This window comes from Streptomyces sp. DH10, from assembly GCF_029813805.1.
Classification (GTDB): Bacteria; Actinomycetota; Actinomycetes; order Streptomycetales; family Streptomycetaceae; genus Streptomyces; species Streptomyces coeruleofuscus.
Genome location: NZ_JARVKU010000004.1, coordinates 341,618 through 398,573, shown reverse-complemented (window position 1 = coordinate 398,573; position 56,956 = coordinate 341,618). Strand labels below are relative to the sequence as shown.

The following is a 56,956-nucleotide window of genomic DNA, read 5'->3' as shown; positions in this document are numbered from 1 at the left end:
AAGTTATGCATCCATCGTGCAGCCGTCAATCATTTGCACAACATCAGTTGAGTCCGTCCCCGGCGATCCGCAGCAGCAGCCCGTGCAGCGCCTCCCGGTCGGCCGGCTCAAGCGGGCCCAGGAGTTCGTTCGTCACCCGCTGGCCGGCCTCGTCGGTGTCGCGCAGGAACGCGCGGCCCTTCCCGGTCAGCGCGACGATCCGGCTGCGGCGGTCGTCGGGGGAGGGGCGGCGCTCGGCGAAGCCCTGCTTCTCCAGGTCGTCGACCAGGCCGACGATCGCGCTCGGGTCGTAGCCGAGCCGCGTGCTCAGCTCGCGCTGGAGGGCGCCCTCCGAGGTGGCGAGGAAGCGCAGCACCGCGTAGTGGCGCAGGCGCAGGCCCGACTCCTGGAGGCAGGCGTTGAAGAGCTGCCCCGAGCGCAGGCCCAGGCGGTACAGCAGATAGCCCGTGTCGGCGTGCAGCCCGCGCATCCACGGCTCCTGGGCGTCGATGGGTTTCGGGGTGACGTTCTGGCGTGTGATGACGGGCTCCCTGTGCTCGGTGCTTGCTGAGGATTCCAGCATCTCGCACCCGCGGGTCATCAACAACTATTGACGTCAACAATTATTGCTCTTAGCTTCGATCTCGTAGCCGCACCCCGTGCGACTTGCAGCCCCACCCCATGCGACTCGTAGCCGCACCCATGCGAAGGGACTCACCCGTGCCCACCATCGATCTCACCGGCAAGGCCGCCGTCGTCACCGGAAGCGGGCGGGGCCTCGGCCTCGCCTACGCCCACGCCCTGGCCGCCCACGGCGCCTCCGTGGTCGTCAACGACGTCGACGAGGCGGTGGCCGAGGCGGCCGTGAAGTCCATCACCGAGGCGGGCGGCAAGGCCGTGGCGGAGGTGATCCCGGTCGGTACGGCCGAGGCGGCGGACCGGCTGGTCGCCCGCGCGGCCGAGGAGTTCGGCCGGCTGGACGTCCTCGTCACCAACGCCGGCATCCTCCGCGACAAGGTGCTGTGGAAGATGACCGACGACGACTTCGACGCAGTGATCACCACCCATCTCAAGGGCACCTTCACCTGCGCCCGCGCCGCCGCCGTCCGGATGCGCGAGCAGGGCGAGGGCGGCTCGCTGATCCTGGTCGGCTCCCCGGCCGGGCAGCGCGGCAACTTCGGCCAGACGAACTACGCCGCCGCCAAGGCCGGCATCGCGGCGATGGCCCGCACCTGGTCCATGGAGCTGGGCCGCGCGAACATCACCGTCAACGCGATCGTGCCGGTCGCCGCGACCGCGATGACCGAGACCATCCCGGCGTTCGCCCCGTACATCGAGGCCATGCGCAGCGGCGAGCCGCTGCCGGACTTCCTGCGCAAGGGCGAGGGCTTCGGCACCCCCGAGGACTGCGCCGCCCTGGTCCCGTTCCTGGCCTCCGAAGCCGCGCGCGGCGTGACCGGTCAGTGCATCGGCATCGGCGGCGACAAGGTGGCACTCTGGTCGCACCCGCAGGAGATCAGGGCGGCGTACGCCGACGGCGGCTGGACCCCCGGCGCGCTGGCGGACGCATGGCCCACCTCGGTCGGTGCCGAACTCGAGTCGGTCGGCATCCCGGCGCCGAAGTTCCCGGAGGCGTGATGGACCTGAACGACCTTGTCGCGATCGACGTCCACACCCATGCGGAGGTCTCCTCCAAGGGCCACTCCTCTCTGGACGACGACCTGCACGACGCCTCCTCGGCCTACTTCAAGGTCGAGGGCAAGCGGAAGCCGACACTGGAGGAGACCGCCGCGTACTACCGCGAGCGGAAGATGGCCGCCGTGATCTTCACGGTCGACGCCGAGTCCGCCACCGGCACGGCGCCCGTCCCCAACGAGGAGGTCGCCGAGGCCGCCGCCGCCAACGCCGACGTCCTCATCCCCTTCGCCTCCATCGACCCCTTCCGCGGGAAGGCGGGGGTGAAGCAGGCCCGGCGCCTGGTCGAGGAGTACGGGGTGAAGGGCTTCAAGTTCCACCCCAGCATCCAGGGCTTCTTCCCCAACGACCGGTCGGTGGCGTACGACCTGTACGAGGTCATCGAGGAGACCGGCACGATCGCCCTGTTCCACACCGGCCAGACCGGCATCGGAGCCGGCGTGCCCGGCGGGGGCGGGATCAGGCTCAAGTACTCCAACCCGCTGCACGTGGACGACGTCGCCGCCGACTTCCCGCACCTGAAGATCATCCTGGCGCACCCGTCGTTCCCCTGGCAGGACGAGGCCCTGGCCGTCGCCACGCACAAGCCGGGCGTGCACATCGACCTGTCCGGCTGGTCGCCGAAGTACTTCCCGCCGCAGCTCGTGCAGTACGCGAACACACTGCTGAAGGACAAGGTCCTCTTCGGCTCCGACTTCCCCGTCCTCACCCCCGACCGCTGGCTCGCCGACTTCGACAAGCTGACGATCAAGGAAGAGGTCAAGCCGAAGATCCTCAAGGAGAACGCCGCCCGCCTGCTCGGGCTGACGAAACCGTAAGGGGCGTGACATGCGCAACGAGGGACTGGGGTCATGGCCCGCACGCCGGGCCCGCAAGACCCCGCACCGCACCGCCCTGATCCACGGCGACATCACCCGCACGTATGCCGGCCTGTACGACCGCACCACCCGCCTCGCCCACGCCCTGCGCGAGAGGGGCGTGCGACGCGGCGACCGCGTCGCCTACCTCGGCCCGAACCACCCCGCCTACCTGGAGACCATGTTCGCGGCCGGCACCCTCGGCGCGGTCTTCGTCCCCCTCAACATCCGGCTGGCCGGCCCCGAGATCGCCTACCAGCTCGCCGACTCCGGGGCCAAGGCCCTCGTCTACGGCCCCTCGCACGCCGGTCTGGTCGCCGGGCTGCCGGGCAGCACGGACGTCCGTACGTACGTCGAAGTGGGCGCCGAGTACGAGGAGGCGCTGGCCTCGGCCTCGCGGGAGCCCATCGACACACCGGTCACCCCGGACGACACCTGCATCATCATGTACACCTCGGGGACGACCGGCCGCCCCAAGGGCGCGATGCTCACCCACGGCAACCTCACCTGGAACGCGATCAACGTCCTCGTCGACCACGACCTGATCGCCGACGAACGCGCCCTGGTCTCCGCCCCGCTGTTCCACACCGCGGGCCTGAACATGCTGACGCTTCCGGTCCTGCTGAAGGGCGGCACCTGCGTCCTGGTCGAGGCCTTCGACCCGGACGCCACCTTCGACCTGATCGAACGGCACCGGATCACCTTCATGTTCGGCGTGCCCACCATGTTCGACCAGGTGGCCCGGCATCCGCGCTGGCCGGACGCCGACCTGTCGTCGCTGCGCATCCTGACCTGCGGCGGCTCCCCGGTCCCGACCCCGCTGATCGCGGCGTACCAGCGGCGCGGCCTGACCTTCCTCCAGGGCTACGGCATGACCGAGGCCGCCCCCGGCACGCTGTTCCTGGACGCCGAGCACGCCGTCAGCAAGGCGGGGTCGGCGGGCGTGCCGCACTTCTTCAGCGACGTACGCGTCGTCCGGCCCGACCTCGCGCCGGTCGACGTCGGCGAGGTCGGTGAGGTCGTGGTGCGCGGCCCGCACGTCATGCCCGGCTACTGGGGGCTGCCCGAGGAGACGGCCGCGTCCTTCGCGGACGGCTGGTTCCGCAGCGGCGACGCCGCCCAGATCGACGAGGACGGCTACGTCCACATCGTCGACCGCCTCAAGGACATGATCATCTCCGGCGGCGAGAACATCTACCCCGCCGAGATCGAGGACCAGCTCCTCGCCCACCCGGACATCGTCGAGTGCGCGGTGATCGGAGTGCCGGACGACAAGTGGGGCGAGGTGCCCCGCGCGGTCGTCGTGCCCCGCGAGGGCGCCGCACTCGACCCGGACGAGGTGCTCGCGTCGCTCGCCGGCCGCCTCGCCAAGTACAAGATCCCGAAGTCGGTCGTGGTGGCGGACGAACTGCCCCGCACCGCCTCCGGGAAGCTCCTCAAATCCCGTGTGCGCAAGCGCTACGGCACCGACTCCCAGTGAAGGACGGCTCCATGAGCATCACCGTCAACGGCCTCGACGAACTGAAGAAGCTCGCGGGCAGCGACCTCGGCACCAGCGAGTGGATCGAGGTCACGCAGGAGCGGATCGACACCTTCGCCGACGCGACCGGGGACCACCAGTGGATCCACGTCGACCCCGAGAAGGCCAAGGAGGGCCCCTTCGGCGCCCCCATCGCGCACGGCTACCTCACGCTCTCCCTCTTCATCCCGCTGTTCACCGAGCTCCTGGACGTCCAGGGCGTGACGACGAAGGTCAACTACGGCCTCAACAAGGTGCGTTTCCCCTCCCCGGTGAAGGTCGGCTCCCGCATCCGGCTGACGGCGAAACTCGCCGAGGTCGAGGAGGTGCCGGGCGGCGTGCAGATCACCGTCGACGGCGCCATCGAGATCGAGGGCGGCGCCAAGCCGGCCGCGGTGCTCCAGAGCCTGTCGCGGTTCTACGCCTGAACACACTGAGACGGCGTGCTACGCCTGAGGCCGCGCGGGCACCAGGTCGAGCAGGCGTTCCGAGGCGTCACGCGCGAGCGGTGAGAGCCGGTCGTGCACCGCCCGGAACGTCTTCTCGGCCTGTTCCGCCGGCCAGTCGTCCGGCAGGTGCTTGACGGGCAGGCGCGGATCGCGCCGGACGATCCGCAGCCACTCGGTCTGGAGCCGCAGCCGCAGCACGAGCCCGTCGTCGGGGTGCGGCAGCTCGTCCTCCCACGGCTGCCAGCGCCGTACGAACGCCTCGTAGCGCCCGGCCAGGTCCGACAGCTCCCACGTCTCCTCGATCATCTGGCCGATGTCCGTCCCGGTGTCGGCGTGTGCGCGGAAGACCTTCACATGGGCGGACAGGCCGAGCTCGGCCACCAGCGCCGACACGTCGACCTCGCCCGGCGCGATCCACAGGCCGTTGAACAGCGGGCCGAAGCCGCTCCAGGTCAGCTGGGAGCGCAGGTCGTGGCGCTGGCGCTGCCAGGACTCGGGCAGGGAGAACCCGAGCAGGGTCCAGGTGCCGTCCCAGTGCCGGTTGACGGCACCGGTCTGCCAGATGCGCCGCTCGCCGTCGCGCAGCACGGCCTCCGAACGCCCGGTCAGCCCGAAGTACATCCGGCGGCCCTCGCGCTGGCGGCGCAGCAGGTCGCGGTTGACCATGCGGGTCAGCGTCGAGCGGGTCGCCTGCTCGCCGATCCCGGCGCGGGCGAACAGGTCGATGACGCTGCCCGAGTACACGCACACGTCGCGCCCGAGCACCTGGTCACCCAGGAACGTCAGCATGAGGGACTGGGGCCGCAGCGACTCTTCACCGGTCACGCGGCCCACCGTACCTCCGCCCGATCAGTCGGTGACCTGCTGGTACGCGTGGACGGCCGTCGTCACGGCGCACACGCCCGGCGGGATCATCTGCGTCCTCAGGGTGCCGCTGTTCGTGTCGTAGTCGACGCCCTCCGTCTCGAAGGCACCCGTGCACACGCTTCGCTGCGGCAGCGCGAAGAGACTCGTCACCGTGCCGGTGACCGGCTGCCCGTCCGGCTTGCGGGGCAGGTCGACCTGGAGCAGCGGCCGGGTCTGGGGGAAGAGGGCGCCCGAGGCGTCGTTCGAGGCGCACAGCAGGCGGGTGCCGGTGACGAAGTCGCAGCCCTGGATGTCGCGCACGGGCTTGTCCAGGGTGATCTGCCCCGCCTCCTTCAGCTCGCCGCCGGTGGGCGGGGTGGAGGGGTTCAGCAGGGGCGCCGGGAAGACCTGGAGCCGGTTCTGCGTGCCCCACTCGCCCGACACCAGCCACTGACCGTCGGGCGAGACGGTCGCGAAGGAGTTGTTCAGCTTCTCGCCCGGGTTCAGCGGGTGGACGTACTCGTAGCGCTTCCCGGCCGGGGTGGTGACCGCGAACATCTTGGACGTGGCCGTGTCCGATCCCTGGTAGGCGTCGAAGACGTGGCCGCGCGCGATGTCCGGGTCGCCTATGTGGTTCCAGCCCTTGACCCGCAGGTCCAGCGGGATGGAGGCCAACCCGCGGTACAGCAGGGAGCCGTCCGCGCGGCTGGCCAGGCCCTGCCCGCCGCCGAGGGTGTCGGTGTACGCCGTGCCGGTCTCGGCCCACTGCGGGGCACCGGCGGCCGAGGCCGTGCCGGCACCCAGCGTGAAGGCACCTAATAAGGCGGTGGCGGCGAGAAGTTGACGTCTCATCAGATCAGGCACCTTCCACGTCGACGAATACCGGGTTCGAATAGAACCACGTATCCGCCCACGGGTCACCGTCCCCGGGCGCGTGCGGAACCGGCCCGTGCGGGTCGACCGAGGCGCCGAGGTAGCCGGTGCCGTTGCGATTGCCGTCGCTGCCGCGCAGCCGGACGTAGAAGGATTCCTCGCCCGCGGTCAGCGGGATGCGCAGCGTGTAGGTCCCCGTGCGGCCGGAGACGTCCTGCGAGCGGACGACGCGGGTGTAGGGGGCCTTCCAGGTGTCGCGGTCGGCGACCGGGCCGCGCACCGCGCCGCGGATGACGTCCACGTGCGCCAACTCGGGCAGGATGCCCTGCGGGTTGGGCCGCGAGGCGGTCGTCACGGTGACGTCCAGGGTGAGCCGCTCGCCCTTGCGGACCCGCAGCCGGCCGCCGAGCGTCACGCCCCGGCCCCGGTCGCCGTCCCGCTTCAGCCGGACGTCGAGCCCGTCGAGCAGATGCCCGTGGTCGAGCCAGACCCGGCCCGCGCGCAGACCCGCCATGACCGCCCGGTAGCCGTAGCGGGTCACGCCCACGTGCGTACGGCTGAACTGCCCGGGCCAGAAGTCGCTGCCCGGCTGCGGGGTGTCCGTGTTCACGGGGTCGGGCAGCTTCCCGGTGCTGTCGAAGGTCTGGCCGGGCTGCCAGTCGCCGTTCTTCCAGGTGTCGAAGACGATCCGGTGGGCGTCGGAGTTGGTGGTGACCGAGAACAGCCGCCCCTCGGCGAGCATGGAGTCCCACAGGCCGCCGACGGTGGCGGTCGCCCAGTCGAAGCCGCCGTACGTCAGGTAGGCGTCCGCCGGGTAGCCAGGCCAGGACTGCGCGGACGGCTTGTTCTCGTACTCGCCGCGGATCGACGTGGCGCCGCGCCAGCCGGGGATGGCCGCGCCCTGGGCACCCGGCGCGCCCTCCATGCCGATCATGATCCCGGGCGCCGCGTCCCGCCAGTTGCGCATCTCGTGCGGGGAGTCGATGCCGAGGCGCAGGGGGTGGTTGGCGAGGACCAGCACGTCGTCGACGTAGCCCGAACGGCGCTGCTGCGCCAGCCACTTGAGCGCCTTGACGGCGTGCGCCTCGTTGCGGGCGGTGTCCGCGTCGGCGGGGCCGCCCTTGTCGTAGCCGAGCAGCTTGCCGTCGTAGGCGCGCTCGAACCGGGTCAGCAGGTCGACCTCGTTCGGTCCGGGAGCGGTGAACACCGTGCAGTGCTCGGCCGCCGGGATGTACCACTCCAGTCCCTGGAAGATCAGCTGACGCGGGTTGTCGGCACGCGCCTCGAGAATCTCCTTGTGCTCCAGGGCTGCGCCGAAGTCGGCGTGCCCGAAGTTGGAGTGCTCGGTGAACACCATCCAGTCCAGGCCGTACTTCGCGCCCGCGGCGGCCAGCTGGGAGAACGTGTACTTGGCGTCGTGGCTGTAGACGGAGTGGACGTGGTGGTCGCCGACGAGGTAGGCGAGGCGGGGGTCCTCGCCGCCCAGCCGTCTGTCGCCGCCGGCGGCCAGGGCCGGGGTCGCCGAAGAGCCCAGGGCGAACGCGGCGCCGAACAGGCCCGCGCGGCGCAGGAGCCCGCGGCGGGAGACACCCTGGGGATCGAGGGCGGCGGGGGAGACGGACGGGTCGGCCCACGCGGGCAGCTGCTGCTCTGTCATGAGGGTTCCCTGGGAGATCAGTGGTTCATGAAGGAGGTGACGGGCAGCGCCCGCGCGACGATCCGGACATCGCCGAGCCGGCCGTGGAAGATCTGGTCGATCTCGCCGCCGTACTCGTAGCCGCCGAGCAGCCACGGCAGGCCGACGGAGGTGATGCCGACGGAGGTCGCCTTGGGGTTGCGGAGCACCGGGCAGCCCTCGACGTACATCGTGGTGTGCCTGCCGTCGTTGACGACCGCGAGGTGCCACCAGGTCTCCAGCGGTGTCTCCTGGCCCCAGTTGGTGGCGATGCCCTGCTGGTTGAGCGGGCGCATCGCCCACTGCGGTTCGCGGTCGTTGGACAGGGACAGCGTGGCCAGCGGTTCGTCCGGGTCGTCGGCGGTCTTCCCGGCGGCGCCGCCCGTGCCCGTGCGGCCGACCAGGCCCGACCAGGCGTGGTGGTCCGGGTCCCAGTCGGCGGGCAGCCGGTAGAACGCCTCGATGGTGTAGCCGTCCTTGAACGTGGCCGAGTTGAGCGGGGCCCCGTCGACCGTGCGCAGATAGGCGCCCTTCAGCGGGGACTTGAAACCCTGGAACTCCAGGCTGCCGTGGCCCGGCTGGTCGGGGTGGTGGTCCGCCGACCAGTCCAGCGCGCCGCCGCCCACCGTGACGAGCGCGAGGTCGTTGCCGCGCCCGGACAGGTCCCGGACCGTGCCGTCGGCGGGCTTGTCGAAACGCCAGTACGCCGCGGTGCCCGGGATCAGCATCTTCGAGGCGGGCCGCGCCGGACGGGCGGGCACGGGCGCGAAGCCGGAGAAGCGCTCCTGGAAGTCGATCTCGACGGAGAACCGGTCGGCGTCGCCGCTCAGTTCCATCTCCTGCCGCTCCAGCTCGTTGAGCCCCTTCCCGGCCCGGCCCAGGATCCAGGGGGAGACCGTCTCCACGTCGATGACGTTCCGGTCCAGGTCGAACCGGTAGAGGCGGATCATCGCCGCGCCGCCGAAGTAGCGGTTCTGGTAGTTCGTCAGATGCAGGTGGACGTCGTGCCCGGCCGCGTTCTTGCGCGTCGCGCGGGCGGCGGGCCAGTAGTGCCCGTTGAGGGTGAGGAAGATCTGGTCGTGGTCCTCGATCAACTGGTCCCACAACTGCTGCCCGTACGCCGACAGCGAGTCCTCCTCGGCGACCAGCTCGTGGGTGGTGAGGATGACGGGCGTCTTCGGATGCCGCGCCATGACCTCCTTGGCCCACGCGTAGCCCTGCGGCGACAGCCGCCAGTCCAGCGCGAGCACCATCCACTCCCGGCCGCCCGCGGTGAACAGGTGGAAGGTGTTGTAGCCGTCCGGGGAGGCACCGCCGAACGTCGGCCGCCCCTTGAACCGCTCGGGCCCGAAGGCGTCCAGATACGGTGTCGCACCGCGCTGGTCGGTCGTCGACGACTTCACGTCGTGGTTGCCTGCCAGGACGCTGTAGCCGACGCCACGCCGGTCCAGCAGCGAGAACGCCTCGCCGATCGCCGCGAACTCCTCCTTCGCGCCGTTCTGCGTGAGGTCCCCCAGGTGGGACAGGAAGACGAGGTTCTCCTCCTCGCCGTGCTCCAGCAGATAGCGCAGCGACGCCTCGACCGGTGCCTTGTCGATGCTCGGCCCGTCGAAGAGGTACTGCGTGTCCGGCATCACGGCGAGAGTGAAGCGGCGGCTGCGCGGGTCGGGACGCCGGCTCGCCGGTGCCGCCGCGGCGGTGACGGCCGGCAGCGCGGCCACCGCCGTCGCGGTCACGCCGAGCAGGGCGGTGGCGCGCAGGAAACCGCGTCTTCCGGCGCCGGCCTGGGGGGCCTCGCCCAGGTCGTGATCATGTGAAGTGCACACGGGGGCTCCATGAAGGGTGACGGGGGGAGTGGCGGAGAACTCGGCGAAGGCGACAGGGAGAGGAGGGGAGGGGAGGGGAGGGGAGAACTCAGAGAACGCGCAGTGTCCAGCTCCAGCGATGGACGCCGGCCGGGACGAGATAGGTGGCGAAGGTGTCGGGCCCGCAGGAGGCCGTGCCGAGACCGCGGTGCGCCGCGTCGATGTGCACCACGCACCCGGCCCGCGGCACCAGTTCGTCGTGGTGCGCGGCCGAGGCGAGGTCGCGCGCGCGATGGCGGGTCACACAGACCTGGCGTGGCCGGTCCAGCCGCACCGCGAGCCCGGTCGCGTCCGGCGCGGACAGCGTGAACCGCCGCACGCCGTGCCGCCCCCCGCTCTCCTGAGGCCGCAGATAGGGGGTGAACAGCTCGTCCACCGGCATCGAGTGGTGGCCGACGGGCGCGCCCGCGCCCCGGTCCGGATACGACTCCCAGGGGCCCTTCCCGAACCACTCCAGCAGGTTCAGCCCGGCGGCCGTCTCGAAGACCGACCCGACCCGGGCCACGTCGTCCAGCGCCTCGGGCAGCTCGGCGCACTCCTCCACCAGCAGCCCGCCCTCGACCGCCGTGAACACCTGCTCGTGCCGGACGCTCCCGCCCGGGCAGAGGTAGTCGCAGACCACCGCCACCCGCCCCGGATCACGCCGTACGGCGACGACCTCGCGGGTGGGCGCGTCGAGCCCCCAGTCCCGCCAGCGGGCCGCCATGCCGCCCAGTTCGTCGTTGTCGGTGGGCGCCCGCCACAGCGACAGCGTGGGTCCGGCCGTCAGCAGCGGATGGACCAGCAGCCCGTCCTCGCCGACCTCCACGGGGCGGTGCGTGACGGGGGCGTGCCGCACCGGGGACGCGTGCCGCAGCCGCGCCTGCGGCAGGCACACCACCGTGCCGCGCGGCGCCCACGGCTCGTCCCGGGCCGTCGTGACCCGCAGCGTCAGCCACGCCTCGCCGCCGTCCTCCGGCAGCTCGAACGGCAGCGGTACGGCGGCCGTCTCGCCCGGCCGCAGCCGGGGCAGCTCGGCGGGGGCCGTCAGGGTGCCGCCGTCGGCGAGGGACAGCTCCCACTCGCCGGACAGCCAGTCCAGGCCCCGGAAGTGCTGGTGGTTGCCCAGGACGACGCCCTCGTGCCGGAAGCACTCGATGCGCAGCGGCGCGGCGATCTCCCGGTGCTCGAACATCACGGGCTTGGGGGTGCGGTCGGGGAAGACGACACCGTCGGCGATGAAGGCGCCGTCGTGGTCGGTCTCCCCGAAGTCGCCGCCGTACGCCCAGCGATGGCCGGGCGCGGCGACACCGTTGTCATAGAGCCCGGCGCCCCCACGCCCGGCCGGTCTGCCGTCGTTCACACGCTGGAGGATGCCGTGGTCCCAGAACTCCCAGATGAACCCGCCCTGAAGACCCGGGGTGGCCTCGATGGCCTCCCAATGGTCCGCGAGCGTGCCGTTGCTGTTGCCCATGGCGTGCGAGTACTCGCACTGGATGAGCGGCTTGGTCTGGGTGCCGGACATGGCGTGCGCGAGGCACTCCTGAAGCGGGGCGTACATCGGGCAGGCGATGTCGGAGGCCAGGTCCGGATCGGCCCAGCCGCGCTTGGCCGCGCCCTCGTACTGCACCGGCCGGGTCGGGTCGTGCCGGCGTACCCAGCCCGCGGCCGCGTCGTGGTTCGCGCCGTAGTCGGACTCGTTGCCCAGCGACCAGATGATGACGGAGGGGTGGTTCTTGTCCCGCAGCACCATCCGGGCGACCCGGTCGACGAAGGCGCCGAGGTAACGCGGGTCGTCGGCGATCTCGTGCGCGTGGTCGTGCGACTCGATGTCGGCCTCGTCGACGACGTAGAAGCCGAGCTCGTCGGCCAGGTCGTACAGGGCCGGGTCGTTCGGGTAGTGCGCGGTGCGGATCGCGTTGAAGCCGAACCGCTTCAGCAGGACGAGGTCCGCGCGCATGTCGTCGTACGACACCGTGCGTCCCGTCAGCGGATGGAAGTCGTGCCGGTTGACGCCCCGGATGAACACGCGCTCGCCGTTGACCAGCAGGTCCCGGCCGGTGATCTCGACGTCACGGAAGCCGATCCGGTGGTGCGAGCTGTCGGCGACCGTGCCGTCGGCGCGGTGGAGGCGGACGGTCAGGTCGTACAGCTCGGGCGTCTCGGCGGTCCAGGTGCGCACGTCCGGCACGGCGGCTCGCAGCCGGGCCTCGCCGAGGAAGCCGGAGACGCGTTCGTCCTCGGCGTTGGCCCGGTCGAACTCCGTGTCCTGCGTGAGCAGTTGCCCGTCCAGCTCCCCGCTGACGTACCAGCCCTCGGGCAGGGCCCCGTCCGAGTGCCGCACGAGGCAGTCCACGCGCAGGTCACCGTCACGCCGGGCCAGCACGGTCACGTCCGCCAGATGCAGCGGGTCCCTCGCGTACAGCAGCACCGAACGCGTGATGCCGCCGTGCCACCACTGGTCCTGGTCCTCGATGTGCGAGGCGTCCGACCACTTCACGACGGTCAGGCGCAGGGCGGCCCGCTCCCCGGGGCGCACCACGTCCGTCAGATCGAACTCGGCGGCCAGGTGGGAGTCCTTGGAGATCCCGACCGGCCGCCCGTCCACGTGCACCAGCAGCACGCTCTCCGCCGCCCCGACCTGGAGCACGATCCGCCGCCCGGCCCACTCGGCCGGCACGTCCACCGCACGCTCGTAGACGCCCGTCGGGTTGGCGGCGGGCACCGCCGGCGGGAACTCCGGGAACGGCATGCGGACGTTCAGGTAGCGCGGAAGATCGTCCGTGCCCTGCATGGTCCAGACGCCGGGCACGTACGCCGACGACCAGTCCTCGCCCACCGGGGCGTCCGGCGCGGGCAGCAGCTGGAATCGCCAGTCGCCGTCCAGGGAGACGGCCCCGGCCCGCCGGTCGACGGCGTTCATCGGAAGCCGCCGCCAGGAGGTCACCTCGGGGGCCTCCCACGGGCGCAGGGCGATCAGGGGATCGGGGAGTGCGTCGGTCATGACCATTCCGAAGTCGGTGGAGTGGGCGGGGGCAGTGCACGGCCCGGCAGGCCCCAGGCGGGGTCGACGGGGATGCCGAGACGGTCCAGGACGGTGGGGGCGATGTCGACGAGGCGGGGTGTGTCCAGCCGGGTGCCGCCGGGCACGCCCGGCCCGGCGAGGATGACGAAGACCTCTCGCTCGGCATGCGTGTCGCCGCCGTGGCCGCCGGTGTCGAGGTGACCGTGGTCCGTGGTGACCAGCACGGTCCAGTGCTCGCGGGCACGCCGCGCGTCGATCGCCTCCAGGAGCCGCCCCAGGTGGGTGTCCTGGGCGAGCAGGGCCCGGTCGTAGGCGGGGGAGAGGGGGCCGGTGGCATGGCCGGCCTCGTCGGTGGCGCCGAAGTACACGAATACGACGTCCGGGTCGTCCTCGGTGAGCCAGCGCGCGGCGGTGTCGGCGACGAGGCGGTCGGTGGGTTCGTAGCCGTCGGACTCGCCGTCGTAGCGCACCCGCCGACCGATGGCGGGGCCGAGGACGCCGCGGTCGACCAGTTCCGGCCAGGACACCACGGCCGCGGTGCGCAGACCGGGCCGGGCGGTGGCGGCGCGGCTGAGGAAGTCGGGGTAGCGGGTGTAGTCGGCACCGAGGAAGTCGTTGCCGGTCACTCCGTGCCGGTCGGGCCACACCCCGGTCAGCACGCTCGACCAGCCGGGCCCGGAGTCCGTGTAGGCCGTGCCGGCCGACGGCCCGTCCTCGGCCCGGCCGTAGGGCAGCATGCTGGTGCCGTGGGCGCCGGTGGCCATCAGGCCGTGCAGCACGGGTGCGGTGGCGTGGGACCGGATCAGCCGGTCGTTGCGGAGCCCGTCCATGCCGACGACGAGCACCTTGGCGCGTGCGCTGCTGTCCGTCACTGCCTGCCTCCCTCGTCGCTAGCGCTTGCGACGACCACGAGCTCGGGGCCTCCTGCCGGTTGTCGACCGCGGGTCCGTCGTGGCTTGTCGCGCAGTTCCCCGCGCCCCTTCGGGGCGCGTCAGCTGCCCTGCACCGCTCCCTCGGTCGCCCCCGCGATGAAGCCTCGCGCGAAGATGGCGAAGACCACGACCAGCGGCAGGGCCGCCATGAGGACACCGGCCATGACCATGCTGTAGTCGGTGGTGTGGCCGACGTGGAGCTGGGCGAGCTCCACCTGGAGCGTGACGTGGCTGGGGTCGGTGAGCACGATGAGCGGCCAGACGTAGTCGTTCCAGGCGTTGACGAAGGCGTAGATGGCGAGGAAGGACAGCGCGGGCTTGATCATCGGCAGCGCGATGTTCCAGTACTGGCGGAAGAACCCGGCGCCGTCGATGCGCGCGGCGTCGAGCAGTTCGTCGGGCACGCCGTTCTGTATGTACTGGTTCAGCCAGAAGATGCCGAAGGCGTTGGCCAGGGCGGGCAGGGCCAGCGCCTTGAGCATGCCGACCCAGCCGATCTCCGACATGAGGATGAACTGCGGCAGGACGGCCAGCTGGAGCGGCAGCATCATGAACACGAGCAGCGTGCCGAAGAGCACCTTGCGCCCGGGGAAGTCGAACTTGGCGAAGGCGAAGGCCGCCAGCGAGTCGATGAACAGCACCAGGGCGGTGGTGACGCTCGCGACGATGATCGTATTGAGCATCGACCCGAAGAAGTCGATGGTGTTCAGCACATGCCGGATGTTCTCCAGCAGGTGGGAGCCGAAGGTCAGCTTCGGCGGGCTCTTGTAGATGTCCTCGGTGGTGTTGGTCGCCATGACGATCGTCCACACGAACGGGAAGACCGAGATCAGGACGGCCAGAACGAGGAGGATGTGCGCGGTCATGCCCTTGGGGCGGCGCAGCCGCCGCGTGCCCGTGGCCGGTCGTGTCGTGTCCGCTGTCGTCATGACTTCCTCCCGCGCTGCACGAGGCGCCAGTTGATGGCGACGAGCACGATGATCAGTACGAAGAAGGCCCACACGATGGCCGCGCCGTAGCCGTAGTCGTTGTTGAGGAAGGCCGACTGGTAGAAGTACAGCAGCGTGGTCAGGCCCGCCTGGCCCGGGCCGCCGAGGTTCTGGTTGGCGGCGTTGCTGGCGAAGAGGACCTGGGGTTCGCTGAAGCTCTGCAGGCCGTTGATGGTCGAGATGACGACGGTGAACAGGATGATCGGCCGCATGATCGGAATGGTGATCTGGAAGAACGTGCGGACGGGACCGGCGCCGTCCATCTTCGCCGCCTCGTAGATCGAGGTCGGGATCGCCTGGAGACCGGCCAGATAGATGATCATGTTGTAGCCGGTCCACATCCACGTCATCAGCAGCGCGATGACCAGCTTGATCAGCCACGGGTTGCTCAGCCACGGGACGGGCGAGATGCCGACCGTGCCCAGGATCGCGTTGACCAGGCCGAAGTTGTTGCTGAACACCGCGCCGAAGAAGATCGCCACCGCGACGATCGAGGTGACGTTCGGGACGTAGAGGGCGATGCGGTAGAAGCCCTTGAAGCGGCGCACCGAATGCAGCAGCGTCGCCAGGACCAGGGCCCCGAAGAGCGTGGGAACGGTGGACAGCACCCAGATCACCAGGGTGTTGCGGATCGACAGCCAGAAGACCGGGTCGTTCCAGAGGAACTCGAACTGCTGGAGGCCCACGAACTGCTTAGTGCCGAGGCCGTCGTAGCGCTGGAAGGCCAGATACAGCGAGTAGAAGACGGGGAAGAAGGAGAAGGCGATGAAGATCAGGTAGAACGGCGAGATCGCCAGGTACTGCCGCCAGTGCGACAGCACCCCGCGCCGGCTCGGCCGGACGGCGCCCGCGGGCGGGGTGCGCCGCGGGCGGAACCGGGCCGGGCCCGGCCCGCCACGGTGCTCGGGCACCGTGGCGGGACCGGTGACCGGAGGTGATGACACCTCAGTTCACCCCCTGTCGCCGGGCGATCTGCTTGGCCTGGCTGACGGCGTCCTTCCAGGCGGCGTCGGGCTTCTTGCCCTTGGCCTCGATGCTGGTCAGCTCGGTGAAGTAGGGGGCCATGACCGCGGCGTCGGCGGGCGCCTCGTAACTGACCGGGATGGCCTTGGCGGCCGGGCCGAAGACCTCGATGATCTTCTGCCCGCCGAAGAAGGCGTCGGCGCCCGTCATGGCGGGCATGGCGTACGAGGCCGGGGAGGCGGGGAAGATGGTGGCGTCGGTGAAGCCGCGGGCGTTGTTGGCCGGGCTGAGGATCCAGCTGATGATCTTGAATGCCTCTTCGGGGTTACGGCACTGCTGGGGCAGCGCCAGGTAGGAGCCGCCCTGGTTGGCCGGTCCGCCGGGCGTGGCACAGACCCGCCACTTGCCCTTGGTGCCCGGGGCGGCCTGCTCGATGTCCAGCGCGTGCCAGGCCGCGCCGAGTTCGGTGCCGAGGTTCTTGCCGATGGCGGCGTTCCAGGTCTGGTCGTTGATCTTGGCGTCGATGCCGAGCGTGTAGGGGCGGATCGCCGTGGTCCACGCGGCGCGGATGTGGTCCTGGTCGCCGATGAAGTGGTTGTTCTCGTCGATGAACCGCTTGGTGCCCTGGCCGACCGCGATGTTGAACACCGAGCCCATGTTGTTGATCAGGTAGGTGCCGGGCACGGCCTTCTTCAGCTCGGAACCGAGCGCGAAGTAGTCGTCCCAGGTCCCGGCCTCGGCGGCGACCTTTTCGGGGTCGGTGGGCAGCCCGGCCTTGCGGAACAGGTCCGCGCGGTAGAAGAGCGCGGTGGGACCGATGTCGATCGGGAACCCGATCTGCTTGCCGTCCTCGGTCTGGGCGAGCTTGGTCTTCCAGTCCAGGTACTGCGACGAGATCTTCTTGAAGCCCAGCTCGTTCAGGTCGAGGAAGCGGCCGGCGTTGGGCAGGAAGGACGCGATGTCCTCGCCCTTGATGCCGGTGATGTCGGGCACGGAGCTGCCCGCCGCGAGCGTGGTGGTGAGCTTCTGCTTGAAGTCACCGCCGATGGAGGCGGCGGTCAGCTTGATCTGGCTGCCGAAGTGCGCCTTGGCCTCCGCGACCACCTTGTCGCTCAGTGCGCCACCCCAGTACCACATGGTGAGGCTCTTGCCGTTCTTGGTACCGCCCGATCCCGAGCTGCCGCCGCATGCGACGGTCAGGCCGGAGGCGGCCGCGGTGAGCGCGGCGGCCTGGAGGAAGCCTCTACGAGAAAGGTCCACGGGTCACTCCTGTTTTTCCTGTTCGTGGTGCCGAGGTGTGGGTGAAGGTCAGTGCTGCCGTGCGGGAGGGGTGACGGGGGCGTACGCGACCGGCGGCCCGGGGTTCTCCGGGAGCCGGTCCGCCAGGAAGCCGTAGGCCCGCTTCAGATCGGGGTCGGTCAGGGAGTGCCACCAGCGGTCGACGCCGTACCAGCCGGGGGCGGCCAGCGCCCCGCCGTGGTGCCGGACCGACAGCCCGGCGGCGAGCACCGCGAACCGCAGCCGCTCGGCGAGCGGCCAGCCGCCGAGCGAGGCGGTGACGAACGCGGCGCCGAAGACGTCCCCGGCACCCGTCGCGTCCAGCACCTCGACGTCGAGGGCGGGCACGTCGGCGTACTCGCCGGTCGTCTGATCGACAGCCACCGCGCCGTCCCCGCCCCGGGTGACGACCGCGACCGGCACCAGCTCGGACAGCGTGCCGAGCGCGGCCACCGCGCTGTCCGTGCGGGTGTAGGCCATGGCCTCCGTCTCGTTCGGGAGGAAGGCGTGGCAGAGCGCGAGCTGGTCCAGGAGGGCCGTCGACCACTCCTGGCTGGGGTCCCAGCCGACGTCCGCGTAGATCTGCGTGCCGCCCGCGGCGGCCTTGGCGAGCCAGTCGCGCGGCCGCGCCTCGAGGTGCACCAGGGCGGTACGCGCCGCGGGCGGGTCACCCACCAGCACGTCCTGCGAGTACGGCGGCTCCTGGCCGTGGGTGACCAGGGCACGGTCGGTGATGGGGGTCCCCCCTGCTCGAGCGGAGCCGAGAGCTTGGGGGAGGGCCAGGGCGACGGTGACCGGGGTGGGCCAGCCGTCTGCCGTACGGGACAGCGAGAGGTCGACGTCCTCCTGGTCGCACAGGATGTCCCGGCAGCACTCGCCGTAGAGGTCGTCGCCGAACACGGTGGCCAGCGAGGTGCGCAGACCGAAGCGGCTGGCCGCCACCGCCAGGTTGGCGATGCCGCCCGGGCCGCAGCCCATGCCCGTCGTCCAGATCTCCTCGCCCGGGGTCGGGGGCTTGCCGAGCCCCGTGAGGACGAGGTCGTAGAAGAGCAGCCCGGTCAGCAGCACATCGGGCCGGTCGTCGTCCACGGAGGGGTCCTCTCGTTCGGAAGCGTTCGAGGAGCCCACCCCACGAGCTCGTCAAAACTCTTCATTTCGGTGACCGGAATCGTGCGCCGCTCGGAGAGATTGGTCAATACCCGAGCAGAAGTGAGCATGGAAATGATTGAGGATGACGAGTACTGTTCACGCCGTGCTGGCAGAACGACGACACCAACTCATCCTGCGGGCCCTGCGCTCCGGCGGGCCCGCGTCCGTGACCGACCTCTCGGAGCAACTCGGCGTGAGTCCCGCCACAATCAGGCGTGACCTGGTCAAACTGGAAGAAGACGGGCTGCTCACCCGTGTCCACGGCGGCGCCGTGGTCGAGGAGGGCGACCAGCCCTTCGCCGAGGTCGCCGAGGTGCGCGTGGCCGAGAAGGACGCCATAGCCGAGCGCGCTGCGGCGATGGTCAGGGACGGCCAGTCGGTGCTGCTGGACATCGGGACGACGGCCTACCGTCTGGCCCGGCAGCTGCACGGCCGCCGGCTCACCGTGATCACCAGCAACCTGGTGGTCTACGAGGAGCTCGCCGACGACGAGGGCATCGAGCTGGTCCTGCTCGGCGGCATGGTCCGCCGCGAGTACCGCTCCCTGGTCGGCTTCCTCACCGAGGACAACCTGCGCCAGCTGCACGCCGACTGGCTCTTCCTCGGCACCAGCGGCGTGCGGCCCGGCGGGCAGGTCATGGACACGACGGTCGTGGAGGTGCCGGTCAAGCGCGCGATGATCAAGGCGGGCGAGAAGGTCGTGCTGCTGGCCGACGCGGCGAAGTTCCCGGGGCACGGGATGGCGAAGGTCTGCGGTCCCGAGGAGCTGGACGTGGTGGTGACGAACGAGCCGGTCGACACGGCGACGCGGTCCTCCCTCCAGGAGGCAGGAGTCGAGGTCGTCGTGACGGGAAGGGTGCAGTCGTGAAGCTGACGATTCTGGGCGGCGGAGGATTCCGCGTGCCGCTGGTGTACGGGGCGCTCCTCCAGGACCACGCCGAGGGCCGGGTGACGCACGTCGTCCTGCACGATCTGGATCCCGCGCGACTGTCCGCGGTGACGCGCGTGCTCGCCGAGCAGGCGGCCGGAGTCCCCGACGCGCCCGAGGTGAGTGCCACCACCGATCTGGACGAGGCCCTGCACGGCGCCGACTTCGTGTTCTCCGCGATCCGCGTCGGCGGTCTGGAGGGCCGCGCGAACGACGAGCGCGTGGCCCTGGACCAGGGCGTCCTCGGCCAGGAGACGGTCGGTGCGGGCGGCATCGCCTACGGCCTGCGCACCGTCCCGGTCGCCGTCGACATCGCCCGGCGGGTCGCCCGCCTGGCGCCGGACGCCTGGGTCATCAACTTCACCAACCCGGCCGGCCTGGTCACCGAGGCCATGTCCCGCCACCTCGGCGACCGCGTCATCGGCATCTGCGACTCCCCGGTGGGGCTGGGCCGCCGCATCGCCCGGGTGCTCGGCGTGAAGAACCCGGGCGAGGCGTGGATCGACTACGTCGGCCTCAACCACCTCGGCTGGGTGCGCGGCCTGCGCGTCGCCGGCCGCGACGAGCTCCCGCGCCTGCTCGCCGACCCGGACCTGCTCGGCTCCTTCGAGGAGGGCAAGCTCTTCGGCGTCGACTGGCTGCGGTCCCTGGGGGCGATCCCCAACGAATACCTGCACTACTACTACTTCAACCGGGAAGCCGTACGCGCCTACCAGCAGGCGGAGAAGACCCGCGGCGCCTTCCTGCACGACCAGCAGGCCCGCTTCTACGCCGAGATGCGCAACCAGGACGCCCCCGCGTGGCAGGTCTGGGAGCGCACCCGTGCCGAGCGCGAGGCCACCTACATGGCCGAGAACCGCGAGACCGCCGGTGCCGGTGAACGCGACGAGGACGACCTGTCCGGCGGCTACGAGAAGGTGGCCCTCGCGCTGATGCGGGCGATCGCGCGGGACGAGCGCACGACCCTGATCCTCAACGTCCGCAACCAGCGCACCCTGTCGGTCCTGGACACGGACGCCGTCATCGAGGTCCCCTGCCTCGTCGACGCCAACGGCGCCCACCCCGTCACCGTCGACCCGCTGCCCGACCACGCCACCGGTCTGGTCTGCGCGGTCAAGGCGGTCGAGCGCGAGGTGCTGGCCGCGGCCGACTCCGGCTCCCGCGCGAGTGCCGTGAAGGCCTTCGCGCTGCACCCGCTCGTCGACTCCGTCAATGTGGCCCGCAGGCTGGTCGAGGGCTACACCGAGGTCCACCCCGGGCTGGCGTACCTTAGGTGAACGCCGCACGGTAAGCGCTTTCCCCACGGCTTCCCGCCTGCTCGCTCTTCCCGCTTCCTGGAGACATCTCATGCATGACGAAAGCCGCCGGATCGAGGAGCGCGTGCAGCGCCTTCACGACCAGCGCATCAAGTCCGCGATCTACGCGGCCACCGTCCCCTTCGAGGTAGAGGCCTGGCAGGCTCCCGGGGAGCCGGTCCCCTTCGACGAGGCCGCCGCCGCCTCGTACGCGCCCTTCGCGATGGGCACCCCCTGGGGACCACCCTGGGGCACCACCTGGTTCCGCATGCGCGGACAGGTGCCCGAGGCGTGGGCGGGCCGCCGCGTCGAGGCCGTCATCGACCTCGGCTTCGTGGGCGACTGGCCCGGCAACCAGGCCGAGGCCCTGGTGCACCTCACGGACGGCACCCCGCTGAAGGCCGTCAACCCGCTCAACCAGTACGTGGCGATCGCCAACCCGGCGACGGGCGGCGAGACGGTCGAGTACCTGGTCGAGGCCGCCTCCAACCCGGACATCCTCGCCGACAACTTCTCGAAGACCACCCCGCTCGGCGACATCCTCACCGCCGGCGACAAGCCGCTCTACACCTTCCGCGCCGCCGACATCGCCATCCTCGACGAGGAGGTCTGGCACCTCGACCTCGACGTCCAGGTGCTGCGCGAGCTGATGCTGGAGCTCGGCGAGCACGACCCGCGCCGGCACGAGATCGCGCACGCGCTCGACCGGGCGATGGACCTGCTCGACCTGGACGACGTCTCCGGCTCCGCGCCCGCCGTCCGCGAGGCGCTGAAGCCGGTGCTGTCCCGCCCCGCGCACGCCAGCGCGCACACCGTCTCCGGCGTCGGCCACGCCCACATCGACTCGGCCTGGCTCTGGCCGATCCGCGAGACCAAGCGCAAGACGTCCCGCACGTTCTCGAACGTCACGTCCCTGGCCGACGAGTACGACGACTTCATCTTCGCCTGCTCCCAGGCCCAGCAGTACGAGTGGGTCCGCGACAACTACCCCAAGGTGTGGGCCCGCATCCAGGAGTCGGTCAAGAAGGGCCAGTGGGCGCCGGTCGGCGGCATGTGGGTCGAGTCCGACGGCAACCTGCCCGGCGGCGAGGCCGTCGCCCGCCAGTTCATCCACGGCAAGCGGTTCTTCATCGAGCACTTCGGCATCGAGACCAAGGGCGTGTGGTTGCCGGACTCCTTCGGCTACAACGCGGCCTACCCGCAGATCGCCAAGCTCGCCGGCAACGAGTGGTTCCTCACCCAGAAGATCTCCTGGAACCAGACCAACAGGTTCCCCCACCACACCTTCTGGTGGGAGGGCATCGACGGCACCCGGATCTTCACCCACTTCCCGCCGGTCGACACCTACAACGCCCGCTTCAGCGGCGAGGAGATGTCCCGCGCGGTCCGCAACTACCAGGAGAAGGGCGGCGCCAGCCGCTCCCTGGCCCCCTTCGGCTGGGGCGACGGCGGTGGCGGCCCCACCCGCGAGATCATGGAGCGCGCCCGTCGGCTGGCGGACCTGGAGGGCTCCGCGAAGGTCGTCGTCGAACACCCCGACGAGTTCTTCGCCAAGGCCCGCGAGGAGTACCCGGACGCGCCCGTCTGGGTCGGCGAGCTCTACCTGGAGCTGCACCGCGCCACCTACACCTCCCAGGCCCGCACCAAGCAGGGCAACCGCCGCTCCGAGCACCTCCTGCGCGAGGCGGAGCTGTGGGCGACGACGGCGGCCCTGCACGCGCCGGGCTACACGTACCCGCACGAGAAGCTGGACCGGCTCTGGAAGACGGTGCTGCTGCACCAGTTCCACGACATCCTGCCCGGCTCGTCGATCGCCTGGGTGCACCGGGAGGCCGAGGCCGAGTACGCCCGTGTGGCCCGTGAACTCCAGGCACTGACGGCCGATGCCCTCACGGCCCTCGGCGCCGGCGGGACCCGCGTCTTCAACACCAGCCCCTACGACCGCGCCGAGGTGGTCCGCACCGCCGACGGCGCACCGGTGTACGTGGAAGTGCCCGCGAGCGGCTCGGCGCCCCTCGCCGACGCCGAGCCCCCGCAGCCGGTGACGGTGAGCGGCCGGGTGCTCGACAACGGGCTGGTCCGCGTCGAGGTGGCCGAGGACGGCACCCTGTCGTCCGTCCGCGACCTGCGCGCGAACCGCGAGGTCCTCGCCGAAGCGGGCAACCTGCTGCGCCTGCACACCGACCTGCCCAACTACTGGGACGCGTGGGACATCGACAAGCACTACAAGAACCGCTACACGGACCTCCTCGACGCCTCGTCCGTCACGGTCGTCGAGCAGGACGCGCTGGTCGGCGCGATCCGCGTCGAGCGGGACTTCGGCAAGGGCTCGAAGATCACCCAGACGATCACGGTCCGCGCCGGCAGCCCCCGGATCGACATCGAGACGGACATCGACTGGCACGAGACCGAGAAGATCCTCAAGGCGGCCTTCCCGGTCGACGTCCGCGCCCCGCACTCCTCCGCCGAGATCCAGTTCGGGCACATCCAGCGGCCCACGCACACCAACACCAGCTGGGAGGCGGCCCGCTTCGAGGTCTCCGGCCACCGCTGGGTGCACATCGGCGAACCCGGCTACGGCGTCGCGGTCATCAACGACTCCACCTACGGCCACGACGTCTCCCGCACGGTCCGTGAGGACGGCGGCACCACGACCACCGTCCGCCTCAGCCTGGTCCGCGCCCCGCGCATCCCGGACCCCGAGGCAGACCAGGGCCGCCACCGCTTCACCTACGCGCTGCTGCCCGGCGCGACCATCGAGGACGCCGTCGCCGAGGGCTACGCCCTCAACCTCCCGCTCCGGGTGGCCGACGCGGCGGGCGCCCCCGCGCCGGTCGTCTCCACCGAGGGCGAGGGCGTGACCGTGGAGGCGGTCAAGCTCGCCGACGACGCCTCCGGCGACATCGTCGTACGGCTCTACGAATCCCGCGGCGGCCGGGCCCGGGGCGTCCTGCGCACCGGCTTCCCGCTGGCGGGCGCGCAGATCACCGACCTGCTGGAGCGACCGCTGGAGGAGGCACCCGTGGACGGCGACGGCGCGGTCCCCGTGGAACTGCGGCCCTTCCAGATCCTGACCCTGCGTCTGCGCAGGGGCTGACGCATGGCCATGCAACCCTGGTTCACCGACGCCAAGCTCGGGATCTTCATCCACTGGGGCATCTACGCCGTCGACGGCGTCCAGGAGTCCTGGTCGTTCTACGACGACATCGTCCCGTACGGCACGTACATGTCCCAGTTCGACCGGTTCACGGCCGCCCGCTACGACCCGCGCGACTGGGCGAGGCTCTTCGCGCGGGCCGGCGCCAAGTACGCCGTGCTGACCAGCCGCCATCACGACGGGGTCGCCCTGTGGGACACGGCGTACGGCGACCTGAACGTGGGCCGCGACCTGATCGGCGGCTACGCCGACGCCCTGCGCGAGCAGGGCCTCAAGGTGGGCTTGTACTACTCGCACTCGGACTGGAGCCACCCCGACTACGCCTCCACCCGCAAGCCGGGCCGGCCGCCGGAGCTGGAGGACAACCGCTACTCGGAGGTCGCCGCCGAGGACGAGGACCTTCAGGCCTGGGAGAGGTTCCTCGCCTACCGGGACGGCCAGATCCGCGAACTGACCTCCCGCTACCAGCCGGACCTGCTGTGGTTCGACGGCGAGTGGGACCGCAGCGAGGAGCAGTGGCGCATCCCCGAACTCGCCGCCCTCATCCGCTCCGAGGTACCGGACGTCGTCTTCAACGCCCGCATGCTCAGCGAGGGCGACTACGCGACGCCGGAACAGGGCGCCCCGGTCGTCCCGCCCGAGGGCCCCTGGGAGCTGTGCCTGACGATCAACGACTCCTGGGGCCACCAGCACCACGACCACAACCACAAGTCGGTCGACCAGCTCATCCGCTATTTCACCGAGACGATCGGCGGAGGAGGCAACCTGCTGCTCAGCGTCGGCCCGCGGGAGGACGGCACGATCCCGGCCGAACAGGCGGAGCGGCTGGAAGGGCTCGGCGACTGGATCGCCCGGCACGCGGAGGCGGTGTACGGCACCGAACGAGGACTTCCGCCGGGCCACCACTACGGCCCGAGCACCCTCTCCAAGGACCGCCGCACCCTCTACCTCGTCCTCTTCGACGCCCCGCGCGCCGAGATCAACTTGCGCGGCCTGCTCAGCAAGGTGCGCGGGGTCTCGGTGCTCGGCAGCGGCACGGAACTGGCCCACCGGGTCACCGGCGGCCTCCACGAGACACCGGGCGTCCTGTGGATCGAGCCGCCCGCCGCACCGGACCTCGACCCGCACGCCACGGTGCTGGCCGTCGAACTGGAAGGGGAACTGGAGCTCTACCGCGGAGCCGGCCGATTCTGACGCAAGTTTAAGAAACGGGTAAGCGGCCTGCTCACGGGCGGTATGTGGACGCCCGTGAGCACGCCGGTTCGCCTTCCGGACACCTGAAGTTCGTCCGTTCCCCCTGGGATGCGGAACGCACAACGCGAACGAAAGGTGTCACCGTGCGAGACCCGCGTATGGCTGCGATCGGCAAGGGCCTGAAGCGTCGCGGAAGGCTGGTGATAGAGGCGGTCAGTCCACCGCGCCGGAACCTCGACGCCATCCCCGCCCCCCGCCCGGCGGCCGACACCTACACCGCCCCGCCCGCCCCCCGGCTGGTGGACTCGCCGGTCTTCGTGCTGTCGTCGGTGCGCTCCGGTTCGACCCTGCTGCGCGTCCTGCTCAACAGCCACAGCCGTATCCGCGCCCCGCACGAGATGCACCTGCGCACGGTGCACGTCAACCTGTCCCGCGACTTCACCGCGGACGCCATGCGGGCGCTCCACCTCGACAAGGACGAGCTGGAGCACGTGCTGTGGGACCGGGTGCTGCACCTGGAGCTCACCCGCAGCGGCAAGGACGTCATCGTCGACAAGACCCCGCCGAACACCCTCATCTGGCCCCGCCTGCGGCGATGTTGGCCGAACGCCCGCTACATCCTGCTGCTGCGCCACCCCGGCGCGGTCGTCACGTCCCTCACCGACCGGCGCGCCGACCCCGATCACGAAGCCGTCCGCGCCGAGGTCCTCGACTACAGCGAGAAGCTGGAGGAGGCCCGCCTGAACCTCCACCCCCATGTGATCACCTACGAGGAGCTCACCGCCGAGCCGGAGAAGGCCACCCGGGGCCTCTGCGAGCACCTCGGCGTCCCGTGGGAGCCCGGCATGCTCGACTACGGCAGCAAGGACCACGGCACCTTCCGCCCCCAGCTCGGCGACTGGTCCAGCACCATCAAGTCCGGCCGCATCCAGTCGGCCCGCTCCGCCGCCCCGGACGTCGAACTCCCCCCACGCCTGAGGGAACTGGCCCAGGCGTGGGGATACAAGGACTGAAGGGAATCGGGGGCTAGGGCCTGTCGTTTGGATCAGGTCGCAGGGAATCGACGGCTTCTCGTCAGCGCCGGTGAGCGGGGCCTGGTGCGTGCAGTTGCAAGGCGGAGGAGGGAGTCAACGCGATGGGGGCACCGCCCGCGCGAGCGAAGCCGAGCGTGGGGGAGTTGGCGACTGACGACAACGCCGCAGATGCGCGTGCCAGGCCCCGCGTCTGCGACCTGATCCAAACGACAGACCCTAGAGGGGCAGGGCCCCGACCGTGGCCTGCGGGGCCGCCGCCTCGACGGAGTCGGCCGGCACCGCGGGCAGCGGCTGCTGCTCGGTCGCGTCCGGCCGCGGCTGCGGCAGCTGCACCGGCCGCAGCGGACGCGGTCCCGACACCACCGTGTAGTCCTGGCCCAGGAACGGCGGGACCACTTCGCCCGGGTCCTCGCCGAGCGCCAGCTGGACGGCGGCCCAGGGGGCGTTGACACCGCACAGGGACAGCTGGTGCAGACCGCCCGCCGGGCGGGTGTTGACGTCCATCAGGACCGGCCGGTCGCCGAACATCCGGAACTGGATGTTGGACAGGTAGTGCAGACCGAAGCCCTCCGCGATCAGCCGGGCGGGCTCCAGCCACTGCTCGTGCAGCGTGAAGCCCCGGCGGCGGCCGTTCTTGGTGCGGCCGATGGCCAGCCGGACCCGGTTGTCCGGACCGGTCAGGCAGTCCACCGACACCTCGGGCTGCTCCAGGCGCGGCATCACCAGCCAGTCGACCGGCTCCTCGGCCCGCCCCAGGGCCTCCAGCACCAGGTCGAGCGGCACGTACGGGCTCGGGAAACCGCTCAGGTGCACCATCGAGAAGGGCGAGCGCGTGATCACGCGGAAGCCCACCCCGCCCGCCCCGGACGCCGGCTTGAAGCACGCCTTGTACCCGGCGCCCTCCAGCTCCTCGACGGCCGCGACGAGCTCGTCACTCGACCGGACCCGCCACCACGGCGGTACCGGCACGCCGACCGCCTGGACCGCCTCGTAGGCGATCACCTTGTCATGGAAGACGGCCACCGCCTCGGGCGGCGGTGCCAGCAAAGCCGTACCGACCGCCTCGAAATCGGCGCGGTGCGCCACGATCGCCGACTGGTGCAGCCGGGGCACGAACACGTCGATACCGCGCCGCGCGCATTGGTCCAGCGCGTACTCGACGTACCCGGCGGGGGAGAGGTTCTCGGGCTCCAGCTCGGCGGTGTCGGCGGCGGCCAGCACGGGGGAGTCGGGGTCACCGTGCGTGGCATGGATCTCGACGGCCCGGTCGCTGGGATTTCTCCGCAGCTGATCCATGAAGAACACGTTCTCCGCGTACGTGCGGTTGAGCCAGACGCGTACGCGAGAGACCATGCAGGCCGCCTTTCACGGTTCGCGGGCAGGGCTCAGCAGCCCGTGCCCGGGCAGGTTGAATGGAGGAACACCAAACCGTCCCTGCGAGGGAAGTTTTCAGCGGTGGTGTTGGGCCAGATCATACGGCTTCGGCGGGCCGACTCGTGCAACGCGCGGGTTACGGATTCACGACCATGATCGTCCGGCCGCTCTTGTCCCCCCGCCCGCGGATGTGATCTCGTGGTGGCGTTCGCGTTCGGGCGTGCGGAGGGGGCGAGGGGTGACGTCGACGGCCGGTGGCGCCGCACAACTGCTGGCCATCAGCGATCTGCACGTCGGCTACCGGGAGAACCGCGCCCTGGTCGAGCGGATGCGGCCCGGGACGGACGACGACTGGCTGCTCGTGGCCGGGGACGTCGCCGAGACCGTGGCCGACGTCCGCTGGACCCTCAAGACGCTCGCCGGCCGCTTCCGCAAGGTCGTGTGGGTGCCCGGGAACCACGAGCTGTGGACCCATCCGAGCGACCCCGTCACCCTGCGCGGCGTCGCCCGGTACGACCATCTGGTCGAGCTGTGCCGGGACCTCGGCGTGACGACACCGGAGGACCCCTACCCCGTCTGGGACGGGCCCGGCGGCCCCGTGGCGGTCGCCCCGCTTTTCCTGCTGTACGACTACTCGTTCCTGCCGGCCGGGTGCGCGACCAAGGAGCAGGGCCTGGAGTACGCCCAGGGCACGGGGATCGTGTGCACCGACGAGTACCTGCTGCACCCCGACCCGTACCCGAGCCGGGAGGCCTGGTGCCGGGCACGGGTCGCCGAGACCGAACGCAGGCTCGCCGAGCTGCCCGAAGACCTGCCCGTGATCCCCGTCAACCACTACCCGCTGCACCGCCACCCGATGGACGTGCTGTGGCACCCCGAGTTCGCCATGTGGTGCGGCACCGGCCTGACCGCCGACTGGCACCGCAGGTTCCGTGTCCACACGATGGTCTACGGCCATCTGCACATCCCGCGCACCACCTGGCACGAGGGCGTGCGCTTCGAGGAGGTGTCGGTGGGCTACCCCCGCGAGTGGCGCAAACGGTCCGGGGAGCCGGGGCGGCTGCGGCGCATCCTGCCGGGGGAGGGGGAGGAGCGGTGATCGGGGAACTGCTGCCGCAGACCGTCGTCACGGTGGAGGCGTACGGCAACGAGGGCGCGGACGCCCCGCTGTACCCCGAGGAGGCGGCGCTCGTGGCCCGGGCGGTCGCCAAGCGGCGCCGGGAGTTCGCCGTCGTCCGCTCTTGTGCCCGCCGTGCCATGGAGAAGCTCGGCGTGCCGCCGCAGCCGATCCTGCCCGGGGAACGCGGCGCCCCGCGCTGGCCGGCCGGCCTGGCCGGCAGCATGACGCACTGCGACGGCTACTGCGCCGCCGCCCTGGTCCGTGCCACCGACCTCGCTTCCCTCGGCATCGACGCCGAGGCCCACGGGCCGCTGCCCGAGGGCGTCCTGCCCGCCGTGGCCCTCCCGGCCGAGGCCGAGCGCCTGCGGCGGCTGGCCGCACAGCGCCCCGACATCCACTGGGACCGGCTGCTGTTCAGCGCGAAGGAGTCCGTCTACAAGGCGTGGTTCCCCCTCACCGGCAAGTGGCTGGACTTCACGGAGGCCGACATCGAGATCTCGGCCGACCCCGGCGAACAGCCGCGCGGCACCTTCCGTGCCACGCTCCTCGTCCCCGGCCCACGGGTCGGCGACCGCCGCCTCGGCCATTTCGACGGCCACTGGACCGCCGACCGGGGCCTGGTCGCGACGGCGGTCGCGGTACCGCACGACTGAGACAGCCGTGCGGGCGCGGGCCTGCGGGTCTGCGGGTCTGCGGGCCCTCGCTCGATGCAGGCCCCGGCTGTCGGCTGTCGGCTGTCGGCTGTCGGCTGCCGGTTCGGGTCCCGTTGTCGGTAGCCGGGGGCCGTGTTACCGGCTACCGGTTCAGGGTCCCGCTTCCGGCTGTTGCCTCGCGGGTGTCCGCTACCGGCAGGCGGTTTCCATGCCGCGCTACTGGCCGTCGGCGCACGGACCGAGCCTCCGGCTATCGGCTCGGGGTCCCACTACCGGCTCTAGGTTCAGTGGGACCGCGCTACCGGCCATCGGCTCGGGGCCCTGCTGCCGGTCGCGGCTCGGGGCCTTGTTACCGCTCCCAACTCCAGGCCGCGCCACCGCCCCGGCCCCGGGCTGCGCCGCCGGTCGGGCCTCAAGCCGCGCCACCGCCCCGGCTGCAAGCCGCGTCACCGCCCCGGCTCCAAGCCGCGTCACCGCCCCGGCTTCAAAGCCGTGCCACCGCCCCAGCCCCGGGCTGCGCCGCCGGTCGGGCCTCAAGCCGCGCCACCGCCCCGGCTCCAAGCCGTGCCACCGCCCCGGCTCCAAGCCGTGCCACCGGTGATCGGCCCGGGCCCCGCTGCCCGCCGTCGGCTCAGGGTCCCGGCTCCGGGCACCAGTTCTGGAGCAGGTGGAAGAACGCCTCCTCGTTGCCGGTCAGGCCCGCTCGTTCGAGGGCCTCTTCCGCCTCGGCGAGGACGCCGGGCGGGACGACCGGGGGGCGGTGGGAGGCGCGGGGGCCCGTCTCCAGGTCGAAGGCGGCCCGGACGGTGTGCAGCAGCCGCAGATAGGCCTGGACGGCGGTGCGTTCGCGGTCGGTCAGTACGGCGGTGGGCATCGGTCGGCTCTCCCCGTGTCGGAGTCGTCGGTCACGCCCCGCACACAAGGGGCGCACCTCCAGCTTGCCGCCCACCACTGACAATCCGGCCCGGCAGCCCGTCGGTTCGCCCGCTCGGCGGAGGGGAAAGCATGGCCGCGACCTGGGCACCGCCTGTCAGCCCTGCGGCCCCGGATACCCCAGCGACGCCTCGATCCGTCCCGCCAGATGGTCCCGCTGCACCGGCCCACGCGACGACGAACCCGCCAGCCACGCCCGGCACTTGCTGGCGAGCAGCAGGCCGAAGCTCTCGGCCTCCTTCTCGTCGTCGAGGTCGAAGCGGGTGCGCGCGGCGACCTTGTGCACCGTCGCCTGGAGGTCGGCGTCGTCGTGGAGCAGCCGGGCCGCGACGGCGGCGCCCTCGACGTGGTGGGAGCAGTGCCCCGCCTTCATGTGCCACAGCTCGTGCCCCAGGATCACCAACTGGTGGTCGGGAGCCGTGCGTTCCTCGATCACGACGAGGTCCTGCTCGGCCATGTCGAGCCACAGCCCGCTCGCGGTCCCGGGCGGGAAGGCGGCCGTGCGGAAGTGGACGGGGCGGCCCCGGCGTCTGCTCATGGCGTCGCACAGCGCGGCGTACAGCTCGTCGGGCCGCGCCGGCGCGGGGAGCGTCAGCTCCGCGACCAGCTCACCGCACAGGCGGCGCATTTCCTTACCGATGCCCACAGTTCTCCCCACGGTCACGACTCGGGCCGCTTGACGCTCTCCAGGAGCATGTCCAGCCACTCCGCCACCTTGTCGCGGTGCTGGTCGGTGGGCAGCTGTGCGGCCCGCCAGGCGATGCCGCGCACGCCGTGGTCCTGCAACAGCCGCTCCAGCGGGTCGTCGGCCGCCGCGGCGGCCTCCCGCTCGCGGTCGGCGAGCTTCTGGAGCAGTTCCTGCTCGGTGTGCTGGAGGGCGCTCACCAGCGCCTCGGGGTCCTCGGCCGTGAGGAAACCGGCATGCACCCGGAAGAACCGCTGGAGGGCGTCGCAGTGCTCCATGGTCGGCCGCCGGTCGCCGTTGATGAGGGCACCGGCCTGCTGCCGGGACATGCCCGCTCCGTCGGCGATCTCCTGCTGGGTGTACTTGCGGCCGTTGGGCTTGAGCCGGGTCCGGCGCAGCAGGTCCAGGCGCTGGAGGAAGCGGGCCTGTACATCGGGTTCACCCGCCGGCCTGCCGCAGAGCAAGGCCTTGACCACGGGCTCCGGGACCCCGGAGGCGACGGACAGCCGGCCGATGTCGAAGACCTCGGCGTGCGGCACCCCGAGCCGGTCGGCGAGCGCGGTGACACGGGAGACGACGGCCGCCAGCACGGCCGTCGGCGTGGCGCCCGGACCTTCGACGAAGCCACCCGTCACCGACAGATCTCCTACGTCTCTCACAGGCTTCTCACAAGTGGATGCCGTGACCTACCCCCGCGTTAACTTCCCGGAGCGTAGCGGGTGGTTCGAACTCACATCCAGGTCTCGCCACAACTGTGGCCAATTTCAGCCGTCAACAGGCATAAAATGCCACGATAGTTGACACGCCTCAACTCGGGGCAGCAGGATCGGGGCGCCGCGTCAAGGCCGCACAGGCAAGAGGGGTGACCTCCCGATGGCATATCAGGCAGGAGGGCAGCGGCCGGCACCGCGGCCCGTCCCCGAGACTTCCGATGTCCAGGCCTACCTGGGGGACTACGCCGGGCTTCTGGAAGCCGTCTCCTTCCCTTCGCTCGTCGTCGACCACTGCTGGGACGTGGTGCTGGCCAACAGCGCCTTCCGGTCACTTTTCGGTGGCGTCGGTCCGCACCCGACGGCCATGCCGGGCGACAACTTCCTCCGGTTCGTGCTGTTCCACCCCGACGCCCCCACGGTGCTCGGCGAGCACGAGGCGAGCTGGTGCCTGCCGATGCTCGCGCACTTCGCGCGGACCGTGGAGAGCCACGGCCCCGACCACGGGCTCCAGGCCATCCGCCGCGACATCGCCCAGGACCCCATCATGGAGGCCGCCTACCGGCACGGCCTGCCGCACTGGATCCGCTCGGTCGGCGAGAGCGCCGTCGAACAGGACGGCGCCGTACGGCCGTTGCTGCACCCGGACCCGCGCTGGGGCGCCACCGACTGCCGGATCGTCGTCGAGACGTCCAGGACGCTCGAGGAGCTGGGCTGCACCCGGCTCACCTTCGCGTTGCGCGATGCCCGCCGCACCCCGTCCCGGGACCGCCGGACACGCCGTACCGCCTCCCACCTCCGGGTCGTCCCCGCGGCGGACTGAGCCCCGCCCGTTCCCCGTCGTCACGGCACCGCACCCGCCCGGGATCGCCGGCGTTCGCCCCATTCCCAGGCAATGTGGTGTGTGACATAGTACTGGCGTGAGCAAGCCGCTGACCTGCGATGTCGTGGTGGTCGGAGCCGGAGTGGTGGGCGCCGCCTGCGCCCTGTACGCGGCCCGCGCGGGCCTGGACACCGTCGTGGTCGACCGGGGCCCGGTGGCCGGCGGCACGACCGGCGCGGGGGAGGGCAACCTCCTCGTCTCCGACAAGGAACCCGGGCCCGAGCTCGACCTGGCCCTGCTGTCCGCCCGGCTGTGGGCCGAACTGGCCGAGGAGGGGCTGGGGAAGGCGGTCGAATACGAGGCCAAGGGCGGGGTCGTCGTCGCCGGCACCGGCGAGGCGCTGGCCGGGCTGGAGAGACTCGCCGCGGGGCAGCGCGCGGCCGGGGTCGAGGCGGTCCCGGTGCCGCCCGACCGGCTCCCGGACCTGGAGCCGTACCTGGCCCCCGGCCTCGCGGGCGGCGTGCACTACCCGCAGGACGCCCAGGTGATGCCCGCCCTGGCGGCGGCCCACTTGCTGCGCGCCTCGAACGCCCGGCTGCTCACCGGCCGGGAGATGACCGGAGTGCTGCGCGGCCCCGGCGGTGCGGTGCGCGGAGTGCGTACCGGCCGGGGCGACATCCACGCCCCGGCCGTCGTCAACGCGGCCGGCACCTGGGGCGGTGAGGTGGCGGCCCGTGCCGGGGTGTCGCTGCCGGTGCTGCCCCGGCGCGGCTTCGTCCTGGTCACCGAGCCGCTGCCGCCCCGTATCCGGCACAAGGTGTATGCCGCCGACTACGTGGCCGACGTCGCCAGCGACTCGGCGGCCCTCCAGACCTCCCCGGTCGTCGAGGGCACCCCCGCCGGGCCGGTCCTCATCGGCGCCAGCCGCGAACGGACCGGATTCGACCGGTCGTTGTCGCTCCCGGCGCTGCGGGCGCTGGCGGCGGGCGCGACGCGGCTCTTCCCGTTCCTCGCCGGAGTCCGGGCCATGCGGACGTACGTGGGCTTCCGGCCGTATCTGCCGGACCATCTGCCCGCGATCGGCCCCGACCCCCGGGCCCCCGGACTGCTGCACGCCTGCGGGCACGAGGGCGCGGGCATCGGTCTCGCCACCGGCACCGGGCAGTTGATCGCCCAGGCGCTGACCGGGCGGACGCCCGGTCTGGATCTCGTCCCGTTCCGGCCCGACCGCTTTCCCGAGGAGGCCGAGTGAATCCACTGGAGCTCGCGGGGGCCAGGCCCGGCCCCGCCTTCACGGTCACCTTCGACGGGCGGCCGGTCGACGCGCTGCCGGGTCAGACGGTGGCAGCCGTGCTGTGGGCGGCGGGCGTCACCTCCTGGCGCACCACCCGGGGCGAGGGCCGTCCGCGCGGGGTGTTCTGCGGGATCGGCGTCTGCTTCGACTGCCTGGTGACCGTCAACGACCGTCCCAATCAACGCGCTTGTCTGGTACCGGTGCGGCCGGGTGACGTGATCGGCACGCAGCGGGGGACGGGCCATGCGGACGTGGACCACGTGAGGGCGGACGGCGGGGGAGACGGTCATGCGGGCTGAACTCGTCGTGATCGGCGCCGGACCGGCCGGGCTGGCCGCGTCGCTGGCGGCGAGTGCGCGCGGCACCCGGGTCGTGCTCGTCGACGCGGCGACGGAGACCGGCGGGCAGTTCTACCGGCAGCCCGCCGCCGCTCTCGGGGCCGGGCGGCCCGAGGCGCTGCACCACCGGTGGCGGACCTGGGAGCGGCTGCGGGACGGCCTCGCCGCCAGTACCGTACGCGTGCTGACGGATCACCATGTGTGGTGCGTGGAGCGGACGTCCGGCGGCTTCACCGTGCACGCGCTGCTCGGCCCGGAGCAGGAGGAGCCGGCCGAGGTGCACGCCCGTGCCGTGCTCCTGGCCACCGGCGGACACGAACACGTGCTGCCCTTCCCCGGCTGGACCCTCCCGGGCGTCGTCACCGCCGGAGGCGCCCAGGCCATGCTCAAGGGCGGCCTCGTGGTGCCGGGACGGCGGGCCGTCGTGGCCGGGACCGGGCCGCTGCTGCTGCCCGTGGCGACCGGGCTCGCGGCGGCCGGTGCGGAGGTCGCCGCGCTCGTCGAGTCCACCGGCCCCGGGCGCCTGGCCCGCCACGGCCCGGCCCTGGCCGGGAAGCTCCCCGAGGGCGCCGGATACGCCGCCCGGCTGCTGCGCCACCGCGTGCCGGTCCTGGCCCGCCACACCGTCGTCCGCGCCCACGGCGACGACCGGCTGACCGGAGTCACGGTCGCCGCCCTCGACACGGCCGGACGCGTCCGGCCCGGCACCGAGCGGCAGTTGCCCTGCGACACCCTGGCCGTCGGCCACGGCATGCTCGCGCACACCGACCTGGCGGAGGGCCTCGGCTGCGGCCTGGACGGGCTCGCCGTGGCCGTCGACGCCGAGCAGCGCACGGACGTACCCGGCGTGTGGGCGGCCGGGGAGTCCACCGGCATCGGCGGCGCGGCCCTCGCCCTCGCCGAGGGGCACATCGCCGGGTGCTCCGCCGCCGCCCGCCTGCGCGGCACCACCCCCGGCCCGGCGCCCGCCGCCCTCAAGGCCCGCACCAAGCTCCGGAGTTCCGCGGCCGCCCTCGACGCCGCGTACACGCCGCCCGCGCACTGGAGCGAACAAGTCACCGACGACACCGTGGTCTGCCGCTGCGAGGAGGTCACCGCCGGTGCCGTGCGCGACGCCCTGGACCTCGGAGCGGGGGACGAGCGCACCGTGAAGCTGCTGACCCGGGCCGGAATGGGCTGGTGCCAGGGCCGGATGTGCGCCGTCGCGGTCGCGGGTCTCGCCGGCTGCGCGCCCTCCCCGTCCAGAAGGCCGTTCGCCCGTCCCGTACCGCTCGGCGTCCTCGCACGGCAACACACCCAGGAGGAACTGTCATGACCGACCACCGCCCCTGGCGCGGCGTCCTCGTGGCCACCGCGCTCCCGCTGAACGACGACCTCTCCGTGAACTACGACAAGTACGCCGAGCACTGCGCCTGGCTGGTCGAGAACGGCTGCGACGGCGTCGTGCCGAACGGCTCCCTCGGCGAGTACCAGGTGCTCACCCCCGAGGAGCGCGCCCGGGTCGTCGAGACGGCCGTCGCCGCGATCGGCGGTCAGCGCGTCATGCCCGGCGTCGCCGCGTACGGGTCCGCCGAGTCCCGGCGCTGGGCCGAGCAGGCGGGCGAGGCGGGCTGCCGGGCGGTGATGCTGCTGCCGCCGAACGCCTACCGCGCCGACGAGCGTTCCGTCCTCGCCCACTACGCCGAGGTCGCGAAGACGGGCCTGCCGGTCGTCGCGTACAACAACCCGATCGACACCAAGGTCGACCTCGTGCCCGAGCTGCTCGCCCGGCTGCACGGCGAGGGGTACATCCGGGCGGTGAAGGAGTTCTCCGGAGACGTCCGCCGGGCCTACCGCATCGCCGAGCTCGCCCCCGAACTCGACCTGCTGATCGGCGCGGACGACGTCCTGCTGGAGCTGGCCGTCGCGGGTGCGAAGGGCTGGGTGGCGGGCTACCCGAACGCGCTGCCGCAGGCCTCGGTCGAGCTGTACCACGCGGCCGTCGACGGCGACCTCGACACCGCGCGGTCCCTCTACCGGCAGCTGCATCCGCTGCTGCGGTGGGACTCGCGGGTGGAGTTCGTCCAGGCCATCAAACTGTCCATGGACCTCGTCGGCCGCCACGGCGGACCCTGCCGCCCGCCGCGCATGCCCCTGCCGCCCGAGCAGGAGGCCGCCGTCCGGGCCGCCACCGAGAAGGCCGTCGCGGCCGGATTGTCGTAGGGACCATGCGCAGCAGACTCGCCCTGCACGCCGTCGACTCGCACACCGAGGGCATGCCGACCCGCGTCATCACCGGCGGCATCGGCACCATCCCCGGCGCCACCATGAACGAGCGGCGGCTGTACTTCCGCGAACACCGCGACCACCTCAAGCAGTTGCTGATGAACGAGCCGCGCGGTCACGCCGCCATGAGCGGCGCGATCCTCCAGCCGCCGACCCGGCCCGACTGCGACTGGGGCGTCGTCTACATCGAGGTCTCCGGCTATCTGCCGATGTGCGGGCACGGCACCATCGGCGTGGTGACCGTGCTCGTCGAGACCGGCATGGTCGAGGTCGTCGAGCCGGTCACCACCATCCGGCTCGACACCCCGGCGGGCCCGGTCGTCGCCGAGGTGGCCGTGGCGGACGGGGCCGCCAAGTCGGTCACCCTCCGGAACGTGCCTTCTTTCGCCGTCGGCCTCGACCGCGAGGCCACCCTCGCCGACGGCCGGACCGTGACGTACGACCTCGCATTCGGCGGCAACTTCTACGCCATCCTGCCGCTGGAGCGGTTCGGTCTGCCCTTCGACCGGTCCCGCAAGGACGACATCCTCCGGGCCGGGCTGTCCCTCATGGCCGCCGTCAACGCCGAGGACCCGCCCGTCCATCCGGACGACCCGTCCATCCACGGCCTCCACCACGTCTACCTGGCCGCCCCTGGCTCGACCGCCCGCCACTCCCGGCACGCCATGGCCATCCACCCCGGCTGGTTCGACCGCTCGCCGTGCGGCACGGGCACCAGCGCCCGCATGGCACAGTTGCACGCGCGCGGCGAGCTCCCACTGCACACCGAGTTCGTGAACGAGTCCTTCATCGGCACCCGGTTCACCGGCAGACTGCTCGGTACCACCGAGGTGGCCGGCCGCCCGGCCGTGCTGCCCAGCTTCACCGGACGCGCCTGGATCACCGGCACCGCGCAGTACCTGCTGGACCCCGAGGACCCGTTCCCGGCGGGGTTCGTCCTGTAAGCCGCACACGTCCGACCACGAGAGGACCTCCGACCGTCATGGCCCCGCAGCCCACCCCCGCCCTGCCCGTGCTCGGCAGCAGGAAACCAAGCCACCGCGAGCGGGTCGCGGACGCGCTGCGGGCGGCCCTGATCGCCGGGGAACTGCTCCCCGGCGAGGTCTACTCGGCCCCGGGCCTCGCCGCCCGCTTCGGCGTCTCCGCCACCCCCGTGCGCGAGGCCATGCTCGACCTCGCCAAGGAAGGCCTCGTCGACACCGTGCCCAACAAGGGCTTCCGCGTCACCGCCGTCTCCGAGAAGCAGCTCGACGAGTACACCCACATCCGCGCGCTGATCGAGATCCCCACCGCGGCGGGCCTGGCCGCCACGGCCGACCCGGTGGCGCTGGAGGAACTCCGGCCGGTCGCACAGGAGATAGTCACCTCCGCCGCGGCCGGCGACCTCATCGCCTACGTCGAGGCCGACCTGCGCTTCCACCTCGGCCTGCTGGCCCTCGCCGGCAACGACCATCTCGTCGACGTCGTACGGGACCTCAGACGCCGCTCCCGGCTGTACGGCCTGACCGCGCTCGCCGAGCAGGGACGGCTGGAGGCGTCGGCGGAGGAGCACCTGGAGATCCTCGACGCACTGCTCGCCCGGGACGAGGAGGCCGTCCGGGCGGTGATGACCCGGCACCTGAGCCACGTCAGGGGCCTGTGGGCAAGCGCCCTTCAGGGGCGCGGGGCTGTGACATCTGCGGCTCCGCCGCGTGGGCGCGACCAGCCACCACAGCCCGCAGCCTCCAGACGTCAGACCGGACCGAGCTCCTAGGACGCGGCCGCCCCCTTCTTCGCGGCCTGGATCTGCTCGTACACATGAGTACGAAGCTCCGCGAAGCGCGGATCCACCCTCGTGTGCAACTGATCCCGCTCGACGGGCAGATCGACCTTCAGCTGCTCCCGGACGACGGTGGGGGAGGCCGACAGCACGATCACCCGCTCCCCGAGGTAGACGGCCTCGTCGATGTCGTGGGTGACGAACAGGATCGTGATGCGGCGCTCCCGCCACAGCCCCCGGACCAGGTCCTCCAGATCGGCCCGGGTCTGCGCGTCCACCGCCGCGAACGGCTCGTCCATCAGCAGCACTCGGGGCTCGTAGGCCAGGGCCCGGGCGATGGCGACCCGCTGCTGCATACCGCCGGACAGCTGCCAGGGATACGCCTCCGCGGCATCCGCCAGCCCCACCGACTCCAGTGCGTCGCGGACCAGTTCCCGGCGCCGGGCCTTGCTCACGTCCTTCTGCCGCAACGGAAGTCCGACGTTCTCGCCGACCCGCATCCAGGGGAAGAGGCTGCGCCCGTACTCCTGGAAGACGAACGCCATCCCGGGCGGCGGACCGCTCACCTTCCGCCCCTCCAGGAGCACTTCACCGCCGGTCGGCGCGAGCAGCCCTCCCACGCACTTCAGCAGTGTCGTCTTGCCGCAGCCCGACGGACCGACGAGACAGACGAGTTCACCGGCGCCGACGGTGAAGGTGAGGTCGCGGACCGCCTCCACCCGCCGTCCCGACCCCTCGTAGACCTTCTTCAGACCCCGTACGTCGAGCATGGACCGCCCTTTCGAGAGGCTCATGGCGATCGCCGGGCCGAGGCGCGCAGGCCGTGGTACCAGCCGAGCGCCCGCCGCTCGACCCACTGGAAGACGACCGACAGCAGGAAGCCGAGCAGACCGAGCACGAGGATGCCGGTCCACATGTCCGGGATCGCGAAGCCGCGCTGGAACTGGACGATGGTGAAGCCGAGCCCGTTGCTCGCGGCGAACATCTCGCTGATCACCATGAGGATGATGCCGATGGACAGGGCTTGGCGCAGCCCCGCGAAGATCTGCGGGCTCGCCGACCGCAGCACCAGCTTCCTGAGCCGCGCCACACCCGTGATGCCGTAGGAGCGCGCCGTCTCGGCCATCACCGGGTCCACCGCCCGCACGCCCTCGACCGTGTTGAGCAGGACGGGCCACACGCAGCCGGCCGCGATCACCGTGACCTTCATCGTGTCGCCGATCCCCGCGAACAGCATGATGACCGGCACCAGCACCGGCGGCGGCACCGCCCGCAGGAACTCCAGGACCGGCTCGCACACCGCCCGCACCCGCCGGTAGGACCCGATGACCGTACCGAGCGCCACCCCCACGACCGCCGCCAGCGCGTAACCGCCCGCCAGCCGCAGCACGCTGGGCAGTACGTCGCCCCGCAGGCGCTCCGCCGTCCACACGCCCGGGAACGCCTCCAGGATCGTCCGCAAGGGCGGCCAGTACACGTCCGTACTGCCGGCGGACGCCACCCACCAGACCGCGACCAGCAGGGCCGGCAGGGCGACGGTGAACACCAGCCGCAGCAGTGGGCGCCTCACACCGCCACCTCCCCGCGCACCGACTGGTGCCAGGCCAGCGCCCGCTGCTCCACCGAGCGCGCGCCCACGTTGATCAGCAGCCCCAGCAGGCCGGTCACCACGATCAGCGCGTACATCTCGGGCACGGCCTGCGAGGCCTGCGCCACCCCGATCCGCTTGCCCAGCCCCGGTGCCCCGATGACGAGTTCGGACGTGATGGCCAGGATCAGCGCGACCGCCGCCGCCAGCCGGACGCCGGTCATGACGTACGGCAGCGCGGTCGGCCACAGCACGTGCCGGATCCGCGCCCAGGTGCCGAGGCCGTACGACCTCGCCGTCTCGTCGGCGACGGGGTCGACGTCCTGGACGCCGTACAGGACCTGGATCAGGACCTGCCAGAACGACGCGTAGACGACGAGGAGGAGTACCGAGCGCAGTTCGGTGCCGTACAGCAGCACCGCCAGCGGGATCAGCGCGACCGAGGGGATCGGGCGCAGGAACTCGATCGTGGAGGCCGTCGCCTCGCGCAGATGCGGCACGACCGAGATCAGCACGCCCACCGCGATCCCCGCACAGGACGCGATCGCCAGGCCCAGCGCCCAGCCGGTGAGCGTGTCGCCGAGCGCCGTCCAGAAGGACGAGTCGGCCGCCTCGTCCGCGAGCGCTTCGGCGATACGGCTGGTGGGCGGGAAGTAGGCCTCCTCGACCAGGCCGAGCCGCGGCACCGCCTCACCCAGGGCGAGAAAGGCGGCGAGTCCGGCCGCACCGAGTGCGGCGTTCACGCCCCTCATGCGTCTGTGCCCCTCACGGCAGCAGCTTGTCCAGATCCGGCGTCGACTTGAACAGGCCGTCCTCCTCGCCGAGCTTCATCAGCGCTTCGATGGAGGCGCGGTTCGGCTCCGCCGGCCACTTGGGCAGGGTCACCTTCTCCAGCACCGCCGCCGGGATCTTCGTGTACGTGGTGACGATCTGGCGGGCCTCGTCCGGGTGGGCGTCGGCGTAGGCGAGGGACTCGGCGGTGGCCTTCCGGAACTTCTCGACCACGTCCGGGTTCTGCTGGGCGTACCGGGTCGAGGTGAAGTACAGCGCGACGGTGAGGTCGGGCGCCACGTCCACCAAGGGCGAGGCGATCACGCGTCCCCCCTGGCTCTTGACGGTGGCGAGGGCGGGTTCGACCACCTGGGCGGCGTCGATCTGCCCGCTGTCGAGGGCGGCCGGCATCTGGTCGAAGGCGAGCTCGACGAACTTCACCTTGTCCGGGTCGCCGCCCGCCTTGCGCACCGAGGCGCGCACGGACGTCTCGTTGATGTTCCTCAGGGTGTTGATGGCGACCCGCTTGCCCTCCAGGTCCTTCGGCGACCTGATCGGACTTTCCTTGCCCACGGTGATCGCGCTGAAGTCCTTGCCCTCGGCACCGGTCGACGCGATCGCGTTCGCGACGGCCTTGATCGGCACGTTGTTGGACTGGGCGATCATCAGCGACGTCACGTTGGAGAACCCGAACTCGAACTGACCGCTGGCCACACCGGGCACGATCGCCGCGCCGCCCTGCGCGGTGGTGAACCGCAGTTTCAGGCCCTGCTTCTCGAAGAAGCCCTTCTCCTGGCCCAGATAGAGCGGTGCCACGTCCACGATGGGAATGAGCCCGACCTCGACGGTGGTCACTTCGCCGGACGAGGCGCCCGCGTCCGAGGTGCCACCGCCGTCGGACGAGCCACAGGCCGCCGCGGTGAGCAGGACGGACACGGCCGCTAAGCGGGTGAAGAGACGACGACGCAAGACTCCTCCTGTGGGACCGGCTGTGGTTCTCCGACAGGTTGTGCGCAGACAGCACGCTTGTGCTCAGCGAGAACGTATGGCCGTGTCCGCTCCATGGTCAATGCCCTTGCGGGCACTGCTCGTTGACACCACGAGATCCGCACTCCTAGCGTGCGCACAGCGCACGGTCGTACGTCACGCCGGAGGCCCAGGATGTCCGCTGAAGCCCGCGCACCGCATTTCGTCCGGTCCTTCGAACGCGGCCTCGCCGTGATCCGCGCCTTCGACGCCGAGCATCCGGCGCTGACCCTGAGCGAGGTCGCGCGGGCCTGCGAACTGACGCGCGCGGCGGCGCGCCGTTTCCTGCTCACCCTCGCCGATCTCGGCTACGTCCACACCGACGGCCGCCGCTTCCGCCTCAGCCCGCGGGTGCTGGAACTCGGCTACTCCTACCTCGCCAGTTACACGCTGCCCCAGATCGCCGAGCCCCATCTGGAGCAACTCGTCGCGCGGGTACGGGAATCATCGTCGCTCTGTGTTCTCGACGGCGACGACATCGTGTACGTCGCCCGGGTCCCGACCCGCCGCATCATGAGCGCGTCCATCACGGTCGGCACCCGGTTCCCGGCGTATGTGACCTCGGTGGGCCGGGTGATCCTCGCCCAGTTGCCGGACGAGGACGTCGAAGCCAGGCTCGCCCGGGCGGAGTTGAAGCCCCTCACCCCGCGCACGGTCGCCACGCCTCAGGCCCTGCGGACGGAGCTGCGCCGCGTCCGCCGGCAGGGCTACGCCGTCGTCGACCAGGAATTGGAGGAGGGGCTGAGGTCGGTTGCCGCCCCGGTGCGGGACCGGGACGGCGAGGTGGTCGCGGCCGTCAACATCGCCGTGCACGCCGGGCGCAACTCCGTCGATTCCGTACGCCGCGACCTGTTGCCGCACCTGCTGGCCACCGTCGCCGGGATCGAGGCCGACCTGCGGATCACAAGTCCAGCACCAGCCGCCGCCCCCGGCACCGGGACACGCAGATCATCATCGTCTCGCCGCTCTCCCGCTCCTGAGGGGTGAGCACCGAGTCCCGGTGTTCCGGAGTGCCGTCCAGGACGTCGGTCTCACAGGTCCCGCAGGTTCCCTCGGTGCAGGAGTAGAGGACCTCGACCCCGGCGTCGCGCACGGCGTCCAGCACGGACACGTCCGGCGCGACCGAGAGCGTCCTGCCGCTGCGCGCCAGCTCCACCTCGAACCCGGTGTCGCCGCCCGTCTCCAGCTCCTTCGGACGGAACCGCTCGACACGCAGCACCGCGGACGGGCAGCGCTCCTCGACCGCGTCCAGCAGCGGCTCGGGTCCGCAGCAGTAGACGAGCGTGCCCTCGGATACGTCGTCCAGCACGGAGGGCAGGTCCAGCAGCCCCGTCTCGTCCTCGGGCGCGATCGTCACCCGGTCCCCGTACCGGGCGAGTTCCTCGCCGAACGCCATGGACCGGCGGCTGCGCCCGCCGTACAGCAGCGTCCACTCGGCGCCCGCCGCCTCGGCCGCCGCCAGCATCGGCAGGATCGGGGTGATGCCGATGCCGCCCGCGACGAAGCGGTAGCGGGGGGCGGGCTCCAGGCCGAAGTTGTTCCGGGGCCCGCGTACGCGGACTTTGTCGCCCTGCCCGACCTGCTCGTGCACATGGGCCGAGCCGCCCCGGCCGTCCGGCTCGCGCAGCACCGCGATCCGCCAGGCCGACCGGTCGGCCGGATCGCCGCACAGCGAGTACTGCCGCTCCAGCCCGGGGCCGAGCACGACGTCAATGTGGGCGCCCGGCTCCCACGCCGGCAGCGGCTCGCCGAGCGGGTGGCGCAGGGTGAGGGCGAGCACGCCGTCGGCGGCGAACTCACGCCGCTCGACGACGAGTTCGGCTTGGTAGATGCTCATGAACTGTTTCCTCGCGGCTCGTCGATCTCGTGCCCCTGGGGGTGGGCGAGCATCCACTCCCACATCTCCACCGGGTCCTGCGCGGTGTGCTCGCGGCCGCAGTGGCAGGTGCCGTGCAGGACGTCGGTGCCGGGCAGCCAGTCGATGCGGTAGATCTCGCCGGTCGGGCTCGTCACTGGACCTTCTCCACGGGCTTCTCGCCCTCCTCGACCAGCCGGGCGAGGATTCGGCGGGCGGCCAGACCACCGGTGTCGATGTTGATGCTCAGCTCCTGGTAGCCGGTGCGCTCGGTGCCGAGGGTCTTCTGGAGCAGGTTGAGGGCGGTGACGTCCTGCATCACGACCGTGTGGTTGTTGCCGCGCAGGAACTCGGTGACCTCGGCGTCGTCGGTCGCCCAGTCGCGGGAGACGGCCCAGAAGTCGTACACCTTGCCGTCGCCGGACGGTGTGATCGCGTACGTGATCTCGGTGTGGAAGCCGTTCGGATCGCTGCCGTCCGCCTCGGGCAGCACACCGACCGGGGCGATACGGCTGTGCAGCAGATACAGGCAGGGCGCGTGGTACTCGATGTCCTGCCAGCGGGTGATCCGGCCTTCTATGCCGGTGGACTTGGCGTAGAACGGCGGGCACTCGGCGTCGTCCATGTGCCGGCTGACCCGGACGATGCCGGCGCCCTCGTCGACCTCCGTCGTGATCGGTGTCTCGGCGACCTCGGGGGTGCCGATGTACCCGCCGTGCAGATACGTCTCGTGGGACAGGTCTAGGAGGTTGTCGACGAGGAGTCCGTAGTCGCAGTCGATGGGCTCCATGCCGCGCACGGTGACCCAGCCGGGGGAGTCGAGGTGCCTGGCCCGCGGGATGCTCTGCGGATCGGCGAGCGCCGGGTCACCGATCCACACCCAGATCAGCGAGTCCTGTTCGACGACTGGGTAGGAGGCGACCCGGGCCGTGCGCGGCACGCGCTTCTGCCCCGGCACGTACACGCACGTACCGGTCGTGTCGTACGTGAACCCGTGGTACCCGCAGACGATCCGGTCGCCGTCGAGCCGCGTCGGGGCCTCGGACAGCGGGTACCGGCGGTGCACACACCGGTCGTGCAGCACGACGGGCGTGCCCTCCTCCTCGGTCCGGTAGAGCACGAGCGTCTCACCGAGGATCGTCCGTCCGAGCAACTCCCGCCCGACCTCGTGACTGTAGGCGGCGACGTACCACTGGTTCCTGGCGAAGGCGGTCATGTGAGGCATGGGCACTGGCTCCCGTCTCTGGTCGTGCCGTCATCGTCGGGGCGGCCCTCCGGGCACCGCAACGGCCCTTCCGCCAGGCGGAAGCCGCCTTCGGTAGAAGCGGTTTCCGAATCAAAAAGTGAAATCGAAACAGAATTCTGCACTTTGTTCTCGCGGGGAATTGTCTTAGGCTGGACGCATGGCAAAGACAAGAACGCAGTTCTACGTAGTGAAGCGCGGTGACAATCTCACCAAGATCGCGCGGATGCACCACGTGAGTCTGGATGAGATTCTGGAGTGGAACCCACAGATCGAGGACCCGGACCTCATTCACCCCGGCGATCGGATTCGCGTGGCCCCGCCCCGGGAAGCGGGCGGAGAGGGCGGTGAGTTCCAGAGCGAATGACCAGAACCGAAAGCCGGCCGGCCCGTACGCAGCCGAATGACAGGCCTGCGTAACGGGCCGCCGTGGTCGGCATGGCGCACGCGTGCGAAAACGCTGGTTGCCTATCTCGAAGCGCAACTCGAGTATGAAAGCGTCAGTCCTCGCCCGGAATAGGGCACGACAGAGAAAGTCGGCTGGCTGCAGCGCGGAGGTAATGCTGCTTCAGTTGGTGTCCGACGCATAGGCCGCGGCCCGCGCCAGCGAGGTCATGGGCGACATCCTCACCGGCGAGGACCCCGTAAGCGTTTCGGTATGTGAATGGCGTTGGGTTAGGGGATACCAGTGCCCGCGAACGGGAGATCGCCGTCACCCTCCGGGGGGTCTCGCTCCGCTCGCCCGACGGCGACGTAGTCGGCATCGGCCTGGAGGCCGCCGCCGTCATGGGCATGCTGCGCAGCGCCCTGAGCGCCGCCATCCGCTCATCGACCCGCGCAGTCGGCTGATCATCTACAGCAACGCCGGCCACCCACCGCCGATACTGCTCAGCCCGGACGGCCGCTGCCAACTGCTGGACCAGGTCACCGACCCGCCGCTCGGCGCCCGGCCGGAACATGTCCCCCGCCCCCAGGGCGGCCTGTCCTACGTCCGAGGTGGTTTCAACGGAAGTCGTTTCCGAATCAAAAAGTGAAATTGAAACAGAATTCTCGACTTTTCCATGTCGGATAATTCGCTTAGTGTGGACACATGGAAACGACAGCAGAGTTCTACGTAGTGAAACGTGGCGACACGCTCGGTAAGATCGCGGTTATGCACTGCGTGACGCTGGACCAGATTCTGGAGTGGAACCCCCAGATCACGAATCCGGATGTCATTCACCCCACACAGCGGATCCGCGTGGCTCCCCCGGAAGTGGAGGGCGAGTTCGAACGCTATCCGGGGGCCGACTTCTTCCAGCCCTCCGTGAGCAGCCCGGTCATCAAGGCTATGGGCTACCGCCTCATCGACGAGGGTTGCGGCGTGTACGCCGACGAGCCCGACTCGCGGTGGAGCGAAGCGGACCGGAAGTCGTACGCGAATTGGCAGTGGAAACTCGGATTCAGGGGCGAGGACGCTGACGGCATACCGGGGCGGAAGTCGTGGAATAGGCTGCGCGTACCCGCCGTCTACGAGTGACCGGAACCGCTCCGGGACGGCCATCGCGGACCGCTTGGCGCGCACGGGCGAAAACCCGGATCGCCTATCTCGAAGCCCAGCTGGAACGCGAACGTGTCAAGCCGTGCTCCGAAGACCGCAAGACGCTCGTCGAGGGAATGCGGGGCCATCTGAAAAAGGCCGGAGCGGCTGCCGACGAGGATTTCGGATGGCGGCGTGCCTGGTCCGGCTCGGCCGCGCGCGAGGGTGTCTGGTCGAACATACGCAGCGCGGAGGTGACGCTCCTCCAACTGGTGTCCGACGAGGAAGCCGCCGGCCGTGCCAGCGAGGTCATGGCGCTGGTCAAGGATCATCTGGCCGCCGACGACCCGCGGCGTGTCCGCCTCGCCCGGCGGCTCCGTTCCGTCATCTCCGGCGAGATGTCACCGAGCGACCGGGACCTCATGGTCCGGGCGCTCGACGCCGCGTACAACGCCCTGGACGACGAACTGGCCCGGGTGCGCAGCCTGCGCAACATCCTGTGGACCGCGACGTTCCTCGTCCTGCTCGGCGCGGCGGGCCTCGCGGTCTACGGCTGGTTCTTCCCCGAGTCGCTGAGCATGTGCTTCACACCCAAGGTCAACCCCGGGGACACGAGCGGGATCGATGTCGTGTGCCCCACGGCGGAGCATCCCGACGAGAAGGCGGGCACCCCCGCCAGCAGCCAGGCCCAGCCGAGGGACATCCTCACCGTCGAGATCGCCGGGCTCGCCGGTGCGGCCCTCACCGTCATCGCCTCACTGCGCCGCATCCGGGGCACCGACTCGCCCTACATGCTGCCCCTGGCGTCGGCTGTGCTGAAGTTCCCCACCGGCGCCCTGTCCGCCTTCCTCGGACTGCTGCTGATCCGGGGCGCCTTCGTCCCCGGGCTCAGCGATCTCGACAGCAGGGCGCAGGTCCTCGGCTGGGCCGCAGCCTTCGGCGCCGCCCAGCACCTGGTGACCCGACTGGTCGATGACCGCGCCCAGATGACGCTGGCGGAGGTGGGCAGGACGACCGAGGCCGTGATCGACCCCGAGAGGGCCGCCGTCCGGGAGAGCAACGCGCTGGGGGAGACGACCGGGGCGTCCGGACCGCCGACCGCCTTCGAGGACGGCGCGGGACCGCACGAAAGGCCACAGGAGAGGGCGCGCGAGGGAGCGCACGGGGACGGAGAGGCGGACGGGGCTCGTACGCGAGCGGGGCCCTGACCGGCCGCCCGCTCACCGCCGGAGAGGCGTGTGCGCCGTCTCCGGCAGCCGCAGGTACACCAGCGACGACAGCAGGCAGAGCACCGCGACGTACCAGGGGAAGAGCCCGGCGTGGCCCACCTCCTTGAACAGCGTGCCCACGTACGGAGCCGTGCCGCCGAAGAGGGCCACCGTCAGCGAGTAGGGAAAGCCGATACCGGCCGCCCGGACCCGCGGCGGGAAGATCTCCGCGTTCACGGCCGCGCTGATCGAGGTGAACCCGGTCAGCAGCACCATTCCGGCGCACTGCACGAGCAGCAGTACGGCGAAGGAGTCGCGCAGGGCGTGCAGCAGGGGCACGGTGAGCAGGGCGAAGCCCAGGCCGAAGAAGAGGAGCAGGGGGCGGCGGCCGAAGCGGTCGGACAGGAGGCCGCCGAGCGGTTGGAGCAGGGCGAAGAAGGCCAGTGAGATCGTGCCCGCGAGCAGCGCGTCCGACTTCTCGAGACCCGCGTTGAGTTCGGCGTACGTCGGAAGGTACGACGTCCACGTGTAGTAGGCGATGGTGCCGCCCGCCGTGATGCCGCCGATGAGGAGGGACTCGCGCGGGTGCCGGCGCAGCGCCTCGAACAGGCCGGGACGCGGCGCCTGCTGCTGCTCGGCGCTGCGGGTCTCCTGCGCGCCCTGCCGGATCCAGAAGCCGACCAGGCTCAGCACCGCCCCGAGTATGAACGGGACCCGCCAGCCCCAGCCGTTCATCTGCCCGTCGCTCAGCGTGTCCACGAGCAGCGTGGCGATGCCGGAGGCGACGAGCTGACCCACGGTCGTCGACACGTACTGGAAACTGGAGAACAGCCCGCGCCTGCCCGGGCCCGCCGACTCCACCAGGAAGGTCGTCGAGGCCGCGAACTCACCGCCCACGGACAGGCCTTGCAGCAGCCGCGCCAGGACGAGGATCACGGGCGCCAGTACACCCACCGCCGCGTACGTCGGGGTCAGCCCGACGAGCAGGCTGCTGCCGCCCATCAGCAGGATGGTGACCGTCAGCGCGGCCCGCCGCCCGTGCCGGTCCGCGACCGCCCCCATCAGCAGCCCGCCGACCGGCCGCATGAAGAAGCCCACCGCGAACACCGCGAACGTGGACAGCAGCGGCACCAGTGAGTTGTCCGCGCTCTTCGGGAAGACCTGGGCGGCGATGTAGGTGGCCAGAAACGTGTAGGCGTACCAGTCGTACCACTCCACGGCGTTGCCCACGGAGGCGGCGAGGAGCTGGCGAACGGGCCGTTTCGTCGGCGGGGAGGCCGTCTGCGTCTCTGTCACGTCCCTGACCCTCCCCTGACAATGCCCCGGCACACCTCACGTACCGGCGACTTTCACACGAGTGTCACCGGCCCCTTCCTTGACGTTCGGTGTCCCTGAAACACTCCTTCCGCGCAGATTCCGTCACGTTCCGGCCATCCCGTACCTCAGCATGAGAGGTCTGTCCTTCATGTCCGAAGTCAACCGGCGCCGCTTTCTCCAACTCGCGGGTGCCACCACGGCTTTCAGCGCGCTGTCCGCCAGCATCCAGCGCGCCGCCGCGCTCCCCGCCAACCACCGGACCGGGTCGATCGAGGACGTCGAGCACATCGTCGTCCTGATGCAGGAGAACCGTTCGTTCGACCACTACTTCGGCACCCTGAGAGGCGTCCGCGGCTTCGGCGACCCGCGTCCGGTCACCCTCGGCAACGGCAAACCGATATGGCACCAGGAGAAGGACGGCAAGGAGATCCTGCCGTTCCACCCGGACGCCGACGACCTCGGCATGCAGTTCCTGGAGGGCCTGCCGCACTCCTGGCCCGACGGCCAGCAGGCCTACAACGGCGGCAAGTACGACCGGTGGGTGCCCGCCAAGGGCACCACGACCATGGCGTACCTGACCCGCGAGGACATCCCCTTCCACTACGCCCTCGCCGACGCCTTCACCGTCTGCGACGCCTACCACTGCTCGTTCATCGGCTCCACCGACCCGAACCGCTACTACATGTGGTCCGGCTACACGGGCAACGACGGCACCGGCGGCGGCCCGGTCCTCGGCAACGACGAACTCGGCTACGGCTGGACGACCTACCCCGAGCGCCTGGAGCAGGCCGGCATCTCCTGGAAGATCTACCAGGACATCGGCGACGGCCTCGACGCGAAGGGTTCCTGGGGCTGGATCGAAGACGCCTACCGCGGCAACTACGGCGACAACTCCCTGCTCTACTTCGACAAGTACCGTGACGCCAAGCCCGGCGACCCCTGGTACGACAAGGCCCGCACCGGCACGAACGCCAAGGCCGGTGACGGCTACTTCGACCGGCTGAAGGCCGACGTCAAGGCCGGCAAGCTGCCGCAGATCTCCTGGATCGCCGCCCCCGAGGCCTTCAGCGAACACTCCAACTGGCCGTCGAACTACGGCGCCTGGTACATCGCCCAGGTCCTGGACGCCCTCACCGCCAACCCGGAGGTCTGGTCGAAGACGGCCCTGTTCATCACCTACGACGAGAACGACGGCTTCTTCGACCACGTCGTGCCGCCCCTGCCGCCGAAGGACGCCTCCCGCGGTAAGTCCACCGTCGACGTCTCCCTCGACCTCTTCCCGGGCGACGGCAAGAACACGGCCGGCTCCTACGGTCTCGGCCCCCGGGTGCCGATGCTCGTCGTATCGCCCTGGAGCAAGGGCGGATACGTCTGCTCGGAGACGTTCGACCACACCTCGATCCTGCGGTTCATGGAGCACCGCTTCGGGGTGCGCGAGAGCAACATCTCGCCGTGGCGGCGGGCGATCTGCGGTGACCTGACCTCCGCGTTCGACTTCTCCCGCAAGGACGCGCGGCCCGCCCCGCTGCCCGGCACGGACGCGTACGAGCCGCAGGACCGCGAACGTCACCCCGACTACAAGCCCACCCCGCCCGCCGATCCGCGCATGCCCCGGCAGGAACGCGGCCTGCGCCGCGCCCGGCCGCTGAAGTACGCCCCGCACGTGGACGCCTCGGTCGACGCGGCGGCCGGGAAGCTCACCCTCGCCTTCGCCTCAGGGCCGAAGGCCGGCGCCGCCTTCCACGTCACCTCCGGCAACCGCGCCGACGGCCCCTGGATGTACACCACCGAGGCCGGCAAGACCCTCTCCGACACCTGGAACTCGGAGTGGTCGGCGGGCTCGTACGACCTGACCGTGCACGGCCCGAACGGCTTCGTGCGGGTCTTCAAGGGGTCGAACAAGAGGGCCGGCTGCGAAGTCACCGCACGCCACACCGGTGACGACATCGAGCTGACCTTCACCAACAAGGGTTCCGGCACGGCACGGCTGAAGCTCTCCGACGGTTACGGCGGCCGGCCCTCGACCGTCACCGTCCGCCCCGGCGCGAAGGTGCGGCGGACCGTCGACCTCACCGCCGGCCGCCGCTGGTACGACCTGACCGTCACCGCAGAGGGCGACGCGGCGTTCCTGCGGCGGTTCGCGGGACACGTCGAGAACGGGCGGCCGGGCGTGAGCGACCCGGCGTTCATCACCGCCTAGCCGTGGTGAGGTGCCCCGGATCGTGCGGCCGGGGCACCAGCGCCGGTTCGGCCGTGGCCGAACCGGGTTCCAGCGCCAGGACGGCGGCCACCGGATGGTCGTCGTCCGCCGGGGCGGCCGCGGGCGTCGCCCGGCTGAGCAGCACCACGCCCCAGGACGCCAGGCCGCCCCCGGCGAGCGCGAGCAGCACGCCCGCCGGACCGCCCTGGAGGCGTTCGCCCAGCAGCGACAGGCCGATCACCGCGGCGGCCAGCGGGTTGGCCAGGGTCACCACCGCGAGCGGGCCGCCGAGACCACCCCGGTAGGCCGTCTGCGACAGCAGCAGCCCGCCGGCCGCGAAGGCCGCCACGAGCAGCGCCACCCCGACCACCTGGACGCTCAGCAGCGGACCGGACCGGTCGGTCGCCGCCACCGTCACGGTCTGCGTGAGGGCCGAGGCGACCCCGGAGGCCAAGCCGGACGCGCTCGCGTGCCGCAGCCCCGGGCGGGCGCCCGGCCGGGACAGCACCCCGATGAGTGCCGCGGTCGCGCCCGCGACCGCCAGCGCCTCGGGAACGCTCAGCACGTCGTCGGGCGCCGGACCGGACGCCGTGACCAGGATCGCGCCCAGGCCGAGCAGCGTCAGCGCGGTGCCCCGCCACTCGACGGTGCTCACCCGCCGCCCCGCGAGCCGCGCGCCCATCGGCACGGCCGCGACCAGGGTGAGCGCGCCGAGCGGCTGGACCACGGTCAGCGGACCGTACTTCAGCGCCACGACGTGCAGCAGCGCGGCAGCCGCGTTCAGCCCGACCGACCACCACCAGGCGGCACTGCCGAGCAGCCGCAGCGTGCCCGTTCCGGGCGAGCGGGAGGCGAGCCGCTCCTGGGCGACCGCGGCGGACGCGTAGGCGACGGCGGAGACGAGGGACAGGGCCACGGCGACGAGGACGGCGCTCATCGGCCCGCTCCCGCGAGCGCCTGCTCCTCGGCCTGGACCTGGGCCCGGACCTGGCTCTGGACCTGGGTTCGGGCCGGTACGAGCCTGCCTTGCGCGCGGACCGCCGTGGTCACGGTGCGATGCGGCAGGTGGACAGCCGCGAGTGTGAGACCCAGCAACACCGTCGCCGCGATCGCGTCGAGCCAGTAGTGGTTCGCGGTGCCGACGATCACCAGCAGCGTCAGCAGGGGATGCAGCAGCCACAGCCGGCGCCACCGCGAGCGGGTCGCCACGATCAGGCCGACCGCCACCATCAGCGCCCAGCCGAAGTGCAGCGAGGGCATCGCCGCGAACTGGTTCGACAGGGAGTCGGTCGCGGGACTGCCGTACACCGACGGGCCGTACACCCGCGCCGTGTCCACCAGGCCGGTCGCGGCCAGCATGCGCGGCGGGGCGAGCGGGAACAGCAGGTGCAGCACCAGGGCGGCGGCGGTGACCACGGCCAGGACCCGGCGGGCCCACACGTAGTGGGCCGGGCGGCGCAGGTAGAGCCAGATCAGGAAGGCGGCGGTGGCCGGGAAGTGGACGGCCGCGTAGTAGGTGTTGGCGAGGTGCGCCAGGCCGTCGCCGTGCAGCAGCAGGGACTGCACCGCCCCCTCGCCGGGCAGCCGGACCGCTCGTTCGAAGTCCCACACGTCGTACGCGTTGCGGAAGGCCTCGCCGGTGTGGCCCGTGGCCAGCTGCCGGCCGAGCTTGTAGGCGAGGAAGAGCCCTGCGACGAGCAGGAGCTCCCGGACGAGCGGCGGTCGCGCTATCGCGTCGGACCCCGCCGGCGCAGGCTCGGTGCGGGCATTCATCCCCCGGCCCTTTCGGTGACGGTGCTGCTGTTATCGGTACGAGTGCGTACCGATACGCGAGTGTACCGATACGGCGGCGTACCGGTACACTCGCGTATCGATAGACGAACGACACACCGCCGGCCGGGAATTTTCCGGCCGCCCGAGGAAGCCAGGAGCACAGCCCATGACGTCGCAGGCTGCGGACCGGCCCGAGCCGGTCGGTTCCTCGCGCCGCTCCAAGATCACGCCCGAGCGTGAGCAGGAGTTCTACGACGCCGTGCTGGAGCAGCTCCGCGAGTGCGGCTACGACTCCGTCACCATGGAGGGGATCGCGGCCAGCACCCGGTGCAGCAAGTCCACGCTCTACCGGCAGTGGAAGACCAAGCCCCAGTTCGTGGCGGCGGCGCTGCGCTCCCACCGGCGGACGCGCTGCATCGACACCGGCTCGCTCGCGGACGACCTGCGCGAGGCCGCCCGGGCGGCGGGCGAGCTGTCGGGCCGGGACACCAGGCTGCTCCAGGCGCTCGCGCATGCCGCGCCCCAGGACCCCGAGCTGAAGCGCGCGTTGCGCGAGGCTCTGGTCGAGCCGGAGATCGCCGCGCTGAAGGAGATCATCCGGCGCGGGGTCGAACGGGGTGAGGTGCCCGCCGATCACCCGGCGCTGGAGTACATCCCCGCGCAGATGTTCGGCGTCCTGCGCATCCGGCCCGTCCTGGAGGGCGAGGACGCGAACCCGGACTATCTGGTGCGTTTCGTGGAGGCGGCGGTGCTGCCGGCACTCGGCCTCACCTGAGACCCGGGCCGCCGTCCACGGGATGACCGGACGGCGACCCGACCGCGCCGACCCGTGGGGACGGGGGCGGCGCGCACCCCCCCGGCCGGGTGGGGTTCCCCTGTGAGCGCCGGGGGCGCCCCACCCGGCCGTCGGTGTCCGGCGGTGGGACGCCGGCTCAGACGTCCTGGCCGTTGCCGCTGCCTGTGGACACCTTGATGCCACGGGTGATCTCGTCCAGGACGGACTCCTTCTGGTCGGCGTCGACGCCGAACCGGACGACGACCATCAGCTTCGCGTTCGCCGGGGAGGGGAACGCGAGCGACTCCACGATGCCGTCGGCGCCCTTGTTCGTGACGGCCTTCCAGCGGACCAGGTAGCCCTTCTGCCCGGCCACGGTCACGGACCTGGCGGCCAGCACGTCGTGGGAGGTGATGCCGCCGTAGGACTTGCCGCCGTAGGACTCCTCGGCGTTCGCGGCGATGTCCGCCTTCGCGACCTCCTCGGCGGTGGCGCCCTTGGTGCCGAGGGCCAGCGCCGGTGCCGAGTAGGCTCCGCCCTTCGTACAGGTCGAGGTGATGTCGCCGGGACACTTGTAGGAGTCGTCGGACGTCACCTGCGCGCCGGCTTGGCCCTGCTGCCCGTACCAACCCTTCGGAATCGGCAGACTGATGCCGCTGACCGCGTCGGTCACCGACCCGCTCCTGATCTTCGGCGGCCGGGATTGCTCGGGCGACGGACTCGGACCGCCGGAGCCGCCGTCCCTGCCGGAGCCCCCGGAGTCGCCCGGCCCGCCCTGGCTCCCGGGTCCGCCCGGCGCCTGCGAGGTGGCGGAACCACCGCCCGAGCCGCCGTTGTCGGTCAGCGCGTACACGCCGACACCGATGCTGGCGAGCACGACGACGGCTGCCGCCACGGCTATCCCGATCCGCAACCCTCGCCCCCGGCCGGCGGGCGGAGGCGTGGCGGGGTAGCTGGGATATCCGGGAACTGCCGGATAGCCGGTGCCAGGCGGATAGCCGGTGCCAGGCGGATACCCGCCGCCGCCCGGATATCCAGCGGCTGCCGGTTGTCCGGCATTGCCCGGATATCCGGGGGCTCCTGGGAATGCGACGCCGGTCGGCTGCCCGGCGTCGGCCGGGTTTCCGGCGGCCCCCGACTGCCCCGAGGGTGACATGTCCGCCGAGGGCGACATGTCTCCCGAGAGTGACGCGTCCCCTGAGGACGACACGTCCCCCGAGGACGACGCGTCCCCTGAGGGCGCCGGATCCGACAACGGCGCACCACCAGAGGCCGGATCCGGCGGCGAGGCATCCGCCGTCGGAGGCTGCGTGGGGGGACCCCAGGTCGCGGCCGGGTCCGCCGGACGGATGCGGTCCGTCCAGGTCTTGCCGTCCCACCAGCGCACGGTGGCGGGCCCGTCACTTTTCTGTCCGGGGTCGGGGTACCACCCGGGTGGAGTCTCCTGCGTCATCCCCCCACCGTATGAGGCGTCGGTGAAAGTGGCATGAGAGGAGCCGAACGGATCGCGTCAGTCCAGCAGCAGCCGCGTCGGACTCCGGTCGGCCGGCGGGGGAAGCCGCAGCCCGTCCCGGCCCGGGGTCACCGACCCCAGCACGCTCGGACGCCGGGCACCGGTGCTCGCGGGCTCGGTGCCGGGCAGGCCGTGCAGCGTCAGGAACCCCAGGACCGCGAAGGCGTAGGCCTCCTTCGCGTCGGACGGCAGCCCGAGTTCGTCCGACGTGCGTACCGCCACCCCCGGCAGCAGATCCCCGAGCATGCCCATCAGCACCGGGTTGCGGGTCCCGCCGCCCGACGCGACGACCTCCGTCGCGCCCACCGACCGCACGGCGTCCGCCACCGTCCGGGCCGTGAGCATGGTCAGTGTGGCGACGACGTCCTCGGCGGGCAGTGTCCCGAACCCGGCCAGCGCGTCCCGCAGATGACCGAGGTGGAACAGCTCCTTGCCCGTCGTCTTGGGTGCGGGCAGCGCGTAGTACGGCTCCTCCAGCAGCCGGTCGAGCAGCGGCCCGTGCACCCGGCCGCGGCCGGCCAGGGCCCCGTCCGTGTCGTAGGCCAGGGCCCCGCCGCTGAACCCCCGGGCCGCCGCGTCGATCAGCGCGCAGCCCGGCCCGGTGTCGAAGGCGGTCCCGTCGGGTGCGGTGAGGTTGGCGATACCGCCGACGTTGAGTGCGACGGGCCTGCCCGGCCGGCCGCGCAGCCACAGCAGGTCGAACAGGCTGACCAGCGGGGCGCCCTGCCCGCCTGCGGCGATGTCACGCGGCCGGAAGTCGGCGACCACGGGCAGTCCGGTCGCCTCGGCGATCCACGCCGGCTGCCCCAGCTGGAGGGTGCCGTGCACCTCCTTCTCAGCGACCCAGTGGTAGACGGTCTGCCCGTGCGAGGCCACCAACTGCGCCCGCCCCTCGCACAGTTCCCGGTCGGCCCGGACCGCGGCCGCCGCGAAAGCCTGCCCGATGAGGGTGTCCAGCCGGCACACCTCGCCCAGGGTGGTGGTGCCCGGCGGCAGGGCGGCGGCCAGGCTCTCGCGCAGTTCGCCGTCGTACGGCTCGCTCACCATGCCGAGCGGCTTCAGCACCAGGCCGTCACCGACGAGGTCCAGCTCGGCCGCCGCCGCGTCGATGGCGTCGTACGACGTCCCGGACATGAGACCGATCACCCGCATCCGATCAACCCGCCTTCTCTTCCGCCTCTTCCGCCGTGTCGGCCACCGTCGCCCCGACCCCCACCCGCCGCCCGGACGGAGTGAGCAGCGCCGGTACGCTCACCGCGCACGCCACCGCCGCGTAGTACGCGGGGATGTCCACGCTCCCCGTCCGCTCGATCGTCTCCGTGATGATGAGCCCGGCGCACCCCGAGAACACCGCATTGGACAGCGCGTAGGCGAGTCCCAGCCCGGTGTAGCGCACCCGGGTCGGGAACATCTCCGACAGCATCGCCGGACCCGGCCCCGCCATCAGCCCCACCACCGCACCGGCGCCGAACACCGCCACTCCCTTCACGGTGTTCGAAACGCCGGGCGTCTGAAGAAGGTTGAGCAGCGGCACCGCGCAGACCACGACCAGGACCGCCCCCGTCAGCATCACGGCCCGCCGCCCGAGCCGGTCGCTGAGCAGCCCCGCCGGCACGATCGTCACCGCGAAGCCCAGGTTGGCCAGGACGGTGGCGACCAGCGCCTGCTGGAAGGTCGCGCCCAGCGAACTCTGGAGATACGACGGCAGCACGACGAGGAAGGTGTAACCGGCCGCGGCCCAGCCCATGATCCTGCCCGCGCCCAGAACGATGGCTCCGACGACCTCGCGCGGGGGAGGCGCCTCCCGTGCCGCCTCCGCCACGAACGCCGGCGTCTCGTCCAGCCGCAGCCTCAGCCACAGCGCACCCAGCCCCAACGGCAGCGTCAGCAGGAACGGCAACCGCCAGCCCCACGATACCAACTGCTCCTCCGACAGCACCGTGGCGAGCAGCGCCGCCGCGCCCGCACCGGCCAGCAGCCCCAGCGCAGCCGTGAACGACTGCAACGACCCGTAGAGCCCTCGCCTGTCCGGCGGCGCGAACTCCGTCATCACCGACACCGCCCCGCCGAACTCCCCACCGGCGGACAAACCTTGGAGTACCCGCAGGAACGTCAGCAGCCAGGGCGCCACGGCACCCGCCTGCGCGTACGTCGGCAACGCGCCGATCAGCGTCGTCGCGACCGTCATCAGCGTGATCACCGCAACCAGCACGGGACGACGGCCGAACCGGTCGCCCAGGCGGCCGAAAAGCGCCGCCCCGACGGGCCGGAAGAAGAACGCGAGCGCGAACGACGCGTACGTCTTCACCAACCCCTCGGCCTCGCTGCCGCCCTCCGGCGGAGGAACCGTGCCGCGATGATCGTCGCGAAGTAGCCGTAGACGCCGAACTCGTACCACTCGATGAGATTGCCCACCGACCCCGCGACCAGCGCCCGGCGGCCGCACCGTGTGTCCCGTTTCTGGTGAATGAACGTCACCTCCCGTGCTATGGCGTGCCGTTGACCAGAAGAAGGCTGGTGGCGGACCGGTCAC

The 56,956-nt window shown here is 71.4% G+C and carries 51 protein-coding genes and 2 pseudogenes; 25 read left to right on the top strand and 28 right to left on the bottom strand.

Going from position 1 to position 56,956, the window contains the following annotated elements; genetic code table 11:
* Positions 1-43 precede the first annotated feature (43 nt).
* A complete protein-coding gene (locus QC385_RS11285) occupies positions 44-469 on the bottom strand; it encodes a MarR family winged helix-turn-helix transcriptional regulator (protein WP_443032884.1) in 426 nt (141 codons plus the stop codon).
* Between the two features lie 230 nt (positions 470-699).
* Between QC385_RS11285 and QC385_RS11280 the strand changes: the two genes are divergently transcribed.
* From QC385_RS11280 to QC385_RS11265, 4 genes are read left to right on the top strand one after another with little or no spacing between them, the layout of a single operon-like run.
* The gene (locus QC385_RS11280; RefSeq protein ID WP_279541121.1) at positions 700-1,617 is read left to right on the top strand and encodes an SDR family NAD(P)-dependent oxidoreductase; all 918 of its coding nucleotides are present in this window, start codon (positions 700-702) and stop codon (positions 1,615-1,617) included.
* Positions 1,617-2,492 carry an amidohydrolase family protein gene (locus tag QC385_RS11275; RefSeq protein WP_279541120.1) on the top strand — a complete coding sequence of 292 codons (876 nt, stop codon included), beginning with the start codon at positions 1,617-1,619 and terminating at the stop codon, positions 2,490-2,492. The genes QC385_RS11280 and QC385_RS11275 overlap by 1 nt, the downstream gene beginning before the upstream one ends.
* 10 nt (positions 2,493-2,502) lie before the next feature.
* The gene (locus QC385_RS11270; protein ID WP_279541119.1) at positions 2,503-4,011 is read left to right on the top strand and encodes an acyl-CoA synthetase; all 1,509 of its coding nucleotides are present in this window, start codon (positions 2,503-2,505) and stop codon (positions 4,009-4,011) included.
* A gap of 11 nt (positions 4,012-4,022) precedes the next feature.
* Positions 4,023-4,478, top strand: a complete 456-nt coding sequence (locus QC385_RS11265) for a MaoC family dehydratase (RefSeq protein WP_086854653.1) — start codon at positions 4,023-4,025, stop codon at positions 4,476-4,478.
* Positions 4,479-4,496: 18 nt separating this feature from the next.
* Here QC385_RS11265 and QC385_RS11260 read toward each other — a convergent pair whose 3' ends face one another.
* The 10 genes from QC385_RS11260 to QC385_RS11215 all read right to left on the bottom strand — a co-directional run bounded on the left by QC385_RS11260 (position 4,497) and on the right by QC385_RS11215 (position 18,013).
* Positions 4,497-5,324 carry a PaaX family transcriptional regulator gene (locus tag QC385_RS11260; protein WP_279541118.1) on the bottom strand — a complete coding sequence of 276 codons (828 nt, stop codon included), beginning with the start codon at positions 5,322-5,324 and terminating at the stop codon, positions 4,497-4,499.
* Between the two features lie 24 nt (positions 5,325-5,348).
* Positions 5,349-6,197 (bottom strand): hypothetical protein, encoded by an 849-nt coding sequence (locus QC385_RS11255; protein WP_279541117.1) that lies wholly within the window; start codon positions 6,195-6,197, stop codon positions 5,349-5,351.
* A 4-nt stretch (positions 6,198-6,201) separates the two neighbouring features.
* Positions 6,202-7,875, bottom strand: coding sequence for a PHP domain-containing protein (locus tag QC385_RS11250; protein ID WP_279541116.1), 1,674 nt, complete (start codon positions 7,873-7,875; stop codon positions 6,202-6,204).
* Positions 7,876-7,892: 17 nt separating this feature from the next.
* Positions 7,893-9,719 (bottom strand): LamG-like jellyroll fold domain-containing protein, encoded by a 1,827-nt coding sequence (locus tag QC385_RS11245; RefSeq protein WP_279541115.1) that lies wholly within the window; start codon positions 9,717-9,719, stop codon positions 7,893-7,895.
* An 88-nt stretch (positions 9,720-9,807) separates the two neighbouring features.
* The gene (locus tag QC385_RS11240; protein WP_279541114.1) at positions 9,808-12,741 is read right to left on the bottom strand and encodes a glycoside hydrolase family 2 TIM barrel-domain containing protein; all 2,934 of its coding nucleotides are present in this window, start codon (positions 12,739-12,741) and stop codon (positions 9,808-9,810) included.
* A complete protein-coding gene (locus tag QC385_RS11235; RefSeq protein WP_443032883.1) occupies positions 12,738-13,592 on the bottom strand; it encodes an alkaline phosphatase family protein in 855 nt (284 codons plus the stop codon). Before QC385_RS11235 ends, QC385_RS11240 begins: the two co-directional genes overlap by 4 nt.
* 161 nt (positions 13,593-13,753) lie before the next feature.
* Positions 13,754-14,623 (bottom strand): carbohydrate ABC transporter permease, encoded by an 870-nt coding sequence (locus QC385_RS11230; RefSeq protein WP_279541112.1) that lies wholly within the window; start codon positions 14,621-14,623, stop codon positions 13,754-13,756.
* A complete protein-coding gene (locus tag QC385_RS11225) occupies positions 14,620-15,504 on the bottom strand; it encodes a carbohydrate ABC transporter permease (RefSeq protein WP_279541249.1) in 885 nt (294 codons plus the stop codon). The genes QC385_RS11230 and QC385_RS11225 overlap by 4 nt, the downstream gene beginning before the upstream one ends.
* Positions 15,505-15,628: 124 nt before the next feature.
* A complete protein-coding gene (locus tag QC385_RS11220) occupies positions 15,629-16,906 on the bottom strand; it encodes an ABC transporter substrate-binding protein (RefSeq protein WP_279541111.1) in 1,278 nt (425 codons plus the stop codon).
* A gap of 48 nt (positions 16,907-16,954) precedes the next feature.
* Complete coding sequence (locus tag QC385_RS11215; protein WP_279541110.1) at positions 16,955-18,013, bottom strand: carbohydrate kinase family protein; 1,059 nt, start codon at positions 18,011-18,013, stop codon at positions 16,955-16,957.
* Between the two features lie 163 nt (positions 18,014-18,176).
* Between QC385_RS11215 and QC385_RS11210 the strand changes: the two genes are divergently transcribed.
* The 5 genes from QC385_RS11210 to QC385_RS11190 all read left to right on the top strand — a co-directional run bounded on the left by QC385_RS11210 (position 18,177) and on the right by QC385_RS11190 (position 25,660).
* Positions 18,177-18,941, top strand: a complete 765-nt coding sequence (locus QC385_RS11210; protein ID WP_279541248.1) for a DeoR/GlpR family DNA-binding transcription regulator — start codon at positions 18,177-18,179, stop codon at positions 18,939-18,941.
* On the top strand, positions 18,938-20,278 hold the full coding sequence (locus QC385_RS11205; protein ID WP_279541109.1) for a 6-phospho-beta-glucosidase: 1,341 nt from the start codon (positions 18,938-18,940) through the stop codon (positions 20,276-20,278). The genes QC385_RS11210 and QC385_RS11205 overlap by 4 nt, the downstream gene beginning before the upstream one ends.
* Positions 20,279-20,348: 70 nt before the next feature.
* The gene (locus QC385_RS11200; RefSeq protein WP_279541108.1) at positions 20,349-23,393 is read left to right on the top strand and encodes an alpha-mannosidase; all 3,045 of its coding nucleotides are present in this window, start codon (positions 20,349-20,351) and stop codon (positions 23,391-23,393) included.
* 3 nt (positions 23,394-23,396) lie between these two features.
* The gene (locus QC385_RS11195) at positions 23,397-24,647 is read left to right on the top strand and encodes an alpha-L-fucosidase (RefSeq protein WP_279541107.1); all 1,251 of its coding nucleotides are present in this window, start codon (positions 23,397-23,399) and stop codon (positions 24,645-24,647) included.
* A 143-nt stretch (positions 24,648-24,790) separates the two neighbouring features.
* The gene (locus tag QC385_RS11190; protein ID WP_279541106.1) at positions 24,791-25,660 is read left to right on the top strand and encodes a sulfotransferase family protein; all 870 of its coding nucleotides are present in this window, start codon (positions 24,791-24,793) and stop codon (positions 25,658-25,660) included.
* Positions 25,661-25,897: 237 nt separating this feature from the next.
* Here QC385_RS11190 and QC385_RS11185 read toward each other — a convergent pair whose 3' ends face one another.
* Positions 25,898-27,034, bottom strand: coding sequence for an ATP-grasp domain-containing protein (locus QC385_RS11185; RefSeq protein WP_279541105.1), 1,137 nt, complete (start codon positions 27,032-27,034; stop codon positions 25,898-25,900).
* Between the two features lie 259 nt (positions 27,035-27,293).
* Between QC385_RS11185 and QC385_RS11180 the strand changes: the two genes are divergently transcribed.
* Both QC385_RS11180 and QC385_RS11175 read left to right on the top strand, forming a co-directional pair.
* On the top strand, positions 27,294-28,154 hold the full coding sequence (locus QC385_RS11180; protein ID WP_279541104.1) for a metallophosphoesterase family protein: 861 nt from the start codon (positions 27,294-27,296) through the stop codon (positions 28,152-28,154).
* A complete protein-coding gene (locus tag QC385_RS11175) occupies positions 28,151-28,828 on the top strand; it encodes a 4'-phosphopantetheinyl transferase family protein (protein ID WP_279541103.1) in 678 nt (225 codons plus the stop codon). Before QC385_RS11180 ends, QC385_RS11175 begins: the two co-directional genes overlap by 4 nt.
* A gap of 631 nt (positions 28,829-29,459) precedes the next feature.
* Here the strand turns inward: QC385_RS11175 and QC385_RS11170 are convergent.
* The 3 genes from QC385_RS11170 to QC385_RS11160 form a co-directional block, all read right to left on the bottom strand.
* Complete coding sequence (locus QC385_RS11170) at positions 29,460-29,702, bottom strand: hypothetical protein (protein ID WP_279541102.1); 243 nt, start codon at positions 29,700-29,702, stop codon at positions 29,460-29,462.
* 156 nt (positions 29,703-29,858) lie between these two features.
* Positions 29,859-30,389 (bottom strand): toxin-antitoxin system, toxin component, encoded by a 531-nt coding sequence (locus tag QC385_RS11165; protein WP_086847644.1) that lies wholly within the window; start codon positions 30,387-30,389, stop codon positions 29,859-29,861.
* Between the two features lie 32 nt (positions 30,390-30,421).
* Positions 30,422-31,081, bottom strand: coding sequence for a helix-turn-helix domain-containing protein (locus QC385_RS11160; RefSeq protein WP_279541101.1), 660 nt, complete (start codon positions 31,079-31,081; stop codon positions 30,422-30,424).
* 238 nt (positions 31,082-31,319) lie between these two features.
* On the opposite strand from QC385_RS11160, the gene QC385_RS11155 reads away from it, so the two are divergent.
* From QC385_RS11155 to QC385_RS11125, 7 genes are all read left to right on the top strand, one after another.
* Positions 31,320-31,979, top strand: a complete 660-nt coding sequence (locus QC385_RS11155; protein WP_279541100.1) for an MmyB family transcriptional regulator — start codon at positions 31,320-31,322, stop codon at positions 31,977-31,979.
* A gap of 97 nt (positions 31,980-32,076) precedes the next feature.
* The gene (locus QC385_RS11150) at positions 32,077-33,231 is read left to right on the top strand and encodes an NAD(P)/FAD-dependent oxidoreductase (protein WP_279541099.1); all 1,155 of its coding nucleotides are present in this window, start codon (positions 32,077-32,079) and stop codon (positions 33,229-33,231) included.
* The gene (locus QC385_RS11145) at positions 33,228-33,572 is read left to right on the top strand and encodes a (2Fe-2S)-binding protein (RefSeq protein ID WP_279541098.1); all 345 of its coding nucleotides are present in this window, start codon (positions 33,228-33,230) and stop codon (positions 33,570-33,572) included. Before QC385_RS11150 ends, QC385_RS11145 begins: the two co-directional genes overlap by 4 nt.
* Positions 33,562-34,926: an NAD(P)/FAD-dependent oxidoreductase gene (locus QC385_RS11140; RefSeq protein WP_279541097.1), complete on the top strand. Its 1,365-nt coding sequence runs from the start codon at positions 33,562-33,564 to the stop codon at positions 34,924-34,926. Before QC385_RS11145 ends, QC385_RS11140 begins: the two co-directional genes overlap by 11 nt.
* Entirely contained in the window at positions 34,923-35,813 is an 891-nt protein-coding gene (locus tag QC385_RS11135; RefSeq protein WP_279541096.1) for a dihydrodipicolinate synthase family protein, read from the top strand. Before QC385_RS11140 ends, QC385_RS11135 begins: the two co-directional genes overlap by 4 nt.
* A 5-nt stretch (positions 35,814-35,818) precedes the next feature.
* Positions 35,819-36,820 carry a proline racemase family protein gene (locus QC385_RS11130; protein ID WP_279541095.1) on the top strand — a complete coding sequence of 334 codons (1,002 nt, stop codon included), beginning with the start codon at positions 35,819-35,821 and terminating at the stop codon, positions 36,818-36,820.
* Positions 36,821-36,858: 38 nt separating this feature from the next.
* Positions 36,859-37,629: a GntR family transcriptional regulator gene (locus tag QC385_RS11125; RefSeq protein WP_279541094.1), complete on the top strand. Its 771-nt coding sequence runs from the start codon at positions 36,859-36,861 to the stop codon at positions 37,627-37,629.
* Here the strand turns inward: QC385_RS11125 and QC385_RS11120 are convergent.
* From QC385_RS11120 to QC385_RS11105, 4 genes are read right to left on the bottom strand one after another with little or no spacing between them, the layout of a single operon-like run.
* Positions 37,626-38,405 (bottom strand): ABC transporter ATP-binding protein, encoded by a 780-nt coding sequence (locus QC385_RS11120; RefSeq protein ID WP_279541093.1) that lies wholly within the window; start codon positions 38,403-38,405, stop codon positions 37,626-37,628. The two genes, QC385_RS11125 and QC385_RS11120, sit on opposite strands and share 4 nt — an antisense overlap.
* Before the next feature lie 20 nt (positions 38,406-38,425).
* Positions 38,426-39,205, bottom strand: coding sequence for an ABC transporter permease (locus QC385_RS11115; RefSeq protein ID WP_279541092.1), 780 nt, complete (start codon positions 39,203-39,205; stop codon positions 38,426-38,428).
* Positions 39,202-39,975: an ABC transporter permease gene (locus QC385_RS11110; RefSeq protein ID WP_279541091.1), complete on the bottom strand. Its 774-nt coding sequence runs from the start codon at positions 39,973-39,975 to the stop codon at positions 39,202-39,204. Before QC385_RS11110 ends, QC385_RS11115 begins: the two co-directional genes overlap by 4 nt.
* A 13-nt stretch (positions 39,976-39,988) precedes the next feature.
* Entirely contained in the window at positions 39,989-40,963 is a 975-nt protein-coding gene (locus QC385_RS11105) for an ABC transporter substrate-binding protein (protein ID WP_279541090.1), read from the bottom strand.
* A gap of 192 nt (positions 40,964-41,155) precedes the next feature.
* On the opposite strand from QC385_RS11105, the gene QC385_RS11100 reads away from it, so the two are divergent.
* Positions 41,156-42,007, top strand: a complete 852-nt coding sequence (locus QC385_RS11100) for an IclR family transcriptional regulator domain-containing protein (protein WP_279541089.1) — start codon at positions 41,156-41,158, stop codon at positions 42,005-42,007.
* Here QC385_RS11100 and QC385_RS11095 read toward each other — a convergent pair.
* From QC385_RS11095 to QC385_RS11085, 3 genes are read right to left on the bottom strand one after another with little or no spacing between them, the layout of a single operon-like run.
* The gene (locus QC385_RS11095; protein WP_279541088.1) at positions 41,922-42,857 is read right to left on the bottom strand and encodes a PDR/VanB family oxidoreductase; all 936 of its coding nucleotides are present in this window, start codon (positions 42,855-42,857) and stop codon (positions 41,922-41,924) included. The two genes, QC385_RS11100 and QC385_RS11095, sit on opposite strands and share 86 nt — an antisense overlap.
* Entirely contained in the window at positions 42,854-43,033 is a 180-nt protein-coding gene (locus tag QC385_RS11090; protein WP_279541087.1) for a hypothetical protein, read from the bottom strand. The genes QC385_RS11095 and QC385_RS11090 overlap by 4 nt, the downstream gene beginning before the upstream one ends.
* Complete coding sequence (locus QC385_RS11085; protein ID WP_184991030.1) at positions 43,030-44,100, bottom strand: aromatic ring-hydroxylating dioxygenase subunit alpha; 1,071 nt, start codon at positions 44,098-44,100, stop codon at positions 43,030-43,032. Before QC385_RS11085 ends, QC385_RS11090 begins: the two co-directional genes overlap by 4 nt.
* Positions 44,101-44,278: 178 nt before the next feature.
* Between QC385_RS11085 and QC385_RS11080 the strand changes: the two genes are divergently transcribed.
* From QC385_RS11080 to QC385_RS11060, 4 genes and pseudogenes are all read left to right on the top strand, one after another.
* Positions 44,279-44,485: a LysM peptidoglycan-binding domain-containing protein gene (locus tag QC385_RS11080; protein WP_279541086.1), complete on the top strand. Its 207-nt coding sequence runs from the start codon at positions 44,279-44,281 to the stop codon at positions 44,483-44,485.
* Between the two features lie 326 nt (positions 44,486-44,811).
* A pseudogene (locus tag QC385_RS11075) lies at positions 44,812-45,116 on the top strand (SpoIIE family protein phosphatase); the annotation flags it as partial.
* 92 nt (positions 45,117-45,208) lie between these two features.
* A complete protein-coding gene (locus QC385_RS44205) occupies positions 45,209-45,637 on the top strand; it encodes a peptidoglycan-binding protein (RefSeq protein WP_443032877.1) in 429 nt (142 codons plus the stop codon).
* On the top strand, positions 45,634-46,845 hold the full coding sequence (locus QC385_RS11060) for a hypothetical protein (protein WP_279541085.1): 1,212 nt from the start codon (positions 45,634-45,636) through the stop codon (positions 46,843-46,845). The genes QC385_RS44205 and QC385_RS11060 overlap by 4 nt, the downstream gene beginning before the upstream one ends.
* A 12-nt stretch (positions 46,846-46,857) precedes the next feature.
* Here the strand turns inward: QC385_RS11060 and QC385_RS11055 are convergent, their stop codons facing one another.
* Positions 46,858-48,141 carry an MFS transporter gene (locus QC385_RS11055; RefSeq protein ID WP_279541084.1) on the bottom strand — a complete coding sequence of 428 codons (1,284 nt, stop codon included), beginning with the start codon at positions 48,139-48,141 and terminating at the stop codon, positions 46,858-46,860.
* A 169-nt stretch (positions 48,142-48,310) separates the two neighbouring features.
* On the opposite strand from QC385_RS11055, the gene QC385_RS11050 reads away from it, so the two are divergent.
* Positions 48,311-50,362 carry a phosphocholine-specific phospholipase C gene (locus QC385_RS11050; RefSeq protein WP_279541083.1) on the top strand — a complete coding sequence of 684 codons (2,052 nt, stop codon included), beginning with the start codon at positions 48,311-48,313 and terminating at the stop codon, positions 50,360-50,362.
* Here the strand turns inward: QC385_RS11050 and QC385_RS11045 are convergent.
* Positions 50,352-51,299, bottom strand: a complete 948-nt coding sequence (locus QC385_RS11045) for a hypothetical protein (RefSeq protein WP_279541082.1) — start codon at positions 51,297-51,299, stop codon at positions 50,352-50,354. The two genes, QC385_RS11050 and QC385_RS11045, sit on opposite strands and share 11 nt — an antisense overlap.
* A complete protein-coding gene (locus tag QC385_RS11040) occupies positions 51,296-52,135 on the bottom strand; it encodes a phosphatase PAP2 family protein (protein ID WP_279541081.1) in 840 nt (279 codons plus the stop codon). The genes QC385_RS11045 and QC385_RS11040 overlap by 4 nt, the downstream gene beginning before the upstream one ends.
* Before the next feature lie 166 nt (positions 52,136-52,301).
* Here QC385_RS11040 and QC385_RS11035 point away from each other — a divergent pair, with 166 nt between their 5' ends.
* Positions 52,302-52,910: a TetR/AcrR family transcriptional regulator gene (locus tag QC385_RS11035; RefSeq protein WP_279541080.1), complete on the top strand. Its 609-nt coding sequence runs from the start codon at positions 52,302-52,304 to the stop codon at positions 52,908-52,910.
* Positions 52,911-53,067: 157 nt separating this feature from the next.
* Here the strand turns inward: QC385_RS11035 and QC385_RS11030 are convergent, their stop codons facing one another.
* The 3 genes and pseudogenes from QC385_RS11030 to QC385_RS11015 all read right to left on the bottom strand — a co-directional run bounded on the left by QC385_RS11030 (position 53,068) and on the right by QC385_RS11015 (position 56,901).
* A complete protein-coding gene (locus tag QC385_RS11030) occupies positions 53,068-54,363 on the bottom strand; it encodes a DUF2510 domain-containing protein (protein WP_443032876.1) in 1,296 nt (431 codons plus the stop codon).
* 57 nt (positions 54,364-54,420) lie between these two features.
* Positions 54,421-55,575: an anhydro-N-acetylmuramic acid kinase gene (locus tag QC385_RS11020; RefSeq protein WP_279541079.1), complete on the bottom strand. Its 1,155-nt coding sequence runs from the start codon at positions 55,573-55,575 to the stop codon at positions 54,421-54,423.
* 4 nt (positions 55,576-55,579) lie between these two features.
* Positions 55,580-56,901 (bottom strand): annotated as a pseudogene (locus tag QC385_RS11015) (MFS transporter).
* Positions 56,902-56,956 lie beyond the last annotated feature (55 nt).

Excerpts from the sequence above, each read along its gene's own strand:
- QC385_RS11185 (WP_279541105.1), bottom strand. The coding sequence starts at position 27,034 with ATGGTCTCTCGCGTACGCGTCTGGCTCAACCGCACGTACGCGGAGAAC.
- QC385_RS11040 (WP_279541081.1), bottom strand. The coding sequence starts at position 52,135 with ATGAATGCCCGCACCGAGCCTGCGCCGGCGGGGTCCGACGCGATAGCG.
- QC385_RS11240 (WP_279541114.1), bottom strand. The coding sequence starts at position 12,741 with ATGACCGACGCACTCCCCGATCCCCTGATCGCCCTGCGCCCGTGGGAG.
- QC385_RS11110 (WP_279541091.1), bottom strand. The coding sequence starts at position 39,975 with ATGAGGGGCGTGAACGCCGCACTCGGTGCGGCCGGACTCGCCGCCTTT.
- QC385_RS11265 (WP_086854653.1), top strand. The coding sequence starts at position 4,023 with ATGAGCATCACCGTCAACGGCCTCGACGAACTGAAGAAGCTCGCGGGC.
- QC385_RS11125 (WP_279541094.1), top strand. The coding sequence starts at position 36,859 with ATGGCCCCGCAGCCCACCCCCGCCCTGCCCGTGCTCGGCAGCAGGAAA.
- QC385_RS11020 (WP_279541079.1), bottom strand. The coding sequence starts at position 55,575 with ATGCGGGTGATCGGTCTCATGTCCGGGACGTCGTACGACGCCATCGAC.
- QC385_RS11285 (WP_443032884.1), bottom strand. The coding sequence starts at position 469 with ATGCGCGGGCTGCACGCCGACACGGGCTATCTGCTGTACCGCCTGGGC.
- QC385_RS11250 (WP_279541116.1), bottom strand. The coding sequence starts at position 7,875 with ATGACAGAGCAGCAGCTGCCCGCGTGGGCCGACCCGTCCGTCTCCCCC.
- QC385_RS11255 (WP_279541117.1), bottom strand. The coding sequence starts at position 6,197 with ATGAGACGTCAACTTCTCGCCGCCACCGCCTTATTAGGTGCCTTCACG.
- QC385_RS11235 (WP_443032883.1), bottom strand. The coding sequence starts at position 13,592 with ATGGACGGGCTCCGCAACGACCGGCTGATCCGGTCCCACGCCACCGCA.
- QC385_RS11030 (WP_443032876.1), bottom strand. The coding sequence starts at position 54,363 with ATGACGCAGGAGACTCCACCCGGGTGGTACCCCGACCCCGGACAGAAA.
- QC385_RS11095 (WP_279541088.1), bottom strand. The coding sequence starts at position 42,857 with ATGAGCATCTACCAAGCCGAACTCGTCGTCGAGCGGCGTGAGTTCGCC.
- QC385_RS11165 (WP_086847644.1), bottom strand. The coding sequence starts at position 30,389 with ATGCGCCGCCTGTGCGGTGAGCTGGTCGCGGAGCTGACGCTCCCCGCG.
- QC385_RS11035 (WP_279541080.1), top strand. The coding sequence starts at position 52,302 with ATGACGTCGCAGGCTGCGGACCGGCCCGAGCCGGTCGGTTCCTCGCGC.
- QC385_RS11275 (WP_279541120.1), top strand. The coding sequence starts at position 1,617 with ATGGACCTGAACGACCTTGTCGCGATCGACGTCCACACCCATGCGGAG.
- QC385_RS11130 (WP_279541095.1), top strand. The coding sequence starts at position 35,819 with ATGCGCAGCAGACTCGCCCTGCACGCCGTCGACTCGCACACCGAGGGC.
- QC385_RS11135 (WP_279541096.1), top strand. The coding sequence starts at position 34,923 with ATGACCGACCACCGCCCCTGGCGCGGCGTCCTCGTGGCCACCGCGCTC.
- QC385_RS11200 (WP_279541108.1), top strand. The coding sequence starts at position 20,349 with ATGCATGACGAAAGCCGCCGGATCGAGGAGCGCGTGCAGCGCCTTCAC.
- QC385_RS11230 (WP_279541112.1), bottom strand. The coding sequence starts at position 14,623 with ATGACGACAGCGGACACGACACGACCGGCCACGGGCACGCGGCGGCTG.
- QC385_RS11270 (WP_279541119.1), top strand. The coding sequence starts at position 2,503 with ATGCGCAACGAGGGACTGGGGTCATGGCCCGCACGCCGGGCCCGCAAG.
- QC385_RS44205 (WP_443032877.1), top strand. The coding sequence starts at position 45,209 with ATGGAAACGACAGCAGAGTTCTACGTAGTGAAACGTGGCGACACGCTC.
- QC385_RS11155 (WP_279541100.1), top strand. The coding sequence starts at position 31,320 with ATGGCATATCAGGCAGGAGGGCAGCGGCCGGCACCGCGGCCCGTCCCC.
- QC385_RS11085 (WP_184991030.1), bottom strand. The coding sequence starts at position 44,100 with ATGCCTCACATGACCGCCTTCGCCAGGAACCAGTGGTACGTCGCCGCC.
- QC385_RS11140 (WP_279541097.1), top strand. The coding sequence starts at position 33,562 with ATGCGGGCTGAACTCGTCGTGATCGGCGCCGGACCGGCCGGGCTGGCC.
- QC385_RS11080 (WP_279541086.1), top strand. The coding sequence starts at position 44,279 with ATGGCAAAGACAAGAACGCAGTTCTACGTAGTGAAGCGCGGTGACAAT.
- QC385_RS11100 (WP_279541089.1), top strand. The coding sequence starts at position 41,156 with ATGTCCGCTGAAGCCCGCGCACCGCATTTCGTCCGGTCCTTCGAACGC.
- QC385_RS11120 (WP_279541093.1), bottom strand. The coding sequence starts at position 38,405 with ATGCTCGACGTACGGGGTCTGAAGAAGGTCTACGAGGGGTCGGGACGG.
- QC385_RS11045 (WP_279541082.1), bottom strand. The coding sequence starts at position 51,299 with ATGAGCGCCGTCCTCGTCGCCGTGGCCCTGTCCCTCGTCTCCGCCGTC.
- QC385_RS11050 (WP_279541083.1), top strand. The coding sequence starts at position 48,311 with ATGTCCGAAGTCAACCGGCGCCGCTTTCTCCAACTCGCGGGTGCCACC.
- QC385_RS11170 (WP_279541102.1), bottom strand. The coding sequence starts at position 29,702 with ATGCCCACCGCCGTACTGACCGACCGCGAACGCACCGCCGTCCAGGCC.
- QC385_RS11195 (WP_279541107.1), top strand. The coding sequence starts at position 23,397 with ATGGCCATGCAACCCTGGTTCACCGACGCCAAGCTCGGGATCTTCATC.